The sequence below is a fragment of the Candidatus Thermokryptus mobilis genome, from assembly GCF_900070205.1.
Classification (GTDB): domain Bacteria; phylum Bacteroidota; class Ignavibacteria; order Kryptoniales; family Kryptoniaceae; genus Kryptonium; species Kryptonium mobile.
Genome location: NZ_FAOO01000003.1, coordinates 103170 through 160840, shown reverse-complemented (window position 1 = coordinate 160840; position 57671 = coordinate 103170). Strand labels below are relative to the sequence as shown.

The following is a 57671-nucleotide window of genomic DNA, read 5'->3' as shown; positions in this document are numbered from 1 at the left end:
GAATCATAAAATATGCACCACCATATTTGATCATAGAAAGGCAAAAATTTTCACAATACTTGGAAATGAAATCACCTTAACCAGTGAAATCTACAACGAGACGCCGAAGAAGATTAAAATTGCCGGTTATCACGGGTTTGATGAGTCAAGGGTGACGGAGTATAAAGAGAACAAGATAATAGAACACTACAAAAAAATTTCCGAGAAACTACTTGAAATTTATCAAAGTGAAAAATTTGATCTTCTCCTCATCGGTGGGAAACAGGAGGACATAAATTTATTTGTTGAACAACTTCATCCATATCTAAAAAAAATTTACCGAGGTTCTTTTAACCTCCCGATAGATGCAAAAGATAGCGACATTTTAAGAAAATCGCTTGAACTTGAAATTAAGTTACAGATCCAAGAGGAGGAAAAAGTGATTGACCAGATTAAAACACATGCAAGATCAAAAACATCGGAAATGGCTGTGATAGGCATTAAAGACACGATAAGGGCTTTAAATGAATCAAATGTGAGCAAGCTGGTTTTTAACCTTGACTTTTCATATTCTGGGAAATACTGCCCATCTTGTAACTACCTCGCCTTAAAAGACGATAAATGCCCGAGATGTGGTGTTAATCTCATAAGGACGCAGAACATAATGCTCAAGATAATTGATGTGGCAAGTGAGACAAACATTGAAATTTATCCGATATTTTACTCAAAAGAATTAAATCAAGAAGGTGTTGGAGCGATTTTAAGACATAAGGGCGTTACAAAAACAACGATTTGAAAACAAATTTTTCTTCAAGATTGAAAATCAAGTGTGTAATCTTTGACCTTGACGGGACAATCGCACAAACAAATGAATTAATTTTTGAGACGTTTAATTACATCTCAAGGAAATATACCGGTAAAGTTTTTACGCCTGAGGAAATAGCCAATGAGTTTTTTGGTCCCCCAGAAGAAGGAGGGATAAGAAAACTTATCATATTATACGGCGATGATAAAATTAAAAGCGAGGAATTCATCAGGGAAGCAACCAAGGAGTTTTATTCTTACTATGAGATGAACCACCACAAAGCAAGGGAATATGAGGGGATAAGGGATTTGCTTTCATCTTTGAAAATGGCTGGTTTGAAGCTCGCAATTTTTACTGGAAAAGGCAGGGTCACAACTTCAATAACTTTGAAAAAGCTTGACCTTGAAAAATTTTTTGATATCATAATCACCGGTGATGATGTTAAGTCACACAAACCCTCAGGCGAAGGGATAAAGAAGATACTTGAAATTTTAAATCTCTCCCCTGACGAAGCAATCCTCATCGGTGATGCCACAAGCGATGTAAAAGCTGCAAGGGAAGCCAAGGTTAAAGTTATATCCGCGCTTTGGGATTCGCTTGCGAAGGAAAAGGTAATGGATATGAAGCCAGACATTACCGTAAATTCTATTGAGGAGCTTAAAAAAGTTTTAAATTATTTGATCTTTAAAAATGAGGTGAGCGATTGACATGTTATGGCTCTTTTTGATTTTATATTTTTTCTTCGCTAATTTTTCACTTGCCCGAGATGAAATTGAAATAAAAGGATTGAGAGTTTACAGCTACGAAGGAGAAATATATCCGCCGATAATCATAAGATATGATACGCTTTGGAACGGCGAGCCAAATACCGTTAATGATTACATAATAATTGAATTTGATGTGAGATGCCAAAAAGTTCCAGACCTTGGAATACGTTTTTACCACTGCGATAGGAACTGGCGTAAGACCGAAAATATATTTGTTCAAAGTTTCTTTCATAGCAAAACGCTTTTTTTAAATTACACAACAGCAGAGAAAGGAATAAGAGGGTATAATTTTCATTTTAAAAACATTTTCCCTGACAACGATAACATCGTGCAATTCCCGTATTCTGGGAATTATATCTTTGAAATCTACGACAAAAGAACTGACACAACCGTTTACGCAACTGGAAGATTTATAGTGGTTGATCAAATTACAAACATCAAGGCAAATTTGAACAAAGTTTTACTCGGCGAGGAAGCAAATGTGAAAAACTATGTCAATGAAATTGACATTGAGGTTGAAATACCTGATTCATTAAACTGGTATTACATCACAGCTGTTGATATCTATGAGAACTGGAAAATTTACTACCCTTATCGCGTTGATTTCAACGAGAGAAAAAAATATACATTTGTAAGCGGTTTCCCTTCAAGTTCAAGGATTTTCAAAATTTGGAACATTTTACCTGGGAATGAATACAGACAAATTGATTTAAGAAGCGAAAAAATTTATCCGAACGGACAACTTGTGATTCCAATTGGTGGAGTTGATAAGGTCAGAAAATTTTGGCAAGGTGAACAAGATATGAACGGCGGGTGTATGATTGTTGATGAGGGCATGTATTCGGAATATCTTGAAGTGATGTTTCGGCTTGAGATTGATGCAGAGGTGGGAAAGAAATTGAAAGGAGACATTTACATCGTCGGCTGTTTCAATAATTGGAAACCGACAATTGACGATATGCTAAAATATGATGCTTTAAGGAATTATTACTTCATCAGAAAATGGTTAAAGCGTGGTGTTTATGATTATCAATATGTCATCGGTTATTTTAATAAAGCTAAAAATGATGTTGTGGTTCTTGATTGGATTGAGCTTGAAGGTAGCGACTGGAAGACAGTGAATTTATATCAAATCGTTGTTTATTACCGAGACCCAAACTTTGGCGGTTTTGATAGAATAGTTGGCTTTGCAAAAATTGAGGGTTAAAACTATGGATAAAGTTGATATTGGAGTAATAGGTGTTGGTTATCTTGGAAGCATACACGCAAGGATTTTATCAAAGATAGATAAAGCAAATTTAGTTGGTGTATACGATATAAATCAACAAAGGGCAGATGAAGTAGCAAGAGAAGTTGGCGTTAAAAGTTTTAAAAGGCTTGACGATTTGCTCAACAATGTAAAAGCGGTTGTGATTGCGACACCAACGACAACTCACCATCAAATTGCAATTCAATGCTTGTCCAAAGGAATTCACACATTTATAGAAAAGCCGATAACAGACAAAGTTGAAGGAGCGGAAGAGATAATAAAGGTTTCAAATGAGAAAAATTTAAAGGTTCAAGTTGGGCATGTTGAAAGATTTAACCCAGCTTTGCTCTCGCTTGAAAACTACGAACTTCAACCCGTGTTCATTGAAGTGCATCGTCTTGCTCAATTCAAAGGGAGAGGAGCTGATGTTGCTGTAATCCTTGACTTGATGATTCACGACATTGATATTGTTTTAAATCTTGTGAAAAGCAAGATAAAAGAGATCAAAGCAAGCGGTGTGGCTGTGATATCCGATTCAATAGATATAGCTAATGCGAGGATTGAATTTGAAAATGGTTGCATTGCAAACATAACAGCGAGTAGAATTTCAAGGAAAAATGAGAGAAAGATGAGGATCTTTCAGCGCAACGCTTATATTTCTATTGATTTTATGCAGGGAATATCGGAGATATTTCGCATAGTTGGAGATGAAGAAAAAGTCAACCCAACTTTTTTACTAGGGAAAATTGAGCTTGGAACGAAACCGAAAAAAATCATCTACGAGCAACCAAGCGTCAAAAATATCAACCCAATTGAAGCGGAGCTCGTTTCATTTATTGAATCAATTCTATATGACAAAGCCCCCGGTGTTTCAGCCGAGGATGGCAAACGTGCCCTTGAAGTAGCGTTCAAAATTATAGATGAGATAGAAAAACAACAGGAAATCGTGCGAAGCAAGATGTCACTTCATGACACAATTTAAAACAAAATTTAAGTTCCGAAGATGCTGGAAATTTTCGCTGAAAAAATTCAAATAAATGATGAAATTGTTAAGAAGGTTGGAAGTATTGCTGACGAAAATAATTTTGAAGTTTATGTCGTTGGGGGATATGTAAGGGACCTGCTCCTTGGGAAGGAGGTTAAAGATGTTGATTTTCTTGTGATCGGAGAGGGGATTAAATTTGCAAGGATAGTTGGGAAGAAATTTGGGAAAAGGGTAACTGTTTACGAGAATTTTAGAACTGCGATGATAATGCTTGAGGATAGAAAAATTGAATTCGTCGGCGCAAGAAAGGAAAGTTACCGAAGGGATTCAAGAAAACCGATAGTTGAAGATGGAACGCTTGATGATGACCTCGCAAGGCGCGATTTCACGATAAATGCTATAGCAATTTCAATAAATCAAGATGACTTCGGAAAAATAATTGACCCATTTAACGGGAGACGAGACCTTGTTGATAAAATCATCAAAACACCACTTGACCCGGAGAAAACATTTGACGACGACCCACTCAGAATGTTAAGAGCTATCAGATTTGCGACGCAACTTGAATTCAAGATAGAAGAAAGAACCCTTGAAGCGATAAAAAAGATGAAAGAACGGATTGAAATCGTTTCACAGGAGAGGATAACGGATGAATTTTTGAAAATTATGCAGGCGAAAAAACCCTCAATCGGATTAAAATTGCTTCAGGAGACAAGTTTAATGAAAATCATTCTACCTGAGGTTGCAGAACTTGAAGGAACGGAGCAAAGGACGGACTATCACCACAAAGATGTATTTCAACATACTTGTCAAGTTGTTGATAACCTTGCTAAGGTTACAGATGATGTTTGGCTTAGGCTTGCGGGCTTATTTCATGATATAGCTAAACCCAAGACGAAAGCATTTAAAGAAGGTGTCGGTTGGACATTCTACGGGCATGATATTCTTGGTGCAAAAATGGTTCGGCAAATTTTCCGCAGATTAAAATTGCCAATTGAAAAATCAAAATATGTTGAAAAACTCGTCCGACTACATCTTCGCCCAATGGCTTTGGTTGATGAAAGTGTAACTGATTCCGCAATAAGAAGATTGATCGTTCAAGCCGGGGAAGACCTTGACGATTTAATAAAACTTTGCAGAGCAGATATAACAACAAGAAATCCAAAATTAGTTGAGGAATACTCCAGAAACTATGACATCGTCGTGAGGAAAATTAAAGAAGTTGAGGAAAAAGACAGATTAAGGGCTTTTAAATCCCCTGTAGATGGAAATGAAATAATGCAAGCGCTCGGGTTAAAGCCAGGACCACTGGTCGGTCGATTAAAGAAAGCAATTGAGGAAGCAATCCTTGAAGGTATAATTCCAAACGAGCACGACGCAGCTTTTGAATATCTAATGAAGGTAAAAGATAAAATCATCGCCGAATACGAGGAGAAATCAAAAACACAGGAAAACATAAAAAATTAACACAAGGGAGGTAAATATGAGAAAAATTTCAAGTTTTCTACTTATTTTGACGCTTTCAATCGCTGCCCTTTTTGCCCAGGGACAGAAGAAGAAGTTCACAATTAGAGACATGCTTTCAATTAACACCGCTTCTCAAATTAACATTTCGCCCGATGGAAGATATATTGTCTTCACGCTATCAAAAGCCGATTTTGAAGAGAGCGCTTTTAGGACAGACATCTATATGGTTTCAACCGCGGATGGTAAAGTCAGGCAATTGACATTTTCAAAGGAAAACGAGACATCACCAAAATTTTCACCTGATGGGAAGTTCATCGCTTTCCTATCAAATAGGAAAGCCTCTGACGATCAAAAAGAGACAAAGACACAAATATGGCTTTTGCCAGTTGATGGTGGAGAAGCGTTCAAACTTACAAATGCCCCAGAAGGAGTTATAAATTACCAATGGATGCCCGATGGGAAGAACATTCTGTATTTGACTCAAGAAACTCTTCCAAAGCCAGAGAAAGAGAAAAAAGAAAGAGACAAAAAATTGAAATTTGATCCAATTGTTGTTGATAAAGAAAAATATCGCAAGGAATTTTACCTTGTAAATGTTGAAACGAAGAAAGAAAAAAGGGTTTTCATTGGGGATTACGGCGTTGATCAATTTGATGTATCTCCAGATGGAAGACTTGTCGTCTATAACACAAATTACACTGGCGACATAGACGATGGACCAAAGTTTGACCTTTGGATATTTGAAATTGAAACAGGGAAATCAAGACAGTTGACGAAAAGACCAGGTGGAGAAAGACAACCGAAATGGTCACCTGATGGCAAGTTGATTGCCTTTATCGCAGACCTTGACCCAAAGTTCACCTATTCTCAAGAGGAACTTTTCATTGTTGACCCAACAACAGAGCAAATAAAAAATTTAACTGAATCGTTTGACATAGGAATTGTAAGCTACGAGTTTTCAAAATCTGAAGCGGAAAAAATCTATGCAAGAACAGCAAGTGGCGTTTACACTCACATTTACACAATTTCAACCAAAGACGGTAGCATAAAGGAATTCCTTGTCGGTGAAAAGGTCTTCAACGATATATCAATTTCAAATGGAGATAAAACAATCGCATTGTTGATTGAAGATAAAACAAGTGCACCAGACATTTACATCTTTAAAGATGGGGAACTCAAAAAGTTAACTGACTTAAACCCGCAACTTTCAAATTTCACATTTGGTGAACAAACGGTTATAAAATGGAAAAGTTTTGATGGTTGGACAATTGAAGGGATTCTCGTCAAACCAGTCAATTTTGAGCAAGGAAAGAAATATCCGATGCTTGTTGCCGTTCACGGTGGTCCTTACGGAAGAATTCAAAACACACTCCGACAGTATTATAATTTCCAGGTCTGGGCTAATGAAGGTTATATCGTTTTTGCCCCGAATTTCAGAGGAAGCTCGGGATATTCAAATAAATTTGGCATTTCAAACTTTAAGGATCTCGGTGGAGGCGACTTTAAAGATATCATGAGTGGGATTGATTACATAATTAAAGAGCTTAAAATCGCCGACGAGAACAAACTTGGCATTTTTGGCGGAAGTTACGGCGGTTACATGACAAACTGGGCTATTACGCAGACCGACAGATTCAAAGCTGCTGTTTCAATGTTTGGAATTTTCAACTTGATAACCGATTACAGCAACTCATATCTCCCAAGTTGGGAGCCAAATTACCTCGGTGATTACTATTGGAACAACCTCAAAATTTATCTTGAACGCTCGCCTTTCTACTATGTTAAAAATATAAAGACGCCAGTTTTAATTTTGCACGGTGACGAAGACCCGAACACATTCATAAGCAATTCAAAAGAAATGCACCAAGCATTAAAACATCTTGGAAAGACGGTTGAATTTGTAAGGTATCCACGCGAGGCTCATGGCTTCAGAGAGCCAAATCATAGAATTGATGAATTTTACCGTTGCCTTGATTGGTTTAATAAATATCTGCTTGGAATTGAGCCAAATAAAAAACCAATAGTCAGAACAGATGAATGGGTACTTGCTGGTGGTTGGGAAATCAAAGTTGTGAAAGCAAATAAAAATGTGGTTTATTCTGGTTTTGACACGACGAAAAAATTCATTGAGGTTGAACTTCTGTTTAAGTCCGGGGAAAATGCAAACAACTTGGATTTATCAATTTTAAACGACTTTACAATCTTTGATCGGAACGGAAATAAAGTTAATGCTTTTGGTGTGCCTGTTGAAGTGACGGGTGCAAAATCCGTTTTAACGGGCGATATCAAATTGAACTTAAACCCGGACAAAATTAATCCCTACTTCCCTGTTAAGTTAAGCTTTGACTCAACGACATTAAAAGATGACCTTCGTCTGAAAATTACAAAATTTCCTCAGTTTGAATTTTCAATTGAATGAAAACTAAAAAGGCACGCCTTCGGCGTGCCTTTTATTAATACCGTGGCATAGTCGGATCAATCTTTTCTATCCATGCGTCAATACCTCCAGCAAGATTTTTAACTCTTGTGAAGCCAAGTTCCCTTAAAAGTTGAACTGCTCTGGCGCTCCTTCCACCCATTTTGCAATAAAGAATTATCTCACGCGTCTGATCAAGCTCATTAACCTTTTCAGGCAATTTTGAAAGCGGGATTAACCTACTACCCTCAATCCTGTTTATTTCATATTCAACTGGCTCACGAACATCAATTAAAATTATATCCTCACCATTTTCAAGTTTCGCTTTCAACTCCTCAGGTGTGACCTCAAGACCGGACTCACGCAAAATTTGCTCTGGCGTTATACCACAAAAAGCTTCATAATCAATCAGCTCCTTAATCGTTGGATTTTCACCACAAACCGGGCACTCTGGATCTTTCCTTAGATTAAGCTCTCTAAATTTCATCTTAAGCGCATCAAAGAGCAAAAGTTTTCCAATCAACGGCTCACCAATACCAAGGATCAATTTTATCGTTTCAAGCGCTTGAATTGTCCCAATTATTCCAGGTAAAACGCCGAGGACTCCACCTTCAGCACAACTTGGGACAAGACCAGGTGGGGGAGGTTCTTTATAAAGACAACGATAACAAGGACCTCTATCAGCATAAAAAACTGATACCTGACCTTCAAATCTGAAAATACTCCCATAAACATTTGGCTTTTTTAAGAAAACACAAGCATCATTTACAAGATAACGCGTTGGAAAATTGTCAGTCCCATCAACAACGATATCATAATTCTTTATCACATCAAGAGCATTTTCGCTTGTGAGTCGCATTTCATAGGTTTCAATTTTAACATTCGGATTTAGCGCCTTAAGTTTTTCACGAGCGGATTCAAGTTTAGACCTGCCTACATCTTTCGTCGTGTGAATTATTTGCCTTTGAAGGTTTGACAAATCAACAACATCAAAATCAACAATGCCAATCCTTCCAACACCAGCAGCTGTAAGATAAAAAGCCAAAGGTGAGCCAAGCCCACCAGCGCCAACTATTAAAACACTCGCTGATTTCAATTTCCTCTGACCTTCAAGCCCAACCTCAGGGATTATAAGATGACGACCATATCTGAGGAATTCCTCTCGGCTTAACTCAACTTCAAGTGTATTTATCATCTTTATCACACCTCCTCAAATTTATTTTAAATACCTCCAGCTATTGCAGGAACTATGCTTATGACATCGCCATCTTTGACGCTTGTCTTTTCGCCGTTGAGATACCTTATGTCTTCATCGTTTACATAAATGTTAACAAAACTTCTCAACTTCCCATCCTCAGAGAAAAGATGGCGCCCCAATTGCGGGTATCTCTTCACCAAATCCTTAAGTAATTCATCTATGGTTTCACCCTCAACCTCAATTAGATCTCTATTTTCAGCGTATGGTCTCAAAGGAGTTGGAATCATAACTTTGACTTTCATTTTCAAATCAAATTTTGTTTTTTATCTCAATTTCCTCAAATTCAAACCCACTTCTGTCTTCTTTCAAAACCCAACTGTTAATTTCCTTCGCAATCCCGTTTTCAACTGAAACAATAAAATATGAAAAAAACGGCAAAGCATGTTCCCTATCATAATCGGAAGGTTTGGCGGGATGATCCGGATGAGAATGGTAAAACCCGACTATATCAAGGTTTTTCTCCCTTGAATATCTTTCAGCCATAAGATAATTTTCCGGCGTTATCAAAAATCGGCGATTTTTTTCGCTTTCACTTGAATTCTCAATCCTCAAAAATTCAAAAATTTCTTTTTCATCTTGACTGAATTTACCGATCAAAACACCACAACATTCTTCTGGATATGTTTCCTCCCCATGCTTTTTTATCTGCTCAATTATTTCAGCTGAAACCTTAACCATTCTTCCCCATCAATTTTATTTTCCCAAAAGCTTTCACTTAAATATTTGACCCCAGAATCAGGGAAAACCGTTACTATCACACCCTTTTCAATCCTTTGAGCGAGTTTCAAACAAGCTGACATAACAGCCCCAGATGAAACGCCGACAAGCAACCCTTCCTCACAAGCTAGCTGTATAACCATTTCATATGCTTCTTCAGTTGAAATTTCAATCACTTCATCCACAATGTTTGGGTCAAAAATTCCTGGAACTATGGCTGTTGGAATGTGTTTCAAGCCCTCAATTCCGTGAAACGGTGAATCGGGTTGAACTGCGATCGCTTTAATTCGTGGGTTAAACTCTTTTAATTTCCTCGCTGTCCCAACAAAGGTTCCAGTCGTCCCAAGCCCAGCGACAAAGTGTGTAACTTTTCCCCTTGTTTGCCTTATTATCTCAACGGCAGTTGTTTCATAATGAGAGCGCCAATTCGCTTCATTGTTATATTGATCTGGATAAAAATATCTTTCGGGTTCATTTGAAACTATCTCCTTAACAATCTTTTGAGCCCCATCAGTCCCCTCAAGCGGATCAGTGAAAATAATATCAGCACCATATGCTTTTAAAATCTTTATTCGCTCAGTGCTTGCATTTCTAGGGATTGCAATTTTAACCCTAAAACCGAGGACGGCTCCAATCATCGCATAAGCAATTCCAGTATTGCCACTTGAAGCATCTATGATAATTTTATCCCTGGTCAAAAGTCCTTTCTTTATCCCGTCCATTATCATATAAAAAGCAGGGCGGTCTTTAACCGAACCCCCTGGATTGAACCACTCCGCCTTCGCATAAATTGAAACATGCTTTAAATGTGAAGAGAGTTTCTTTATCTTTATAAGCGGAGTGTTCCCAATTTTTGATAAAATTGACGCCATCTATGATAAATCCAAAAGGATTTGCTGTTTTGTTTTTACAATTACACTCGCTCATTTCTTCAAATATTTTTCTTTTCTAAAAGAAAAAACTCATTTGCCCTTTGCTTTGTTCCTGAAAAATTCAACTAGCAATCTAACTCCAACGCCTGAGCCACCTTTTGGCTGATAATCATATTCCTTGTCAAGCATCGCTGTCCCAGCTATGTCAAGATGAACCCAGGGGTAATTACCGACGAATTTTTCAAGAAACTTTGCTGCTGTTATAGCCCCAGCCCATCTCCCACCTGTATTTTTAACATCAGCTACATCACTTTTTATCAACTGGTCATACTCATCCCATGTTGGCAACTGCCAAACCCTTTCATATGTTTTTTCACCCGCCTTTTTAATCTCTTCCATAAGTTGTTCATTATTCCCAAACATTCCCGTTGCAAAATAACCAAGTGCAACAACGCAAGCTCCCGTCAAAGTCGCAAGATCAATTATAGCTGTTGGCTTATATCTTTGAGCATAGCCAAGTGCATCAGCAAGTATAATTCTTCCCTCCGCATCAGTGTTATCAACTTCAATTGTTTTTCCAATATATGTTCTCAAAATATCCCCTGGTTTATAAGCTGAACCACTTGGTAAATTTTCAGTTGCTGGGACAAGACCAACAACATTAACTGGCAATTTTAACCTCGCAACCGCTTGGATCGTCGCAATCACAGCTGCAGCACCTGACATGTCCATTTTCATTTCACCCATTCCTTGAGCCGGTTTTAAAGAGATCCCACCGCTATCAAAAGTTATTCCCTTACCAACAAGAACATATCTTTCATTACTTCTTGGATTTCCGTTATATTCCATAATTATAAATCTTGGCGGTCTTGCGCTCCCGGAGTTAACAGCAAGCAAACCACCCATTCCAAGTTTTTGAATCTGTTCCTTACCAAGAACCTTTACCTTATACCCATACTTTCTACCTGACTTAACCGCCTTTTCTGCAAGCGTCTCGGGATAAATCTCATTCGCAGGTGCGTTTGCAAGGTCTCTGGCAAAATAAACCGCATCGCAAACTATATCAGCAACTCTCACCCCTTCCCTTATCTCCCTTGAATCATCTGGAGAAAACAAAATCACTTCCCTAACCTTCTTATTCTTTTTCTCCTCATCGGTGAAATACTTATCAAATTTATAAAGGGCAAGAACCGAACTCTCAATTATTGACTGAGAAATATAACTCAACGGTTCGTCTATCTTATCTTTCAAAAGCGAATAATTTGGAAATTCTATTGCTATCGTCTCCGATTTCAAACTTTGTGCTCTCTTTGATGCAACAGCACAAGAGCGCCTTATTTTCTCAAGCGTTATCTTTTCCCTCTCTCCAAGTCCAACAATGAGGATGCGACGCGCTTTCAAACCCGAATCAAGTGGATACAAGACAAGAATTTCCTTCTCCTTTCCTTTGAAATCACCCAATGAAACTGCAGACCTAATCTGACCACCGAGAAATTTATCAAGTTTATCAGCCGTTGAATTTAAAAGTTCTTCATCTGAAAATGTAAAAACAATCACCGAATCAGCTTTTATAGTGTTAATTGTTGCTTTTGAAAAAGAGACCTTCATTTTTCAACCTCAATTTGTTTTTCTTCAAAATAAGCGAATTTCTTCGCGCTTTCCAAAATTTTTGGCAAAATTTCACCGACAGTTACATTATAAAGCCGAGCCCCAGCTGCATTTTTATGCCCATTCCCTCCAAACTCTTTCGCAAGCTCATTTATCGGAATATCACCTTTTGACCTGAAACTTAACTTAACTCCATCTTTCAATTCAAGCACAAAAATCGCAATCCTAATCCCCTTCACAGAGAGGATCGTCTGAACAAAACCATCTGTCTCCCACTCCTTAACGCCAAACTCACTCAACATTTTCTGCGTTACAACTATAAAACCAAGACGCCCATCATATCTTGTTTCAAGCTCATAAAGACAACGCCCAAGGAGTTTAATTCTGCCAATAGAGCTTTGCTCATAAACTTTTTCATAGACAAATATTGGATCAACGCCAGCGTCAAGAAGCTCAGCGATTATTCGGTGTGTCTCAGAATCAGTTCTCGGGAATCTAAATGAGCCGGTATCAGTCATTATAGCAGTGTAAATCCCAAGGGCTATCCTTTCATCAATTTTAACCTCGTCAAAAAGTTTTATCAACCTATAAACGACCTCACCACTTGCTGGGGCGTCAACATCAATAAGATAATAATCCGCAAAATTTTGCGTTTCAAGATGATGATCAATTATAATCTTCTTCGCTTCACTTTGAAGGACATACTTCTCCATCGCCTTCAATCTGTGCGATTGATTCATATCGCATATAAAAATCACATCCGCTTTTAAAATCTTATCAACACAATTTCCATCGCTCTCATCAAAAATGATGAACTCGCCCTCCAAATCAAGAAACTTATAATTGTCCGGGGTTTCACTGACATTTATCACAACAGCTGATTTCCCAAGTTTTCTAAGAAACCACAAGAGAGCGGTCTCACAACCAAGACCATCACCATCTGGATTGACATGCGTTGTGATTACGAAATTGTTTGATCTATCTATAACCTGCTTGACCTCGTCAAACTGTAGCATCATAGGTTTTTAACCGAATTTATTTTTAAGCGATCAAATTTAGGTTTTAAATATAACTTCAGAAAGGTAAATAAACAAATTTAGCGTTCTTTCCCCGAATAAACTGATAAATAAATATCCAACAAGTCACTTAAAATAGCATAACCAGTTTCAACTCCGCCAGCACCAGGTCCTGTCACAAAGACATCACCAATTACATCAGTTGAAAAACAAATAGCGTTCATTGTGCCATCTATATGATAAAAGAAATCATCTTTTGTAAGTTCTCGGGGCGAAACTATCGCTTTAAAATTGTCGCCATCACGCCATACCTCAGATATAAGTTTAATTTTTCGTTCATTCAATACCGCCTCCCTTATCCTTTCAGATGTTATATTGGTAATACCCTCAACCTCAACATCACTTGGTTTAAGGTTGCTCCCCATTATCACATTTGAAAGTATAATTATTTTTGCCATCGCATCAAAACCTTTAACATCAGCACTTGGATCTGCCTCCGCATACCCGAGCTTTCTGGCTGTTTCTAAAGCCTCATCATAGCTTTCCCCCTTATGCATTTGAGTTAAAATAAAATTTGTAGTCCCATTCAAAATCCCCCTTATTCTCTTTACAAAAGCTCCACGAAGCGAATTAAAATAAAAACTAAATACAGGTGTCCCACTTAAAACAGTTCCCTCAAACTTAAAAGCTAACCCTTTTTCATCAGCCATTTCTTTTAACTGTCTGTAAAACAAAGCCACAGGACCTTTGTTTGTCGTGATGACATGTCTACCCACTTCAAAAGCAAGTTTTATATGCGACAAAGCTGGCTCGGCAGTTGTTATATTTGTTGGGGTAACCTCAATGATAACATCGGCATTGCTCTCACTTATAGTTTTAAAGCTATCCCAGCCGATAATCCCGCCATCATACGACTTCAAATCCCCATTTTTCCTAACAAGTTCAATTGCTCTTTTCAAATCAATCCCCTCTTCCTGAAAAACCGAACCTTTAACAGTGTCAGAGATCGCTACTATTAAAAATTCCACTCCGTAATTCTCCGATAAGTAATCTCTCTTTGCTTCAAGCAACTGAGCAAATCCTTGCCCAACATTTCCAAATCCAATAAGGGCGATTTTAAATTTCATTATGTGTCCAAAATTTATCTTTTTGATGGTCTTAAAACACCTTGTTTATCCCTTCTCAAAGGAAATGGTTGTTTAGGTAAAGGAGCGCCTGGCTCTTCAATTACTGATTTGCCATATTTCCAATCAGGTGGACAAATAGCAATGTATCTTGCGTATCCTCCAGTGCCACCCTCGGGCTTGGCAAAACCGATAGCAATAAGAGCCCCGGCTTCGGGAACTTTGTCAAGATTTGCAACACCTTCAGCCTGGCAATAATGATTGTGCATAAGCCAATATTCACCCTCAAGATTTGCAGTTGTGTCAGTGTCAAGGGGTTCATGCCCGTGGAATAAAATTTTACGCTCCAAATGTAAAAATTTCAACGCCTCAAGTGTGATCCCCGGAAACGGCTTCTTATTAACCCGCTCTGGGTTTGTCTGGAAAAGTTTATACCAGTCCGACCTTATCATGACAACTGAACCTTCGGGAATTTTCCCATATTTGCTTTCCCATGCCTTTATATCCTCAATTGAACAATGATACCCTGAATCTTTGGCAACCTTATCATGTATGTCAATAACAACAAGCGGTCTTATAGCATAAGTTGCTGGTATATCACTTATAGTAGCTCCGAGGCTATCCCAGTGAGCTGGGGGATCAAGCTGTGTCCCATATTGATCCGTTGGAAGCCAATACGCTGTCGCAATAAAGCCATGCTTTTGATAAGTAAATTCCTCTCCTTTACGGGCATAATCACCAAGGTCTCTCCCAGCCTTAGCTGGCTCAAACCTCGCCTGTTCAAAACCAGGCCAAACTGGTATACTCGGATTAAAAGCATGCGTTAAGTCAATATATTTTGCACTCTTAAAAACATCATCATAAACTTTCCACAATTTAAACTCTTGCCTATTTGAACTACAACCGAGAAAAAATGATACGACAAAGATGTATATCAAATTGATGTTTCTTCTCATCTCTGCCTCCTCTTTTTTCTAAAAAATTAATAACTCAAAAACTAATTATCAAGAACAACACAAACTTGCTCCCTTAAACTCTTTTGATTATCTTTTATTCCAGAGAAAATACATTAAAACCATTTATGCTTGAAAAATTAAAAAAAGAAATAATTGACACCCTTGACTCACTTTTAAGATACGCTTTACTTGTGACAGGGAACGAAGAGGAGGCAAAAGACCTCGTCCAGGAGACATGTTATAGGGCGTTAAAAAATTTAAACTCACTTGATGAAACTTCAAATGTAAAAGCGTGGCTTTTTACAATCATGCGAAATATATGGCTAAATCAAAAGAAAAGACAACAAATCTCACCAGTCCAAATTGATGAAGCAATTGAAAATAAAAGCGACGATTGGAATATAAACCCAGAGGAATTGTTAATAAATAATGAAATGCGTCAAACATTGCTCAAAGCCCTTGAAAATTTGCCTGATGTTTACAGGGAAATTTTAATCCTCAGATATTTTGAGGATTTTTCTTATAGCGAAATTTCAAAAATACTTGGTTGTCCGCTTGGAACAGTGATGTCAAGGTTGAACAGAGCAAGAGAAAAACTAAAAGAAAACTTCTTAAAAATTTACGAGAAGAAAGAAAATGATAGATCATAAAACGATAAAAATATGGATAAATCTCTACCTTGATGGAGAGCTAGCGGGAGAAGAACTTGAACAATTTAAACAGCATATAAACAAATGCTCAGAATGTTCAAAACTTTTAAAGCAACAACGCGACTTTGTTGATTCAATCAAAATCTTGAAAGACGAAGTAAATTTTGATTTTTCAGATTTCAAAAAAGAATTGATTTCACAGATTGAAGATTTTAAACCGCAAAGAAAAAGTTTCTCAAAATTAGCAATCTTACTAGCAATTATAGCTGTCTCGCTTGGCATTGGTATTTATTTGACTTTTCTCTATTCTTCTCGCACTGATTTCGCAGAAATTGCCATAGAAAATCATATAAGGCAAACCCGGGGTCAATTGCCACTTGAAATTGAAACATCTTCAGAGGCGGAAATATCTAATTGGTTTTCGGGCAAATTAAACTTCAATTTTCGTCTTCCTCGTTATCCCGACCCGACAAAGCAACCATATAAAATCAAGGGCGCTCGCCTTGTTGCGCTCAACAACGATTATGCTGCTCTTGTTTCTTACGAGATGGATAACCGACCGATGACTTTGCTCGTTGCTCCTTCAAGGAGCGCAACTCCGCATGGAAAGAATAAGTTTACATTCAAAGAATTGGATTTCTACCTTGATACACGGGATGGTTTAAATATCCTTTCTTGGAGCGATAAAGGTTTAACTTATGCCCTCGTCTTTGATTTTGAAAACTTCAATTGGAAAAAACCTTGTATCGTTTGCCATAGTTCGGGGGACAAAGAAATGTAAGGCAAACCCATTTAACACTTTGGCTTAACCCATTTTTTTTGTAAATTATCTACGCTTCAAAAACAAAATGCCCTCTTGAAAAATGCCAGCACCAAAAGAGATAAAAAGAATTTCAGAGGTAATTTGGGAAATACCTCAGACATATAAAAAAGGAATGAAAGTTCCAGCTCGCATCTACGCCACAAAAGAACTCCTTGATTCAATGGATGAAGGCGTGTTTGAACAAGTTACAAATGTCGCATGTCTACCGGGCATTCAAAAATACGCTCTTTGCATGCCAGATGGGCATTGGGGCTACGGATTCCCAATAGGTGGAGTCGCTGCGTTTGACTTTGAAAATGGAGTTATATCCCCAGGTGGAATTGGATTTGACATTAACTGCGGTATGCGACTTGTCAGAACTAACTTAACGATTGAAGAAGTAAAGCCGAAACTGAAAGAACTTGTTGATTTGCTCTTTCAAACAGTTCCAACTGGCGTTGGAGCAACTGGATTTGTCAAACTTTCAAATTCTCAATTTGATGAGGTGATGGTCAAGGGGGCACGCTGGTGCGTTGAACATGGATATGGTTGGAAAGAAGACCTTGAAAGGATAGAAGAACACGGTGCAATAAAAGGTGCAGACCCATCAAAGGTAAGTAAAAAAGCAAGAGAACGGGGGATTGATCAACTTGGAACGCTTGGCTCTGGAAACCACTACCTTGAAATTCAAGTAGTTGATAGAATTTTTGACCAAAATGTAGCCGAGGCGTTCGGGATTGAACAGGAAGGGCAAATCGTCGTGATGATACATTGTGGTTCGCGTGGTTTCGGTCATCAAATTGCAACAGATTATTTAAAGGTCTTCCTTGATGCAATGAAAAAATATGGAATACCGCTTCTTGATAAGGAACTTGCTTGTGCTCCGATTGATTCACCAGAGGGAAAAGATTATTACTCAGCCATGCTCTGTGCAGCAAATATGGCGTTTGCAAACCGACAAGTAATTCTACACAGAGTTAGAGAAGCATTTGAAAAAGTTTTTAAAAAATCACCAGAGGAACTCGGAATGCACCTCGTATACGATGTAGCACACAACATAGCAAAAGCCGAGGAATATGAAATAGATGGAAAAATTAAAAAAGTTCTCGTTCATAGAAAGGGCTCAACCCGATCCTTTGGTCCAGGACATAGCGAACTTGCCGAGATTTACCGCGACATTGGTCAACCCGTAATTATCGGTGGTTCAATGGAAACAGGTTCATATCTTCTCGTCGGGACTAAAAGAGCAATGGAAGAGACATTTGGTTCAACTTGTCACGGAAGCGGTAGAACGATGAGCAGGCATAAGGCGAAGAAAGAGATAAATTACAACCAGTTGATAAAGCAAATGGAGGAACGCGGAATTTATGTAAGAGCAGCGTCAAAATCAGGACTAGTTGAGGAAGCAGGCGCTGCTTATAAAAACATTTCCGATGTAGTTGAAGCAGTTGATAGAGCCGGAATTTCACGTAAGGTCGCTGCTTTAAGACCAATCGGAAATATCAAGGGCTAAAATAAAAAAGGCGTGCATTCGCACGCCTTCACATCCATTACGGAATGTTCAAGCCAACATATCTATTTTGACCATTGCTTGACCTTATCCTCAAAAGGATAACATCACCCGATTTATGGCTCTGAACGATTTTCTTAAAGTCATCAACATTCCTCACCGGTTTTCTATCCGCCTCAATGATTATATCATTTTCCCTTATATTTTTATCATACGCTTCTGAATACAGCTCAACACGAGTAATTATCACACCATTTTTAACTTTATACTTAGCCCTAGCTTGATCATCAAGATTTGCCACAGTGAGTCCAAGTTTTTCAAGATTTAAAACCCCGGGTTCAACTTCTTTAACTGGTGGTTCCTTATCTTCAACCTTTGCAACTTCTTCATCCTCATTCCTTGGTTTCAATGTCACCATTATTTCAAGTGTTTTACCTTCCCTATAAATTTTCAACTTGACTTTATCCCCAGGGCTTTTCCTTGCGATTATCTCTTGGAGCTCACCAGGTCTGTTAACTTCCTTACCATCACATTCAAGTATTATATCACCAGCTTTTATGCCTGCCTCCTCGGCTGCACTTCCAGAGATTACATCCTGAACAAGAATTCCCCTTGGCTTATCAAGACCGAACCCCTTTGCTGTCGCTTCATCAAGTTGCATTATTTGAACACCTAACACACCACGCCTGACCTTTCCATATCTTATTATATCCTCAGCCACCTTTTTTGCTAAATTAATCGGTATAGCAAAACCATAACCTTGATAATACCCAGTCCTTGATGCGATCGCCGTATTTATCCCTATAACCTCACCCCTAAGGTTGACAAGTGGACCACCACTGTTTCCGGGATTTATCGCAGCATCTGTTTGGATGAAATTTTCAACTCCATATGTCTCCCTGATTATCCCAAGATTTCTACTCAATGCACTAACAATCCCAGCGGTGACTGTTAAGTTAAATCCAAGCGGATTCCCAACCGCCAAAACCCACTGTCCAACTTGAACATCATCCGAATTTCCAAGTCGTGCAACTGGCAAATCATCTGACTCAATCTTAACTACAGCAAGATCGGTCAATTTATCCCTTCCGATCAATCTACCTTTAAATTCCCTTCCATCATAAAGCGTTACAGTTATATTCCCCTTTTCAGCGCCTTCCACAACATGGTTATTCGTCAAAATATACCCATCCTTTGTAATTATCACACCAGAACCCATACCTTCTTGAGGTCTTGGTTCTGGGATTTTAAATTCAAAATCAGGACCAAAGAAATGGAAAAAATCAAACGGTGCTCTTCTTGACTCGCTTTTTGCTACAACTCTAATCGAAACGACCGTTGGAATAACTTCCTTTGCTACTTGAACGAAGGCATCCTGCGTTGAAAGTGGGTCAAATTTTGTACCTAAAGGTTTATCTTGTGACCCAATAATGGGTGAATCAAGGGCAACCGTTGTTTTAATAGCGTTGAATCCTGACATCAAGATAACTCCAAATAAAAAGCCAGCAAGGACAAGTGCTATGGCCCCAGCTACCTGCTTTTTCGTCATTTTTTACTTGCCTCCTGAAAGTTTTTGTTTTTGACCAATTCAATAAAATATAACAGGCTAAAACTCAACTTTGTTTCAGTTTATTGTAAATCTCAAGCGATTTCAAATTCAACGACTCCTCAACATGCTCACGCAAATGATCAAAGAGCAACCTTTGAATTTCGCTATTTATATTACGATCTATCTTTAAACTTGTTACCGAATCAATCTTTGCCCCGCTAAGCCAAACTAAACTTTTGAAAGTTCCAACCGAATAAAAATTCTCGCTCGCACCAGCCCCACACCTTGAACATAAAAACCCACCTTTAACAGGATAAAAAACAACTTTCTGCGATAAATTCTTCATCCCGAATTTTTCTCCACAATTTAAACAATTCCTGAAATTTAACCCAAATCCTAAAACATCAACCAAATGGATAAGAAAGTACCAAAGCAAATTTATTTCATTCTTATCGGCGTTGTTCAAATTCTCAAGCGTGTCGACGAGAAGCTTAAATATCCTTGGATTTTCCTCTTCAAATTTTATGACCCTATAAACCATCTCGCAAATAGCAAGACCTATTGTCATCTTGTTATAGTTTTTGTAAAGTTCAAGAAAGGACTTAATAACATCAGCTTGTGATAAAAATTGAAGTTCCCTTGTCTCTTTCTTATAAAGTATCGCAAGTATATAAGACATCGGCTCAAGCGATGCACCAAATTTACTTGTCGTCAGCATAGCTCCTTTCGCTATAACATTCAACTTCCCAAATTTTTTGGTGTATAAGGTCACGATTTTACTTGTCTCTCTGTATTTGATCGCTTTCAACACAATTGCCTCCGTCTTTGTAAGCATTCAATCCTCCTTTTTCAACATCTCCTTGATTTTAACTAAACTTTCCTTAAACGGTGGATGAAAAATATCAATTTCCGTTATTATCGCTGTTATAAGATTTCCTGGGGTCACATCAAAAGCTGGCGAAAATGTTTTCACACCCTCTGGCGCTATTCTCTTTCCCATAATTTCTGTTATTTCGTCACCACTTCTAAATTCAATTGGTATCTCATCGCCTGTGTTTATGTTAAAATCAATTGACGAAGTAGGAGCAGCAACATAAAAGGGAACACCATGATAATTAGCCACTATGGCAAGGTTATATGTCCCGATTTTATTTGCGGTATCACCATTTAAGGCAACCCTATCAGCACCAACAATTACACAATCAACCTCACCTCGCTTCATCAAAAAAGCAGCCATATTGTCCGTGATTAAAACCGTCTCAATTCCCCTTTGCATAAGCTCCCAAGTTGTAAGCCGAGCACCTTGAAGAAGTGGTCTTGTCTCATCAACATAAACCTTTATCTTCTTACCTTGTTCAAAAGCAGTGTAAATCACCCCAAGCGCAGTTCCATAATCTCCGGTTGCAAGCCACCCAGTGTTGCAATGTGTCAAGATGTTTGCCTTTTCAGGAATAAGCTTTGAACCATTAAGACCTATCGCCTTGCACATTTGAATATCATCATTTTGAATCCTCAACGCCTCATCCAAAAGAATTCCCTTTATCTGATCAACCTCAAGGTGAAAATTCTGATAAAAAACCTTCTTCATTCTTTCAATCGCCCAAAATAAGTTAACAGCCGTCGGTCTCGTTGAAGCGAACTCAAAACATACCTCTTCTAAAATTAATTTCAACCTTTCTTTATCCTTCCCATCATAAGACTTGACACCGAGGTAAATCCCAAACCCAGCAGCAATTCCAATAGCGGGTGCACCCCGAACTTTCAAACTTTTTATCGCCTCAGCAACGACTTTATAATCGTCCGTCTCTATAAATTCAACCTTAGTCGGCAATTTCGTCTGGTCAATGATCTTAACTTTATCACCCACCCATTCAATTGACCGTATTCTTTCCATTTCTCAAAAATCTTGACTTTTTTGTTATATTTTTTTAAATTAATAACGGAATTCGGGCCCTTAGCTCAGTTGGTCAGAGCAGCTGACTCATAATCAGCGGGTCGGAGGTTCGAGTCCTCCAGGGCCCACAAAACTTATTAAATAACCTCCATAATCTTCCTCAACGCATTGTAATAAACATCAGCAATCTCATCAATTTTTAAATCAATCCAGTCATTAATTTTGACCTTTTGCTCTTCAGTTACAAAGCCGAGAATTGAATAAGGAATACCAAATCTTTTGCAAAGCTTTTCAAATCTATCAAGATTTCCCTCTTCAACTGTTACAATTATTCTTGATTGCCCTTCGCCAAAGAGTAGAAAATCAGGGCGAATCCCATCTTCAATTTTAACATCACAACCCAACATATTTTCCTTATCAATGATACAGCACTCAGCAAGCGCAACAGCAATACCACCATCTGAAACATCGTGAGCCGACTTCACAAGACCAAGCCGAATCCCTTCAAGACAAACCTGTTGAACTCTTTTTTCAATCTCAAGGTCAATAAATGGAGCATCACCCAAAACTTTTCCATGTATCCAAGCCAGATATTCGCTTCCGCCAATTTCGCCAGTATTTTTCCCAAGAAGGATTATAACATCACCAGGGGTTTTGAAACTTGCTGTAGTGATAAATTTTAAATCGTCTATTAAGCCGAGCATACCTATAACTGGAGTTGGATAGACCGAACCTTGAGGAGCCTCGTTATAAAAGCTCACATTTCCACCTGTCACTGGCGTTCCCAAAAATCTACAAGCATCTCCCATACCGCGAACCGCTTCCTTAAATTGCCAAAATATCTCCGGTTTATATGGATTTCCAAAATTTAAACAGTTCGTAATAGCGATTGGTTCAGCTCCAACGCAAACAACATTTCTTGCTGACTCAGCCACGGCTATTATCGCACCACGATATGGGTTTAGATAGACATATCTTGAATTACAATCCGTCTTCAATGCAAGCGCTTTATTTGTGCCTTTAATTCTAACAACAACCGCATCCCCACCGGGCAAAACGACAGTATTTGTCTGCACCATAGTATCATATTGCTCGTAAACCCATTCCTTACTCGCAATATTTGGTGAGGAAATCAATTTCAAAAAAACCTCATTAAAATCCTTCGGTTGCTCAATCTCATGTGGGTCAAATTTCCTAACCTCTTGAAGATATTCCGGTTCCTTTGCTTCCCTCTGATATATCGGAGCACCACCACCAACGACAAGCGAATCAGCTGGTATATTTGCGACAACCTTTCCATCTTTCTTAACTCTTAACATCCCATCCGAAGTGACATAACCGATGACAACAGCGTTTAAGTCCCACTTTTTGAAAATGTTTATTATTTCATCTTCAAATCCCCTTTCAACAACCATTAGCATTCTTTCCTGTGATTCAGAAAGCAAAATTTCATATGCGCTCATTCCTTTCTCGCGCGTTGGAACAAGGTCAAGGTCAATTTCCATACCACTTTCCCCACGTGCACTCATCTCACTTGTTGAACAAGTTATTCCAGCTGCACCCATATCTTGAATCCCAACGATATGACCCGTTTTTATCGCTTCAAGTGTAGCTTCAAGTAAAAGTTTTTCAGTAAAGGGGTCTCCAACTTGAACTGAGGGTCTTTTTGCCTCTGATTCCTCAGTTATCTCTTCAGAAGCAAATGTAGCCCCGTGAATCCCATCTCTGCCTGTCCTTGAGCCAACGATCAAAACCGGATTCCCCTCACCTTTTGCTACGGCTCGGACAATTTCATCCTTCCTTACAATTCCAACAGCCATTGCATTTACAAGCGGATTTTGATTATAACATTTTTCAAAGTAAACCTCACCTCCAACAGTTGGGCAACCAAAGCTGTTGCCATAGTCAGCGATTCCACGAACAACGCCATTGAAAAGATATTTAACGCGAGGATTTGACAACTCCCCAAACCTAAGCGAATTAAGTATTGCGATTGGTCTTGCGCCCATTGTGAAAATGTCCCTTAGAATTCCCCCAACCCCAGTTGCAGCTCCTTGATATGGTTCAACAGCGGATGGATGATTATGCGATTCAATTTTAAATGCAACCGCAAGCCCATCTCCAATATCAACAAGACCAGCATTTTCCTCACCAGCAGAAACAAGCAACTTAGGACCACTCCTTGGCAAAGTTTTTAACACTAAAATTGAATTTTTATAACTGCAATGCTCACTCCACATGACGCTGAACATCCCAAGCTCTTCAAATGTCGGTTCCCTCCCAATAAGTTCAATTATCCTATCATATTCTTCCTCTGTCAAGCCAAGTTCAACTGCTAAATTCCGCATTGATTTTGTCCCAACCTCCATATTTGTCATTCCCCCCTTTGAAGTATCTCTTTTACGATTGGCGCAAGCGTCGTCCCAACCTCGTCAAAATAACGATATGTCAAAACTAAAAGTATTAACAATAAAATAACAAACGAATAAATTTTCCACTTGGCGATTTTCTTTCTCGTCTCCGTTTTACCGAAAAACTTCTCCGTAAAACCAATGTAAATATAACCACGCCAACCACATTCGCTACACCTGTAAATTTTATATGGTAGGAAAAACTTAACCAAACGCTCTTTAAAATTCCTTGACCTTGAACGATGCAATGTCCCAAATTTACCACAATGCGGACACGGCTGAAGAGTCATTGACTTCCCTTTAATTTATTTTTAAAAATTTAGCCGTTTCCTCAGGAAGCGCTGTTGTTATGTAAATCCCTGAACCAAGCTCAAATCCAGCAGGAATCGTAAGCCGAGGCAAAATTTGAATATACCAATGATAAAACTCCTCATTCGCATCTTTAAAAGGGGACGAGTGAATGACATAGTTATAGTCAGGATTGTTAAGCTTATCATAAAGCTGTTTCAAAACAAGCCGAACAACCTTAGCTGTACGGCAAGCTTCTTCCTCGCTTATATTACCAAAACAAGCGTTATGTTTTCTTGGCAAAATCCACGTCTCAAAAGGTGAAATTGAAGCAAATGGTTCAATCACAAGAAAATCATCATCTCTATAAACCACACGCTCCATGACATATTCCTCTATGGAAATCATATCGCAAAAAACGCAACTACCGTGATCATCGTAATATCGCGTTGCTTCTTCAAGCAAATGCCTTATATGCGTTGGGACAATTGGACTCGCTATAAGTTGTGAATGAGGATGCTCAAGTGATGTCCCAGCTTTTTTACCGTTGTTTCTAAAGATAATCGCAACATTTATATTCGGGTTTGACATTAAATCTTTGTAAAGTTTTAAATATGTCTTGAAGATATCGCACACCTGTTCCTCGCTCATCGTCGCTATGGTCAAGTTATGAATTGGCGTTTCAATTATAACATAATGAAAACCGTAACCAGCCACTTTTCTGAAAAATTGAAACTTCATCTCTCTTCTTAATTCAGCATCTGGAACAAGAGCTGAAAATTTATTCGGTACAACGCGCACACTCCATTTACTGTCACATACGATTCTATAAATCTCTGGCGGTGTCATGTCTTCATTGCCTGGGCAAAATGGACATTTCGGGTCAAACTCCGGAAGCGTTGCCATCTCTTCGTGAACCAAAAAATCATGCGGTCTTCTAGCTCTTTCAGTTGCGACTATAACCCAATTTTTAGTTGCCCTATTTTGTCTAAATTCAGGCATAAAATTGTTCTCTTTTTTAACCTTCAAAATTTAACAATAAATAATCTGTCTTGCAAAAAACAGGTGAGGACGGCTTTCAAAATTTGCTTTTGAAATCAAAAAGATATATCTTTATTTAGATTAAATTTAAAAAACAAATCCCAAAATATATGGCGAGCGCAAAACTGGTTGAAAAGGTAAAGCGCGACTTCGCAAGCTATCTTAAAAGGGTCAATCTGCGCTCAACTGAGCAAAGATATGAAGTTCTCAATGCAATCCTTGAAATAGATGGTCACTTCGGCGCCGAGGATTTATTTATCCAAATGAAAAATCAAGGCAAAAAAATTTCAAGAGCGACTGTATATAATACACTTGACATACTTCTTGAACTCGGCGTTGTGTCAAGACATAAAGTCGGGAATACTTATATTTATGAAAGAGCCATAGGAAGGACACACCATGACCATCTTATTTGCATAAATTGTGGAGCGATGATTGAGTTTGCAAGCGAAGAAATTGAGAAACTTCAAGACGAGATTTGTAAAAAGTATAAGTTTAAACCATTGAGGCATACCCACCAAATTTATGGACTCTGTGCAAAATGCTCAGAAAAGGGAAAGATGAGCTGATGAGATTAACGGATGCAAAACCCGGCTATGAATTAGAAATCGTTGAATTACCGCAGGGAAATATAAAAACGCAATTCGTACGCCTCGGCATAACTGAAGGAACAAGGATAAAATGCGCACACAAATTACCCGGTGGGACCGTTGTCATATCAAAAAGAACGCTTGAAATTGCAATTGGAAGCGATATAGCGAAAAAAATTTTCGTCAAAAAAATATAAATCGGAAATGCATACACATCAAACCAATGACAAAATAGAAACTAAAATTGAAAGCAAACCCAAAAAACTTGTCCTTGTCGGAAATCCCAATGTTGGCAAATCAATTTTCTTTAATTATCTCACGGGTTTGTATGTTGAGGTCTCAAATTACCCTGGAACAACGGTTGAAATCCTAAAGGGAAGATATAAAAATTTCATCGTCTATGATACACCTGGAATTTACGGTTTATCTTCATTTAATGACGAGGAAAGAATAGCCAAAAATATAATAATTGATGCCGATATAATACTTAACATAGTTGATGCCGTCAATCTTGAGAGGGATTTGTTTTTAACGCTACAACTCATTGACTCCGGCAAACCGGTTGTCGTCGCATTGAACATGATGGATGAAGCCGAAAAGAAAAGAATCAAAATAAATGTTGAACAACTTTCAAAAATTCTCGGCGTCCCCGTAATTCCAACGATAGCAATCAAGTATAAGGGTTTCAGGGAAATAACTGAGGCAATAGAAAAAGCAACGATCGGAAACAGGGATAAAAAACTTGCTGAAAAGATAAAAAAAATAGCCAATGAGCTTAAGGTCACAGAAATAGAAGCTCTTTTAATACTTGAAGGTGACTCGGAAACGATAAATAAGTATAGGACGAAATTTAACGGGGAGTTATACATCCACGATGAGCGGGAAAAAATTTACATTGAACGAAGGAATAAAGCAAATCAAATTGTAGCAGAAGTCACAAACATAGACACAATAAGCGGGAGGATTTCAAACTTTTTTGGAAGAATAGCGATTCACCCGATTTTTGGGTTGGCATTTTTCATCGTTATACTTTACCTCGCCTATATCCTTGTGGGCAAATTGATCGCTCAGGACATCGTAGACCTTACGGAAAATGAAATAGGCAAGAAAATCTATGAATACAACGTCAGAAAATTCGTAGCGAGATATTTCCCTGTTTCAATCAAAGTCAACATACTTGACGAGGACGATAACATAATTGACACAAGAACTTTCATATTTGAAAATGGAACAAGGGCTTCAGAAACAACCCTAAAGCAGATGGAAGATTTTGCAAATGGTAAAAATGTTGAATATGAGTTTGAATTTAAAAACCCCATTTTGTTCATTTTATTCGGTGAATTCGGCGTCTTGACGATGACGGTTAGATATCTTCTTTTTCTACTTCTTCCTCTTGTGATAGGATTTTATCTTATGCTTTCAATTCTTGAAGATAGTGGCTATTTACCACGACTTGCGACATTTGTTGATAAACTGATGAACTACATCGGGCTAAATGGGAAAGCAATTATACCGATGATACTTGGTTTTGGATGCGTTACTATGGCAACTATAACGACGCGACTTCTCACCACAACTCGCGAGAAAAGGATAATGACGGCGATTCTGCAAATTACCATCCCGTGTTCAGCTCAACTTGCCGTTATAACGACACTTTTAATGAGAGCTGGATTCAAAGCGACGGTTATCTATGCTATGACGATGTTTCTCGTTTTCGTGATCATTGGGCTTACTTTGAATAAAATTTTACCAGGTGGAGCAACCCCTTTACTAATTGATCTGCCTCCTATGAGAATACCCAGAGTTGAAAACCTCGCTAAAAAAACTTGGATGCGAACTTTCTATTTCATAAAAGAAGCTGGTATGTGGTTCTTTGTAGGAGCTTTTGTCGTCGGTCTGTTACAAGTAACGGGATTGCTTGATAAGTGGATTCAACTCCTTTCACCACTGACTGTTAATTGGCTTCAACTTCCCGCTGAAGCATCGCAGGCTTTCATAATGGGAATTGTCCGAAGGGATTTCGGGGCTGCTGGATTTTACTCGCTTGAACTTACACCAATGCAAACTGTCGTTGGACTTGTCACAATAACTCTTTTCGTCCCCTGCATCGCCTCGCTTATGGTGATGTTGAAAGAGAGAGGAGCATTTGAAGGATTGATAATTTGGCTCTCAAGCTGGATAATCGCATTTACAATCGGAGGTATAGTTTCACAAATTTTAATTTAAACGCCCCTTGCCTCTGGTGACCAAATGTATTTGTGCAGTTGAATCTGAAAGCGAACCGGGATTCTATCTTCAAGTATCCAACCCGCAAGGATAGATGGCTCAATCTCTCCGAAAACCGGCGAAAACAAAACCGCTCCAACTCTCTCAAAAAGATTATACTTATTCACAACTTCCTTCGCCCACTCATAATCAACCCTATCCTTTATCACGAATTTGACTTCATCTTTCTTCGTTAAATATGATATATTTTCCCAACGATTTTTGTGGCTCATCTTGCTCCCGGGGCATTTCACATCCATTATTATGTGAACCCTTGGGTCAACAACGCTTATATCTCTATGTCCGCCCGTTTCAAGGAGAACTGTAAATTTTTCATCGCATAACCTCTTCATTAATTCAAGCGAATTCTCCTGAAGAAGTGGCTCTCCACCGGTTATCTCCACAAGACCACAATTATACGACTTAACCTTCTCAATCACCTCGTCAATCGTCATATCAACACCCTCATAAAAAGCATATTCAGTGTCACACCAAACACATCTAAGATCGCAATATGTCAACCTTACGAACACGCACGGCATACCCATCCAGCTTGATTCACCTTGAATACTGAAAAATATCTCGTTCACCGTCAATATGTTTTTCCCCTTCCTCATAGCTCTTGATAAATGGCTGAATATTTTTCTGTCTCCCAAATTTCAACAAAATCAATCTCAACCCCTTCCCTTCCAGATAACCTCTGCTTCACCTCATCATAGAAAAACTTAGCGATGTTTTCCGCAGTTGGTTGCTCCTTATCAAAAGGTGGAATATCATTCAAATGGTAATGGTCAACCTTCTCAATTATATCATTTAAAATTTCCGAAATCTCTTTAAAGTCAATAGCCATCCCATAACGATCAAGTTTCTCCGTCTTTACAACTACCTTAACTTTCCAATTATGACCGTGCAATCGCCCACACTCACCAGGGTAACCCCTGATTATATGCGAAGCCGAAAAATTTTTCTGAACCGTAATCTTAAACATAACCTTAATCAACTTATCTTTTTAATATCTTTGTCCCTGCCGAATATGAGAAGTTCATCCCCGTCTTCAATTTTCACATCTGGGTCAGGAACACCTATCGGTTTCTTATTCCGAATTATTGTGACGAGAAGAAGATTGAAATTTTTTCTAAGCTCAATTTCTCTGAGCGACTTACCGATAAATTCAGATGGAGCTTTAAGGCGAGCGATTTCATAATCTTTCTCAATTTCAAAAAATTCAAGCAAACCCTCACGCAAAATAATTTTCGCAAGATGCCTTGCAACCTCCTCTTCAGGTGAGATTATATCCTCCTCCCTTATACCAACGCTTTTTAAAATTTTCTTATGGATTCTTTCGTTCGCACGAGCGATTATTCGTTTGACACCCATTTCTTTTAACAACATACAGGTCAAAAGTAACGCTTCAAAATTTTCACCAATCGTTATAACAACTGCATCCATATCTTTAATTCCGAACCTTTCAAGTTCTCTGACATCTGTGCTGTCAAACTTGACAGCAGTTATGTTAGGGTGATTTAACTCGTTGATTTTTTCCTCGCTTATATCAACTGCAAGGACTTCCGCGCCTCCTTCAGCGAGATTCTCAGCCAGGCTTTTCCCGAAATTACCAAGCCCAATAACCGCGACCTTTTTCATTTATGTCACAAGTATATTTTCTTTCTGAAACTCATAATTTCTCCTCTCAATCCTACCGAACAAAGCAAAGGAAACAGTCAAAACTCCAACTCTTCCAATAAACATCATCATAATGATAATCAACTTTCCAACATTTGTCAAATTTGATGTCACCCCACGACTCAATCCAACAGTCCCAAAAGCTGAAACAACTTCAAAAAACAAGTCAATCAAACCCTTCCCCCTCTCAATCAAAGTCAAAAAGAAAGTCGCTACTGATAAAATTAAAATTGAAAAAATAGCCAACACAAAAGCCCTCATCACCGTCTCCTCGTGAACCTGTTTTTTAAAAATTTCCACTTTTCCTCTACCGTTCATCATTGAAATTATCTTTAAGATTATCAAGGCAAATGATGTCGTCTTTATACCTCCACCAGTTGACCCTGGAGAAGCACCCACCCACATAAGAAATATTATCAAAAGAGAAGTAGCAACTGAAATTTGAGATATATCCAAAGTATTAAATCCGGCTGTCCTAGGCGTCACTGCTTGGAAAAAAGAATGAAGAACCTTGTAAAAAAATGACTCGCCTTTCAAAGTGTTGTTAAATTCAAGTACGAAAAAAGAAAATGTCCCAAAGATTATCAAAATAAAAGTCGTTGAAAGGGCAAGTTTTGAATGCAAACTTAAAGTCACACTTTGAGGTCGGATTCTCTCCCTGAATAATTTCACACTGCGCAATAACCTTAAAATTGGTTTTTCAGTATACTCGGTTAAAACTATAAAACCGAGCCCCCCAGCTATAAACAGAAATGCGATCGTCAAAATGGCGGGTGCGTTATATTTAATGGCGATTAAATTATTTGAAAAGGTTGAAAAACCAGCGTTACAAAACGCTGAGATTGAATGAAATACCGAATGGAAAATTTTATCTGACTTGTTTTTAAAAAGTGAATCAGGCAAAAAATTAAAAAGAGCAATCGCTCCTATAAACTCAATCGTAAATGTCAAAAGTAAAATCCTAGTAATCGTTGAAGATATCTTCGCTAAACTTCTCTCATTGAAAATCTCGCTTAGCAAAATCCTCTCCCTCAAACTTATACCACCGAGAAGGGTTATAAAAAATGTCGTAAATGTCATTACCCCAAGCCCGCCAACTTGAATCAAAAGCATTATGATGAATTGACCAAGCGCAGTGAAGTATGACCCAATGTCAACAACAGTCAAACCTGTAACGCAAACAGCACTCGTAGCTGTGAAAAGAGCATCTATTAAAGATATCCCCTTGTATGTCGCTTTTGGCAAAAGAAGTAGAAGTGTCCCCAAAAAAATTAAAATCAAAAAACTCAACATAAATAACCTTGCTGGATGCACCGACTTTTGAACCAACTTCTGACTATATCTTATCACTTTGAACCAAATATCAAGCGCCAGATAAACCTGCACAGAAGCAATGTAAATTCTCGTCAAGGTCAAAACATCAACTTTATATGGCTGACGGATGTAAATCAAAAAGCCGAAAATTTGAATCAAAATTAAAAAAGTCAAAACAAATTCAATCCATTTCCTGCGTATGTAACTCAACGGCTTTTCACTTATTACAAGCTTTGACAGATTGAAGAAAACAAAATAAAAAACTGCGAAAGAATTAAACTGATGGATAATTTTTCTCACGATGTCGTCAATGTAAAAGCCATGTTCAATTAAAAGCGTTGCTATGACAGAGCCAGCGATGATAAACATCAATTTATCAATTGTATCGGAAAACTTTTTAAACCTCGGCTCTTCCCCAGTGAGCAACTCTATGACTTAACTTTATTTGAAAGGGAACAAAAGGCAAGATAAGCGAGAATGGAAGCACCGAATTTCATTGCATTTTCATTTATCGTAAACTTTGAACTGTGGATATCATATTTTGAGTTTTTACTTCCAGCGCCAAGCCAGATAAAACAACCAGGGACTTTTTGAAGATAATAAGCAAAATCCTCAGCCCCCATGACAGGTCTTGCCTCAAAAACCTTCTTTTCCCCGAGCAATTCAATCGCCCTTTTTCTCGCAAATTCAGTCGCTTCTTTATGATTAACAAGAACGGGATAACCTTTGCTAATTCTGAGCTCATATTCAGCCCCATAAGCGGAAGTTATACCCTTTACAACTTGTTCAATCATTGACCAGGCTTTTCTTCTCCAATCCTCGTTCATTGTTCTCAAAGTACCCGAGATTAAAACTTCATCAGGAATTATATTTGTTGCTGAGCCAGCGTGAATAGAACCAATCGTTAAAACTCTTGGTTCAATCGGGTCAAAGAATCTGCTTGCGATTTTTTGAAGTGAAAGTATAACTTCCGAAGCGATCACAATTGGGTCAACCGTATAATGAGGACGAGCTCCATGCCCACCGCGACCTTTGATCTTGAGATATATCTCGTCAGAAGAAGCCATAAGCGGACCTTCTTTAATGAAAACGGTCCCAGGCTCAGCGTCTGGACGAACATGTAAACCGAAGATAATTTCAACATCCGGGGATTTCAACACACCTTCTTTTATCATCAAGCTTGCCCCGCCTGGATTTTTTTCCTCGCTTGGCTGAAAGATAAATTTTACAATGCCATTGAAATGTTCTTGCAACTGTTTTAAAATCATACCAGCACCTAGAAGCATTGCGGTATGTGAATCATGTCCGCAAGCATGCATCTTACCGGGAATTTTTGAAGAAAATGGCAAACCAGTTTGCTCTTGAATCGGAAGTGCATCCATATCCGCACGCAAAGCAACAACTTCATAATCCCCTTTCCCACTCCCTCTCCCTTCAAGGATACCAACAACCCCTGTTTTCGCTATACCTGTTATAACCTTAAAACCAAGCGAACTTAAAACCTTTGAAACAAGCTTGGAAGTCCTATATTCCTCAAAAGCAAGCTCGGGATATTGATGTATCCTTCTTCTTATGCTGACAATCCTCGGTAAAAATTTATCCGCAAGCTTCAAAATTCTTTCCTGAATTTCAAAATTCACTTCTGCTGTTTCTTCGTTTTCTTTTTCTTCTTGGTTTCGGGATTTTCCTCTTTTTCAATTTGCTCGCTGATCAATTTTTGCTGCTCAGCTATGGGGGAGAAAAACTCCGAGATCGGTTCATTTAAAATATACGGATTTATATTTTTTTTCTTTCTCAACTCCCTCGCTCTGACAACCTCATACATAATCAAAGCACCTGCAACGGAGGCATTCAGCGATTCAACTTTTCCATACATTGGAATCTTAACAAGAAAATCACATTTCTGTTTGGTTAGAAATCTTAAACCTTTGCCTTCATTTCCTATGACGATAGCGACGGGCATTGTGTAATCAACTTCATAGTAATATTTCGCAGCGTTTGCATCCGCTCCAACTATCCAAATCCCTTTTTCTTTAAGTTCGTCAAGCGTTTGTGCAAGATTTGTAACTTTAGCTATTCCAATGTGAGCCACAGCTCCAGCTGAAGCTCTGGCAACCGTTGAATTTATAATCGCTGTGTGATGCTTTGTAGTTATAACCCCATGAACTCCAGCACATTCAGCGGTTCTAACAAGTGCTCCAAAATTTTGCGGATCAACGATCTCGTCAAGAATTAAAATAAACGGTGCTTCTCCTCTTTCCTTTGAGATGTTCAAAATATCATCAACACTTATATATTTTGCCTCAGATATCATTGCGATAACGCCCTGCGTGGCTATGTCGCTTGCCAATTCACGAAATCTTTGTTTGTTTAAATCAACAACTGGCACGCCCTTTTTGCGCGCCAAATTTCTTATCTTATCAATTTGACTTCCTCTTATCCCGTGAAGGATGTAAATTTTTTCAATCATAACGCTTTGTGATTTAAGCGCTTCAATAACCGGCTGTCTCCCAGCTATTAACTTCGGTTTGCCCTCTCCCTCCTGGATCTCAATTGGTTGCGTATTTTCCCTTTCCATTTCCATCCCCATCATTTCTCCCAAAATTTTTGTTTTATTTAAATGATTAAAACGGTTCAGTTATCCCATACCGCTTTAACTTAAGGTAAAGCGTTTTTAAACTAATTCCAAGTACTTCAGCGGTCTTTGATTTATTCCAATTATTTGCCTTAAGGACATTTTCAATATGAATCTTCTCAAGTTCAGCAAGCGAAAGTGAATTAACGGGCTTTTTCGCAAGCTTTGCATAATAATCTTCCTTCAATTCCGGCTTTATAGCTAAGTCCCCAGGCTTTATCAAATCATCTTTTGCAAGGATAGCAGCTCTTTCAATGACATTTTCAAGCTCGCGTATATTCCCAGGCCAATCGTACTCAATCAATATCTTCATCGCTTCTGGACTCATTTTTTTCCGCCCAAGTGTTTTCTTCTTTAAAAAATAATCAACAAAAAGAGGTATATCTTCTTTTCTTTCCCTTAATGCGGGAAGCCGAATCGTAACAACATTTAACCTGTAAAGCAAGTCCTCTCTGAAATTCCCTTTGCGTACCTCTTCACTCAAGTCCTTGTTAGTGGCTGAAATTATTCTAACATCAACTTTAAGAATGTTATTTCCACCAACTCTTCTAAATTCGCCCGTTTCAATAAACCTTAAAAGTTTCGGCTGAACATATTGACTTAAATCCCCAACTTCATCAAGGAACAATGTCCCGCCATTTGCAATCTCAACAAGCCCAGGCTTTGAAGTATAAGCATCCGTAAAAGCCCCTTTTTCGTGTCCAAATAATTCCGATTCAATCAAAGTGTCAGGAATCGCAGCACAATTTATCGCAACGAATGGTTTATCACGCCTTGGGCTATTTTTATGGATAAGGCGTGCTATGACTTCTTTCCCGGTTCCGCTCTCACCATAAATCAAAACAGTTGCATCAGTCCCGGCAACTTTAGCGACAATGTCAAGCACATCTTTAAAAATTTTGCTTTGCCCCACAACTTCATCATCGTGGATGAGGCGCGAAATCTCTTTTTTCATCAACCTGTTTTGAAGTTTCAAATTCCTTCGCTCAAGCGCATTTTGAATTGAAACAAGAAGCTCATCAAAATTATATGGCTTCGTTATAAAATCAAAGGCACCAAGCTTTATCGTCTCAACCGCAAGCTTTATATCTCCATGGGCCGTTATCATAATAACTTCAGTATCCGGTGAAAATTCTTTTATGAACTTTAAAACTTCAATCCCCGAAATCCTCGGCATTTTTATATCAAGCAAGACAAGGTCATAGAGCCCACTTTGAATTTTATTTATCGCCTGAGCTCCATCATTTGCTATATCAACTTCAAACATTTTCGTAGAAAGAAGCTCTTCCTTTAAAAGCTCACATAGGTATTCCTCATCATCTACAACGAGTATTTTCGGTTTAATGCTCCCATCAGGCATTTATCCACCTTCCTTTTTTTCACCTCCAGAAGATAAATCAAACATTCGCAACCTTCCAACATATGGGACGATTTGCTCGCTTCTAAGTTCCCTTAACTTCAAAATCGTATGCTCAATCCTGTCAACATTTTCTTTTATTATCTTGATGTATGTCTTTATATCCACCGGAAGTTCTTTTTTGAGCAAGATGTTCGCAGCAAGTTTTATAGCTGCAAGCGGGTTGTTTATCTCATGGGAAACTGTGATAACCAGCTCTTGAATTGCTTCAATCCTTTGGGAACTTTCATCTCTGTCTTTCTCAATTTCCTTTTTTAAATTTTCCCTTTCAACGATATTAACGATCAAAACTGGCAGTATCGGTCCGATTATATCTTCCTTCACATAATAATCAACTGCACCAAGTTTTAAAACCTCTGAAGCGATTTCATTTTCCTTTGCCCCTGTCAAGAACACAACTGGTATATTTACCCCGCGCGCCTTCAGAATTTTAAGCGCCTCAACCCCATTTAGCCCTGGGAGATAATAATCAAGTATCACAATGTCATAATCACCAGCATTTGACAACTTTTCTATTCCCTTTTCAGCTGAATCAACCCAGTCAATGTTAAAAAAATAACCCCTGTAACTTTTCATGTAATACTTGATTAGACCAGCAATGCTTGAATCATCCTCAACTAAAAGAACTCTCAATTCTGTCTTATCCATAAAACTAAGCACTTTGATTTATCTCTTTAAAAGCCAATTTTGCAAGAGCACCAGCTACATGCGTTTTTATCGTCTTCTTCTTAAGTTCAGTTTCAATATTTTCCCTTATTCCCTCCGTCTTCGCCGTCAATATATTTCTAACAGTTTGCTTTGTCAAACCAAGGATACTAGCTATTTCTGATTCCGTCTTGAAAAATTTTTCCTTCAACACAACTGCATAGCAAGCCTCAATCAAACTCGGAACCCAAGTTAAATGCCTGTATAAAATTAATTTTCTCGGACCCCCAACTATGTCAAGTGCTTTCAAAAAAACTTTCAAAACAAGTTCGTCAACCTGCTCTTCTAACTGGATAACCTCTTCCTCTTTTATGATCGGCATTTTTAAATATCCTCACTTTTTGTTTGCTATTTCCTTTAAAGATGGCCCGATTTTTACAAGACCACTTTCACTTATCTCAAGAAGATATGTATCGGTGCTATGACCAGACATTCTGCAACCGTCAATCCTAAAAAGCCGAACTATCTCACCTATCGGTCGCTTGTAAATTTTCTCGGTATACTGACTATTTATCAAAACTTTTGACAAAACAATTGTCCCATCAACAATATGAGGAATTGCAAACCCACCAGCTGCTTCAGCTGAAAGTTCCTCCTGACCCGACCTCTTCTGAGAAACGAAAATAGCTGTTTGATACCACTTCTTCATAAAATTAAAAAGTTGCCTTACAATAACCCTTGCTATCATCTCCTTCGCCTCATAAAGCCCTGTAACTGAATCAATGACAGTAAATTTGATCTTGTATTTCTTTATCGCATATGCAAGAGTGTTAAGCAAAGTCGGTATATCTTCCCTCAACTTATTAAAAGAAGCAGCATCAATAAAAACGATATTCTCATCAACACTTTTTTCATCAACACCCATAGCTAAAGCCCTCATCTTCATTGAACTCGCAACGAAATGCGCTGGCGATTCCACTGTTATAAAAGCAACCGAATTACCAAGCGAAGCTTGTTTTATAGCGAATTGTTCAGCCATTAAACTCTTCCCCGTATCGGATATCCCAGTTATGTTAAAAACGGAATATTGCGGTATCCCACCAAGTGGGATTAATTTTGCTTTTCCATTTTCAAAAACGGTTGTAAAAAACAAATCATCCAGACCTTCAATCCCCGTCGGAATCCCTTTTATCTCTGGAGCTTTTTTCCCAGTTTCCCTTAAAGTTAAAACCGCTTCCTCTATAATTTCTAACTCCTGCTCTACTACTCCCTCCCTTTCAGCGCCTTGTTTACTCATTTGCTTTTTTAACAAAAGATTCCCTTTTTGAGGTTTAACTTACTAAAAAATACGAACTTTAAATCTTAAAATCAAGCCAAAAGGAACAAAAAAGGCGAGCCGAATGGCTCGCCTCACCAAATCAAAAGAAGAATTTCCTTTTTAAAATTTCAACCTCAACTCAGTTGCAAGGGAGAAAAATCTAAAATCTCCACCTTTCAATACCTCGTTTAAATGCCCGGTTGCTATATTTAGCTCCATAAAAGGCAAATTTATTCCAGTCCCAGCCGAAAGTGCAAATCCCTCAATCCCACCAATTGATACACCAGCCCTTAAAGGTAAAAATCCTATCAAACGCCATTCAATCCCAAGCCCTAACTTTGCTTTATTGACGGAAATTTGCTCGTTCCCTATTGGTTGGTAATAATCAGCTGAAACTAACATTCTCCCAGGGAAAGGCGGAAACAAAGTTTTCAAATCGGTTGCAACCCCAAACCTTATAGCCGTTGGAAGACCTGCTGTAAAACCTTCGTATCTCTTCCTATTAACGTAATCCTCAAAACTTTGTTTTAAGCTATCAAGCTTTTCCTGTGTCGTATATCCAGAGAACTTGAAAACTGTGTCACCAGAAGTAATTATTGCATTTCTCGTCCATTTCACAGAGCCAATGTCTGTTATACTTACACCCACAGCAAAAAGTCCCAAAACTTCGGCACTTGCTCCTATATCAAAACCAAGCCCAGTTCCAGCCGGCGTTGGGAAGGGAGTAAATTTCGCATCCTTATCCCCACCGAGAAAGTCAACGCCTGCCCTTTTTATTAATCCATCCATCTTAGCAGTAATTTCATAGGCACGAGATGAATCACCCGTCTCAATAGTCAAATTAAGTTTATCCGTCCCGATATAACCAAAACCCTGAATAAACTTAACACCAGCGCCAATATTTATATTTTCAACCGCAACCAAATTAATCGGAAGCTTAGTCCCAAATGAAACAGAATACTCCCTTATCCAAGCACCATTGATTCCAAAATTAAAAGAATAAACCGATCCCGGTTTATTTCCGTAAAGCGGGAACTCCAAAAATTCCTTCGGGACAAGAAACTTAGCGATCCCTCTCTCCCTTACACCAAGCCCAAAGCCGACACTTTTTATACGAAATGCTAAACTCAAAACCTTAACATCCATTTGTGTCATTAAGGTCCCGGGATTTTCTAAAAATGAATCAAGAATCTTTTGCTTATCCTCATCGCTCAAATATCTTCCGACTTTTTCGCCTGCACTATCAACACCGGTGAAATAATCAAGGTAAAGCTTATAGCTCAAGAAATTCATTCCAACGCCAACGCCAATCTGTGGCAATAAGCTTAAAGTAAAACTGCTGTTATCATTGTAGATAAGCGGTTTATATTCTTTAACTTCAAATCCAATGCTCCTGAAATTAACAGCTCGCTCCTCCCTTGTCTCTTTCCTTGTTAACTGAATAGTCCCCTTAATTGAAGAAGACCCCCTCACTTTAAAATCAGTTATGATCAATGTCTCGTATCCCTTCTGACTAACCACAACTGTATAAGTTCCTGATGGGATATTTTTGATTGAAAATTCACCACTAAAATTCGCACGCGTGCTCAAATTCAAGTTTCTAACGCTTATCAAAGCACCTGGGATGGGTTGTTTAGTATCGGAATCAATCACACGCCCGGTGAATTCCGCCGTGCCCGAAATTCCCATATAAGCAAGAAGCGCTGGATTTATACCTATTGCATCTATTGTCCTACTTGTTACAGTCGTAGCCCCAGCCATCCCGAGACCGCGAACATTTGATTTATCATCCCCGCCAAAAGCAAAAGAAAAGATCAAAAGCATCGCTAAAATGAGCGCTTTAAACCTCATTGCTTGTTTCCCTTTTTATTTGTTTGAAATTTCAACTCTGTAATTTACCCTACCGTAAATTTTAACCTTTATTGAATCTGTCGTTCTAAACTTAACAATCTCACCGCTATTTGCTGTGGCAATTGATATATAAATGAGCGGACAAATTTCATATCCTTAAACTTTTGAATCTCATCACGGTTAAGTTCAATCACATTTATATATTTCGTGGTTCCAGTTGAAAATCCATCACTCCCAACAGGTGCTGGGCTAATAGTGAAATCATCACTCTTCGGAATGGAAAGAAGTGAGTCCATGACAGCTCCAAGTATCTTTGCTCTAAACTTGACTTCAACACCAAGCCCGTTTTCAACTTCAACGAACAATTCCCCATAATTTGTCTTGTCAATCTCCTTTTTCGTATCCTCGGAAAGCTCCCTAACTTCAGCCGTATCTTCAAACACCGCGTTTGAAATCCCAATACTTGCTGGGAAACTCACCGAAACAGAACCATATACTGAATCTGAAGATGATACCTTACCAAGCTCGTAATTCGGGTTCAGAAAAACATTTCCGCTGACTATAAGATATTCAGGAAGCTCCTCGCTTGCGAACGAATTTATAAAATCAACTATATTGCTGTTATTCTTATTCAAAACTATCCTATGGCTTGAACCTTCAAATCTTCTTTGATCCGAAGGAATTTCAATTGAGTCAACCTTACCGGTCTTTGTGTTTACACCTTTTATTTTCAAATTCAAATCAAATGTGAATTGCGCCGTCTTAAATAAGTTTATCTCAACTTGAATATCATCAAACTTCAAACTTCCTCTAAATTTCTCTCTGTAATCCTTCAAGCCCGTTAAATCAATTTTTTGTTCCTCAAAGCTTATCTCCCTAGGTTTGGCTTTTCCTGAAATTGACTCTATCACAATATCTTTCAAATTTATCTCAGCACTAAGTCCGTCATTCTTATTTATTGTTCTAAATTCATCCCCAGTGTCCTCCGTTCTAACTTCAACCTTATAATCAACCTTGTTCGTCAAGTTCCCAACAAGTTTATAATCCTTAAGATCAAGATTAATAAAAGCCGAATTCTTTCGCCCGATGTCAAGCGATATTTGAAGAGGGTTATTATTTGACCTATTGACAAAATTATACAAAGTTATAGAACCGTTAAGCCCAAGGTCAATGTTGTTGGTTATTTTAATTTCCATTGAACCACTCTTGAAGAGAACTTCATTGATCAAATCGGGTTGCGGTTCATTTGGTTCAAGCACAAAGCTATCTGAGATTACAACTGGTTCTGTCTGCTGTGGGATTCTCGCCTCTGCCGATGCGATGCTCAAATTTTCAAGCGAGGCAGAAACATTGACAAACATTTGATTCACATCAAGATAAACCTGTTGTCCCTCGCTACCTGGGGAAAGCACAGTAACCTTAAGCGATAAATTTGCTAGCAAAGTTTTACCAGCAAGGTCAGCTGTTGCAGTAAGTTCGGAATTTGCATTTATGGTAGCATTTTCAAACAATGTCAAAATCGGCGTTGTCAAATCGTTACTATTATAAATTGCAAGCCCATTTGGAAATTGCAATGGCACAGGCAAACCGTTATTTACAGTCACCTTGATAACCCCGCCATCAAAAGTAACCCACTGAAAATTATCAAAGGCGGTGAAATTCGTTGTAACTGTCTGACCCGGAGCGTTTGATGGAATTATGTAATCTCCAGGTGGCAGATTTGAGGATAAACTTGGGAAAATATCATACGCCTTTATGCTGGCGCTTATTGTTCCCGGATTTTTTATCTCAAAATTTCCAAGTTCAGTTGAGGCGGAAGTTGAAATATCCGATATCTTTAAATTATCCCCAATTTTGGTAGCGTCAAGGTTTTCAGATGTTGAATAATAAATTTGATTTCCAGCGCCAACTTTAAAATATGTTGTATCTTTTTCAATGAGCTCTTTTAGCGTGAATGTCTTGTCAAGTATTGGAACGGTCAAATCAACATCCCAAGTTGGTAAAACTGGCTCGGATGGTTTTTCAAAACAACCGCTTAAAAAAATAAAAAATGGGATACCAAATAGGAGCAAAATTTTTCTTTTCATTTCTTTACCTAAATTTGTTTTGTTTTTCTACCTCAATTTAATGAAAAAGTGAAACAATAAAGTGTGCTTGAAATCACATTTCAAGAAGCCCTTTCAAGTGGGATTCAACGGACAAAGCAAGTGCTTTAAGGTTATAACCACCTTCAAGAACAGAGAGAATCTTTGAATCTGAAAACTTTCTCGCAATCTCACTTGTCAACTCTGTCATCTTATGAAACGCCTCCTCAGTTAAATTCATCCCAGCAAGTGGGTCATCGCGATGCGCATCAAATCCAGCTGAAATAATTATAAACTCCGGCTGAAATTTTTCAAGTGCTGGCACAATTTCCTCGCCGAAAACTTTTAGATAATCTTCATCATCTGAACCAGCTGGCATAGGGAAGTTCAAAGTGAAGCCATAACCTTTTCCCGTTCCTTTTTCATCGCTTGAACCCGTTCCTGGATAAAATGGATATTGATGCAAACTGATATAAAAAACAGTCGGATCATCGTAAAAAATTTCTTGAGTCCCGTTGCCATGATGCACATCCCAATCAATTATTGCTACTTTCCCAACCTTATAAACTTCCTGGGCATATCTTGCTGCAATTGCTACATTGTTAAATAGACAAAAACCCATAACCTTGTCACTTTCAGCGTGATGCCCAGGCGGTCTTATTGCACAGAAAACTTTATCAAACCCGGTTGAAAAAATTTTATCAACACCATCAATCACTCCAGAAACAGCAAGCAAAGCAACATCAAAAGAATCTTTACTTACATAAGTATCACCGAAATCAAGTAATCTAACCCCCGCAAGAATACTGCTTTTGACAAACTCAAAATGCCTTGGCGAATGAACCTTCAAAATCCATCTCTCAACATCACTTCTTATACTCGGTGAAAACCAATCTATCCTATCCTTGATGTCCGATTTCTTTAAATGTTCAACTATTGCAATTAACCTTTCTTTTCTTTCTGGATGACCCGAGCCAGTATCATGCTTTAAATAATCTTCGTGGTAAATTAAGCCAACTTTTTTCATTGTAAAAACTCCCTTATTGTGAATGAAATTGCAAGTAAAAAATTCAAACCATGACTTATGAAACAAAGGACACAATTAACTTTGAGAACCCTGATCAACACATAAATTAAATAAACTCCAAAGCAAACGACAAACCAAGCGATTAGGATAAACGCAATTTTAATATAACCATTTGGGTCTGAAATAACAAGAATGAACGAAGCCACATAGTAGAAAATGCCATAGATAAAATTTGGCAACCCGAGTAAGTGTGCATACCTTGTGTAAATAATTTTCTGACAGGTATTTTCAGATAACTTGCAAATATCAGGTATGGGAAATCTCTGAGGGTTTATAAAACCGAAATAAACAAGCGTAAAATAAAGCGAGATATAAAACCCGATTGTTACAAGCAAAAGTATGGTTATCTCAACCCACATAATAATAAAAAAGCCGACCGTAAGGTCGGCGTTAAATCAAGCTGGTTTTTGAACACGACCAAGTTTTAAGCAGGTCGTGCAAACTTTTATCCTTTTAACCTCGCCGTTAATCACGGCTCTGACTTTTTGCAGATTTGGCAACCATCTCCTTTTTGAAAGGTTGTGAGCGTGGCTTATCCTATGTCCTGTAATTGGTTTTTTGCCACAAATTGCGCAAATGTTCGCCATCGCATTCTTTTAATTTTTTTAAAAAATTTTGAGGCGACGCTGGGATTCGAACCCAGGAATAGCGGTTTTGCAGACCGCCCCCTTAGCCACTTGGGTACGTCGCCTTTTTCCGTTATAAATATAAAAACTGCATCGCAAAAATCAAAATTGTATTTGTAAATGCTTCAACTTAAATTTTCACAAAAAACCCGTTCAATGCCCTTTGAAATTTTCATAGCAAAAAGATATATAAAATCAACCCGATTCACCGGGTTTATCTCATTTATAACTTTGATCGCAATAATTGGAATAATGCTCGGGACATCATCTCTTATCATCGCCCTCTCAATCTCAAACGGCTTTGAAAAAGAACTGAAAGAAAAAGTCATCGGCTTCACATCGCACATCCAAATATCAAAATTTGATGTAAGATACCATCAAAAAGATGATTGGATAAGCCTTGAGAAGCTGAAAAAAATTCCAAATGTTAAATCAGTTTCCCCATTTGCAGGAAGAGAAGCGATGATAAGATCAAACTATGCGATAGAAGGCGTTTATTTGAAGGGAATACTTCCAGAATATGACTTTTCAATAATTAAAAGAAGCATAATTGACGGAAAATATGATTTTGACGAAAGCGATGGAAATGCAAAAATTATAATAGGCAAAAAACTCGCAAATAAAATTGGAGTTGAACTCGGGGATAAAGTCGTAATCGTAGCTATTGATCCAAACAATCCATATTCTTTAACACCAAAAATTGAACAATTTAAAGTCGCTGGAATTTACGAAACAGGAATGGCTGAGTATGACGATATATTCGTTTATGTTCGGCTTGAGCACGCACAATATCTGCTTGATCTTGGAAATAAAGTGAGTGGCTTTGATGTTATGCTTGAAAATATTGATTTGATTGATCAAACTGCCGTTTTAATTCAGGATGTTCTTGGCTATCCTTATTACGCAAGGACTATGTATCAAATGTATAGAAACCTTTTCGCATGGCTTGAGCTACAGAAAAAGCCAGTTCCAATAGTCCTCGGTTTGATAATAATTGTCGCTGTTTTCAACATAATTGGAACGCTCTTGATGATGGTTATTGAAAAGACAAAAGAAATTGGCATATTGAAATCAATGGGGGCTGATTCAAAAAGCATAATGAAAATTTTCATCTACCAGGGCATGTTCATCGGTATAATTGGCACAATTTTGGGAAATATTCTTGCCTACATCCTTTGTTTAATTCAATTAAATTACAAACCTCTTTCCCTCCCCGAAGACATCTATTTTATGAATTCGGTGCCGATTTTACTTGAGCTGTGGAATTTTGCCCTCGTCTCAATAGCTACCCTAACTCTATGTTTTTTTGCAAGTTTAATCCCGTCAATGATTGCCTCACGAATTCAACCTGCTGAGGCAATAAGATTCGCCTGATTAAAACTTGAAACTTTTAAACAAAGTCATTAATTTTGAATAAACAAAACGGCTGATTTTCTCCATTGGTGCAGATTTTAAAAATAATCTGGAATCATGGACTTTTAAGGGTTGCTTTTTTAATTTTACTCGTTTTATTTATCGCTTCACTTTCAATTTATCTCGTGGAAAATTCTCAAAATCATCAATTCTCAAGCGTCTTTGATGGATTATGGTGGGCAATCGTAACGATCACGACGGTTGGCTACGGCGATAAAATTCCAGAGACAACACTTGGTAAAATCATCGCCTTTTTAGTCATGTTCACAGGTGTAACCCTTGTTTCAATGTTCACTGCAACTGTCTCCTCAATCCTCGTTGCAAAAAAGATAAAAGAAAGGGAAGGTCTTGAAAAAGTGGAAATGACAAATCACATAATAATTTGCGGTTGGAATAAAGATACAGAAAGGTTGATAAAAGCCTTGAACCAACTCGGTGAGAAAAGAAACATAAAAATAGTTCTTCTCAACAATCTTCCAGCCGAGAGAATTGAAACGCTTGTGAACACATATAAAAACATAGAGATAAAATTCGTCCGAGGTGACTTCACTCAGGAATCAATACTTGAAAGAGCCAATATCAAACAAGCGAGGATAGTTGTAATTCTACCTGATGAGACGCTCTCACCTGTTCCATCTGATGAAAAAACATTGATAGCGACGCTAAATGTCAAATCAATTAACCCAAATGTAAAAGTTTACGCCCACATAATTGATCGTGAAAACACAAACAATTTGAAAAAGGCAAATGCCGACGAAATAATTGTGACAAACGAATATCTCCCGTCCATCATAGCGAATCAGTTGATTTACCCAGGTGTAATTCAGGTTTTATCCTCGCTTTTGAGTGAGAGTTCAACAATGAAGATACTTCGCCTTAAAATACCGGAGAAATTCATCGGCAGGACATTTTTAGAGCTTTTCAACTACTTCAAAATTGAAAAAAATTATCTCCTCCTTGGTTTCATAGTTGAGAAGGAGACCATAACTCTTGAAAATATACTTTCGCACGACTACACTGAAATTGATGCTTTTATTGAAAGAAAGTTAAAGGAAGCTGGTTTAAATGTTAAGTCACCGCAAGTGAGATTGAACTTAAATCCATCGCTCAACTATGTTATAAACGAAAAGGACGAGGCAATTGTAATTGGAAATATAGCGTAATGATTATGGAGATATCGGATGAAGTCCTGAAGAAAATACCGATTTTCAGCGGAATTAAAGAAGAACATCTTAAAAATCTCAAAAGGATAATTCAGATTCAGGAATTTCCGGAGAATGCGGTTGTTATACGCGAGGGAGAAAAAGGAAAGGAAATTTACATATTGTTAAATGGCGAGGTGGAAGTTTCAAAGTCGCTGGTTTTGAATTTACCCGGATTGGAGCAAAAAGAGAAATCTTTGACGAAGCTTTCCGCAGATGGTTTCCCATTTTTTGGAGAAATGGTTTTATTTGACGATAAAGCTGAAAGGACAGCAACTGTTATAACTACGACTAAATGTTTATTTGCCGTTTTGAAAAAATCGGATATATTAAATCTTGCTGAAAGCGATGCTGAGATAGGATACCTTTTATTTAAAAATATCGCAAGTGCCCTCGCATCTCGGCTTAAAAAAGCAAATAACGACATTTTAAAATTGACGACAGCGCTGAGTTTGATTCTGTCAAGATAGAAATAAAATTTAAAAACAAAATCAATCACATAGATGGAGGAGTTAGCAAAGGCATATAACCCACACGAGGTTGAAGACAAATGGTATGAGTATTGGTTAAAGAACGGTTACTTTTACGCGAAGGTCAACCCAGAGAAAAAGCCATACACAATAGTCATGCCCCCGCCAAATATAACCGGGATGTTAACCCTTGGACATGTTTTGAATAACACGATTCAAGACATTTACATCCGCTGGAAGAGGATGCAAGGTTATGAAGCATGTTGGATCCCAGGGACTGACCACGCTGGAATAGCGACACAAAATGTGGTTGAAAAAGCGCTCGCAAAAGAGGGTCTACGCAGAGAGGACCTTGGAAGAGAAAAGTTCTTGGAAAGGGTATGGAAATGGAAAGAAGAATACGGAAACACGATAATAAAACAACTTAAAAAGCTGGGTGTCTCTTGCGACTGGAAAAGGGAAAGATTCACAATGGATGAAGGTCTTTCAAACGCCGTTAAAGAGGTGTTCATCCGATTATATGAAAAAGGGCTGATTTATCGTGGTAAATACATCGTCAACTGGTGTCCCAGATGTCACACAGCGCTTGCCGATGATGAAGTTGAACACAAAGAACAAAATGGAAAACTTTGGTATATAAAGTACCCGATTGAAAATTCAAACGAATTTATCACAGTTGCAACGACCCGACCTGAAACGATGCTTGGTGATACCGCTGTCGCTGTAAATCCAAAAGATGAAAGATATAAACATTTGATCGGTAAATTCGCAATCCTCCCACTTGTTGGTAGAAGGTTACCCATCATTTCGGATGAAATTGTTGATATGGAATTTGGCACTGGCGCCGTTAAAGTCACCCCAGCCCATGACCCCAACGATTATCTCCTCGCAACCAAGCACAATCTTGAATTTGTAATCATAATGGATACATACGCAAAAATCAATGAAAATGCCCCGGAAAAATACAGAGGACTTGACAGGTTTGAAGCAAGAAAAGAAGTTGTTAAAGACCTTGAAACAAATGGTTATCTTTTTAAGGTTGAGGATTACAATCATGCGGTTGGGAGATGCTATAGATGTGATACAGTGATAGAGCCATATCTATCTGATCAATGGTTTGTAAAGATGAAACCACTTGCTGAAAAGGCACTCCAGGTCGTTCTTGATGGGAAGATAAAATTTTATCCAGAAAGATGGGTCAAGGTTTATGAGCATTGGATGAGAAATGTCAGAGATTGGTGTATATCAAGACAAATTTGGTGGGGACATAGGATACCCGTTTATTACTGTGATGATTGTGATGAAATAATGGTTGAAAGGGAAGAACCAAAAGCTTGCAAGAAATGTAAAAGCACAAGAATTCGTCAGGATGAAGATGTTCTTGATACTTGGTTCAGCTCTTGGCTATGGCCATTTTCAACGCTTGACTGGCCAAAAGATAACCCCGATTTAAGGTATTTTTACCCGACCGATTTACTTGTTACAGGTCCTGATATAATTTTCTTCTGGGTTGCTCGTATGATAATGGCTGGGCTTGAATTTATGGGTGAAATCCCATTTAAAGAAGTTTATTTCACAAGCATAATCAGGGATGAATTTGGCAGAAAGATGTCAAAATCGCTTGGAAATTCACCCGACCCCCTTGATGTGATAAAAGAATATGGGGCGGATGCCCTCAGGTTCACAATTGTATACCTTGCACCGCTTGGTCAAGATATACTTTTCTCAACAAAAAAATGCGAAATTGGAAGAAACTTCGCCAACAAAATTTGGAACGCCGGAAGATTTATCTTGATGAATTTGAAAAATGTTGAAATAAAAGATGAATTAAAATTTGAAAAACTTGACCTCACTGATAAATGGATTTTAAGCAGATTAAACAAAACGATAATTGAATTAAACCGTGCCCTTGAAACATACAGGATAAATGACGCAACCAGAACAATTTACGATTTCCTATGGCATGACTTTTGTGATTGGTATCTTGAAATTGTAAAAGATAGAATCTACTCGCCGAAATCAGAAGATGAAAAAATTGCTGTTTTATCTCGCACCGTCTACATCTTTGAGGAAGCGTTAAAATTGCTTCATCCTTTCATGCCGTTTATAACAGAAGAAATATGGCAAAAACTCCGCAAAAGAGACGAAGGCGACAGCATAATGATTCAACCCTTCCCTGAGCCAGACGAAAAATGGATTGATGAACGAATGACACAAAATATGGAATTCGTTCAAGACTTGATAACTTCAATAAGGGCGATTCGTGCCGAGATGAATGTCCCGCATTCAAGGTATTGCGATGTCATCATCTCCATTGAGGATGAGAACAAACAAGAACTTCTGAATGACTTTTTACCTTACTTAAAGCGATTGGCAAAAGTTGAAAATGTAAAAATTGGCTCAAAATTAAAAAGACCGAAATTTTCAGCAAGTGCTGTAGTTCATGGAACCGAAATTTACATACCGCTTGAAGGATTGATTGATTTTGAAGCTGAAAGGAAGCGCCTTGAAAAAGAAATACAAAGATACGAATCAATGCTTGCCGATGTTGAGAGAAAATTAAACGATGAAAACTTCATCTCAAGGGCACCAAAGGAAATTGTTGAAAAGGAAAGACAGAAATACGAGAACTTCAAATTGACAATTGAAAAGTTGCGTCAAAATTACGCTTATCTTGTTGAATAATTAAGTTCGTTTTCATAACTTTGAAAAAACAAATCAAATTCGTATGGACAGGGATTATCTTGAGAGAATAATTGAAGAGCTTTTACTTGAGGTTAAGAAAGCACATCCGGGGACTGAGATTCCTGGGGGTGTATGTGATCCGAGGGAACCATGTGCAGGGTGTGGTTACTGCGTTGTGCATAAAAAAGAAGCGGTAGAAAATATAATTTCAAATGGTGCCGAAAGGATAAGCGCAACACTTGGAGTCACAGAACAAGGACAAATTGATGGAAATATAGCAAGAATGATTGATCACACTCTCTTAAAACCTGAAGCAACTCCAAAAGACATTGAAAAATTATGTCTTGAGGCGATACAATATCAATTTGCAAGTGTATGTGTAAATCCATGCTATGTACGTCTTGCTTCAGAAATTTTAAAAGGTAGAAAAGTGAAGGTATGCACCGTTATTGGGTTTCCTCTTGGTGCAAATAGAACCGAGACAAAGGTTTTTGAAACGGAGAAAGCAATTGAAGATGGCGCAGAAGAGGTTGATATGGTGATGAACATAGGAATGCTCAAAGGTGGTTATTATGAATATGTTGAGCAAGATATCAGAGCTGTTGTAAATGTCGCTCACAGAAATAATGTCCTGGTCAAGGTGATTTTGGAAACCGCGCTTTTGACCGATGAAGAAAAAGTCAAGGCGTGTCTCCTTGCAAAAAGGGCGAACGCCGACTTCGTCAAAACATCAACTGGGTTTAGCAAAGGTGGTGCAACAGCTGGGGATGTCGCCTTGATGAGAAGGGTTGTCGGAACCGCAATGGGAGTTAAAGCAAGCGGTGGGATTAGAAGTTATGAAGAAGCACTTCAAATGATAAGAAGCGGTGCGGATAGAATCGGGGCAAGCGCAAGTGTTAAAATTATAACTGGAGCGAAGGATGAAGAACGTTCAACGTATTGATCAACATATCAAAAATTGGTTTGTTAAATGAAAAATTTTTTGCCTCTGCTTCTATCTCTTTACTTTATATCTTGTGCTGGGAGCAAAGTTGAAATCAGACCAGAAAATGAACGACCAGGAGAAAAACAAGACACGATTTTAATTTTAAACAAGCCACAAAAACTATTTGACGATTTAATTTATGAAACTGAGACCGACACCGTCATCATACCGAAACGCTCAAAGCAAGCTCAGCCCCAACAAGTCATACTTGCCCCGATTGTGCTTCCGATAATGGCAATTCCATTTCAAAGCGTAGCTGAAAAACCGAAAGAGACAACCCCCGAAGTAAAACCAGAAACTCCAAAGCCGAAAGAAGAGAAACCAGAGCAAGTTAAAACTGAACCCATAAAGTTAGAACCAGAAATAAAGAAACCAAAACCGCCTGAAATTTCAGAGAGCGAAACCCATTTCATCCAAGTCGGCGCTTTCATAACAGAAAGTTCAGCTTTTGAGCAACTAAAGAAATTTAAATCGCTTTATCCAACATATAATGCATACATCTTTTTTGACTCAACATCTGGATTTTATAAAGTTCTAACAGATGGCTTCGCTGATTCAACTGAAGCGAATAAAACTCTCCAAATAGTTCTTCAAAATTTCACAGATGCATTTGTAACCTCGCAGAAAACTTTAAATGTAAAACAGCAAACCGAAGCTGATACCAGTGAGTCACTGGTAAAACTTCAAATCGGCGTCTATTCAAACTATGAAAATGCGTTTAGAATAAAAGAGTATGTTGAGAAAAAATTCAAAATCAGGGTTGAAGTGAAAAAAACAGATGATATATTTAAGGTCTTTGCCCTTTTGAGAAAAGGTGATACTGAGATGCTTAACGAGATAAAATCTGAATTCACCGATGCCTTTGAAATCAAAGAAAATATCAAGTAAATGAAAAAAGTTCTTGCTCTATTAATCTTGGTAGCCCCTCTATATTCGCAGAACAAAGATTCACTTTACTACTATGAGAAACAGTTTAATCCGCAGATATATGACATCAAAGAGCTTGTCTTACCGAAAAAATTTCTTACAGATGAAACGGGGGAGTTAACATCAGGATATAGGGTTCAAATTTTTGTCACAGATCAACTTGACAGTGCAAATTCGGTTAAAAATTATATCCAATCGATTTTATCTTCCGCTGGGATTCAGGCACAAGTTTATATCGTTTATGAACCGCCAAATTATAAAGTTAGAGTTGGGGATTTTGAACATCTACAAGAGGCAAGCTCATTGCGTAATTTTTTTATTGAGAGGGGATTCAAATACGCATGGATTGTCCCCGACAAAATAAAAAAGAGATAGATCAAAATCCGAATTTTCTCAAATAATAATTTTCCCGCCTTCTCATGTTTATCTTTGCACTCCTTGTATCATCTTTATATCCAGCAAGATGTAAAAGCCCATGTGTTGTAAGCCGAGCAACTTCGTTTTCAAAACTAACTTTGTAGCTCTTTGCCTGCTCAAAAGCTCTATCTAAGCTTATGTAAATTTCAGCGATTTTATCCAAAGTTTCAATTTCATCGGATAGATCAAACGCAAGGACATCCGTCGGATGATCGTGATTTAGAAACTGCTTGTTTATACGCTGTATAAAATCATCGCTGACATAAATAAAATTAATCTGAGTAAATCCAAGGGATTCTTCGCTAACGACTTGTTTTATCAACTTTCTAAGTTTTTGAATCGGCAATTTAATTTTCTTTTGCTCGTTAATTATGTTGATTTCCATCAAAATTATTTCCTTATCTTCTTTTCAATTAAAAGTTCGCCCAGCGAAAGTGCTATTCCGGGAATCATAACTTGAGGTTCAAGTTTAGTGAAGTCGCCAGATAAAATTTCCTTTTCAAGATTCGCATAAAAAGAACAAGCACCATTTACTTCAATTATAAGCCCAGATACTCTGCCGTCATGTTCGCTTATGAAAGTGACCTCACCAAGTAAATCACTTGCGACATATCCGGTGCAAAAATGCAGTTGAAGGTGTGAATAAGGCGTATAAACAGAAACCAATGTCCCACTTTTTTTCCCTATTTTTATCTTCGGAAAAATTTCAAGTGAAGTTTTGCCGACATTGAAAAGGAAGGAATTTTTTTGTAATTTCGGTTTCACCTTTAAAACTTCCCCAACCCTTTCAGCATCCCTCTTTGTGAATTTCATCTTTTAAACTCCCACTTTTTATTTAAGTTAAAACTAAAAAACCCCAATTGACTGTTCAAAAGAACAGAACAATTGGGGTTAATATTCTCACCTCATCCAGTTATGTCTGGCTCACACGACAACGACATTAACTGCTTTGGGTCCTTTAGGTCCATCAACAATCTCAAATTCCACAACTGAACCCTCTTCCAGGGTTTTGAAGCGCTTATCGGATTTGATCTCGGAGTAATGGACGAAAACCTCACGTCCATCCTCTGCCTCGATAAATCCGTAGCCCTTCTTGTTGTTGAACCATTTCACCTTACCGCGTGACATCTTACTACTACCTCCTTAAGTTTAACTGCTCAAGCAACCGACCCCTTAAAACGCCCAGGAACCAATTCAACTTGGGTGGTTGCTATCGCTATTTTCACTTGTTCCTGAGCGCAAAAAGTTAGGTTCAATATAATAAATTAATTTGTCAATGTCAAATTAAACCCTAATAAAGCCCTCGGTAAAAATCCTCTCCCAATCCTGAACAATCCTTTCCGCTTCAGCCCAATTCTCAAGCTCTTGACTTCCAATCCCGCCCTTCCTCTGCCATATAAAATAAGCAACCTTTGCAATCGTCTCGCGACGCATCTCTTCATTTTGACGACCAAAAACTTTAACTATAAACCTACTCCCCCTTGCTGTTATAGTAACGCTATCAATCTCACCATCTTTATCAAATAAAATGCCCTTCGGATTTTCTATCTCAAAAACAATCTCACCAATATATTGATAATCTTTGGTCGCCCTAAATAAATAAATTTTATCCCCACTCCCTATCTCCATTCTACAGTGAAACCCGAGAAAATAAACATCCTCAAAAATCCTTTCTTTTTTCCTTCCAACCCCTTTTTCAACCACCATAGGTTTAAATTGATTTCTACGAGAAAATTCAATCAAAAAGTTTTTAATCTCTGACTTTTTTATCCTATCCGCCATATCCCACAGGTTCACGGTTTGTTCTAAATGCTGATATTGAAAACTTATAAATTGCGAAGCCCTCGGATATGACAAACAATTTTAAAATGTGCTCCCCGTAGTCAAAATTATTGACTATTTCATAATACCTCGGCTCACAAATGCGAATATAACTTTGACCACACTCAACAAAAACATCCTCCCCACGATTTTCATCACTCAACGGTTCGCCATCTTGCGTTACGATTAAATTTATTTCTTCGCCATTTGTTGATTCAGCGACCATCCCAACATTTGTCCCAATGTAAGGCAATATGATAACTCCAAGCGATGCCTCAGCCGGTTGATGCTTGAAAAAGTGTTTCCCGTTATACCACTCGCCCGATAGATAAAATTTACCGTTGATGTAAATCTCGGGGTCTTCATATTTTATGACTGATTCAGAAGCAAAACCTTCAGGATTCCCGAGCGAGCCACCAGAGTAACCAGCGTAAATTTCAGGTATAACTTTGTAAAAAAACGATTCATCAAATTCATGTCTTGAGCCAATCGGCAATGGGAAATCACCACGATATCCTGCTTTTATAAGGAGCGATTGAATATTGAACTCAACCTCCCAAAGTCGCCTCGTTCCGATGTGCGAATACGAGATCAACCCATCGCGATTTATGAGAATAATTGTAGGCAGTTCAAGAACTTTATATCTACTTAAATTAATCCAATCATTGTCAACGGCGATCGGGAAATTTATCCCAAGTCGTTTTATTTCACGACTTATATTTTCAACATTAGTTTCAAACGGAAACTTTGGCACATGAACTCCAAACATAAAAAGTCCCTTTTCAAAATATCTTCTTTCCCATTCCTTTAGATATCTACTGAGCTCAACCCATTCGCGGCTTGCATAGTTGAAAAACAGAAGCAAAACAACCTTACCTCGCAAAATTTCAAAAAATATCGGCTCGGAATTTAACCAGAAATTCGCCACTATGTTTACCGCTCTGTCGCTTTCCTCTGTTTGTCTTCTGTAGTTATACATTTCACTTGACAAAATTTTTTCTAAAAACAATCTAAACAACTAAATTTTAACTTGCAAATTTTAAAACTGGCGAAAGTTTTCCGTTTTTGCTTTGAAATTATTTAGTGCTTAATTTATATAAAAACAAGGAAAAAAGCGATGAAACCAGATTTAAAATCAATTTTTAAGCAAATTGAAAAGGTTCAAGAGGAGCTTGAGAGGGTTCAAGCGGAGTTAGAAAATAAAACTGTCACAGAAGAAGTGGGCGGTGGGATGGTGAAGGTAACAGTTAATGGCAAGAGAGAGGTTGTAAAAATTGAAATTGAAAGAGAAGTTGTTAATCCAGATGATATAGAAATGCTTGAGGACCTTCTCATTGCTGCGGTAAATAAAGCACTTCAAAGTGCGGATAAAATGATAAGTGAAGAAATTGCAAAGGTCACAAGTGGGCTTTTGCCCGGGATTCCCGGACTTCCATTTAACTTCCCCGGGTTTAAAGCTTGAAATAAACTCCCCTTCAAGATATGCTTTACACATCCGAAAGCTTAGAAAATTTGATTGAAGAACTCACAAAGTTCCCTGGGATTGGGCGTAAAACAGCACAAAGAATCGCAATGTTCATTTTGAAACAACCAAAAGAAGAAGTTGAAAAACTTGTAAAAGCGATAATTGATGTAAAAGAGAAAATAAAGTATTGTTCAATTTGTTTCAACATAACCGAAACCGATCCTTGTCCTATATGTTCAAATCCTAAAAGGGATAAATCAACCATCTGTGTAGTTGAGGAGCCAATGGATGTCCTTGCCATTGAAAAAACAAATGAATACAGTGGTGTTTATCATGTTCTTGGTGGGGTCATAAACCCGCTTGAAGGGATTGGTCCCGAAGATCTGAAGATAAAAGAACTCATCTCACGGATATCAGCTGGTGGAGTTAACGAGGTTATAATCGCTTTAAATCCAAGCGTTGAAGGGGAAACGACATCTATGTATGTTGCAAACTTGATAAAACCATTTGGGGTCAAGGTGTCAAGAATAGCTCGTGGTTTGCCCATAGGAACAGCGCTTGAATATGCAGATACCGCAACGATAGTAAGAGCAATTGAAAACAGAACCACTTTATGAAGAAAAAAATCCTTATAACTTCACCACCCGGGACGGGGAAGACGACAGCGATAAAAAAATTCATAGACCTCGCAAAAGAAAACTTCAAAATGTCTGGTTTTTTAACCGAGGAGATAAGGGATAAGTTGGGTAAAAGAACAGGCTTTAAAATTTTAACTCTTGATGGTAAAATTGGAATTCTTGCCGACATAAATCTAAAATCGCCCTATAAAGTTGGGAAATATGGCGTTAATATAAAAGACATTGAAAACATAGCGATTCCTTCAATTGATGCCGACACCGAGGTGATAGTAATTGATGAGATCGGGAAGATGGAATGTTATTCAAAAACATTTGTCCGAAAGGTTTTTTCCTTGCTTGATTCGGATAAAATTCTTGTTGGAACGATAAAAGAGAAAGGCGATGAAATCATTGACAAAATAAAATCACATCAAGATGTGGAGTTGATAAAACTGACAATTGAAAATCGTGATGAAATTCCGATGATGATTTTTGAGCGGGTTAAGAAAATTTTACAAGGCGCGCAAAAGCGCGCCATTTAAAAAATTAAATTTTCATCTCAAGAAGTTCCCTTGCAATTATTATCCTCTGAATCTCCGATGTTCCCTCGTAAATTTCTGTTATTTTTGAATCCCTCAGGTATCTTTCAACTGGGAAATCCTTTATATACCCATATCCTCCATAAATTTGCACTGCTTCAAGCGATGCCTCAACTGCAACTTGTGATGCGAAAAGTTTCGCCATTGATGCCTCCTTCACATATCTTTCACCTCTGTCTTTTTTCCAAGCTGCAAAAAGCGTCAGCAAACGAGCAGCTTCAATCTTCGTAGCCATATCAGCAATTTTAAACTGTATCGCCTGATGCTCAGCCAAAAGCTTACCGAAAGTTTTCCTCTCTTTAGCATATTTAATTGACGCTTCAAGCGATGCTTGAGCTATCCCAAGGGCTTGGGCAGCTATGCCTATCCTTCCGCCGTTTAATGTCGTCATAGCTATTTTAAATCCCATCCCTTCTTCGCCAAGCCGATTAACAGCAGGAACTTTACAGTCCTCAAAAACTATTTGCGCGGTGTCCGAACTTCTTATTCCAAGCTTTCGCTCTTTTTTAGCAACTATAACTCCTGGAAAATCCTTCTCAACTATGAACGCCGAAATTCCCTTTGAGCCCTTCTCCTTATCCGTTTGTGCAAATACGATGAGTATATTAGCATAAACGCCGTTAGTTATAAAATTTTTCGTCCCGTTCAAAATGTAGAAATCGCCATCTCTTACAGCTGTTGTTCTTTGATTTGAGGCATCGCTTCCGGCTTCTGGTTCAGAAAGACAAAAAGCTCCGAGCAATTCACCCCGAGCAAGTCGCGGAAGGTATTTTAATTTTTGCTCTTCCGTCCCATAAGTTTCAATTGGCCAACATACGAGCGAATTATTAACCGACATTATAACCCCAACAGATGCGTCAACCTTTGATATCTCTTCCATCGCAAGTACATAACTTATAGTGTCAAGTCCAGCTCCTCCGTATGTTTCTGAAACCATCATTCCCATAAAACCAAGTTCAGCGAGCTTTTTAACCTCTTCATGCGGGAATTCCTCTTTTTCATCCCGCTCCGACGCTTTTGGCGCAAGTTCCTCAACCGCGAATTTTCTCGCGGTCTCTTTGATCATCAATTGTTCCTCCGTGAATTGGAAGTTCATTGCTGTGTTTTATTATTTTGTTGTTGAGTATAATCGTAAAATCCCTTTCCTGATTTTCTACCCAGATAACCCGCTGCAACCATTTTCTTCAACAATGGGCACGGTCTATACTTCGGGTCTCCAAATCCCTCATATAAGACATTCATAATTGAAAGACAGACATCAAGTCCGATTAAATCAGCAAGCGCAAGTGGTCCCATCGGATGGTTCATCCCAAGTTTCATCACTGTGTCAATATCTTCCGCTGACGCAACGCCCTCCATCAAGCAGTAAATCGCTTCATTTATCATCGGCATCAAAATACGATTTGAAACGAACCCAGGATAATCCTTTACCTCAACTGTAACTTTGCCGAGCTTTTCGGCAAGTTCCTTTGTAATTCTAAATGTCTCATCGGATGTGTCATGACCGCGGATTATCTCAACAAGTTTCATCACTGGCACAGGATTAAAAAAGTGCATTCCTATGACTTTATCTGGGCGATTTGTCACCGAGGCAATTTCAGTGATTGAAATAGAAGATGTGTTCGTCGCAAGCACTGCTTCTGGTTTACAGGTCAAATCAAGCGTTTTGAAAATGTCTTTCTTTATCTTGACATTTTCGGTAGCAGCTTCAATCACAAAGTCAGCATCTTTTGCTCCACTCTCAAGAGAAGTAAAAGTACTAATCCTGGCTATTGCCTGTTCCCTTTCCTCCTCTGTCATCAAGCCCTTTTTGATTTGCCTATCCATGTTTTGCCGTATAACATTGATAGCCCTTTCAAGAACATTCTTGTTGATGTCAATCAAATTTACAAGATATCCATTTTGTGAAAGAACATGAGCAATTCCGCTTCCCATTGTTCCCGCCCCAACGACCGTAACTTTTTTGATCTCCATAGTTAAGTGCTCCAAATTTTTGTTTTTAATTTATTTACTCAAAGCATTTTTATTATTTCCTCCACGCTTTTAATTCCAGCTTTAACCATATCAACGCTTTCCCCACCACGATAATAATATGCAGTGCTCAAATATGCCTTCAGTTTACCATTTTTCGGAATCCTTGAGATCACCGAAAAATACTCTTCAATTGAAGTCGGCAATTTCTCAAGCGATA

Annotated in this window: 58 protein-coding genes and 2 tRNA genes (1 of these 60 only partly in view); 23 read left to right on the top strand and 37 right to left on the bottom strand. The window is 38.2% G+C overall.

Annotated elements, in window-relative coordinates:
* The 6 genes in view from FKZ43_RS02970 to FKZ43_RS02945 are tightly spaced (at most 21 nt apart) and all read left to right on the top strand, a layout consistent with a single transcriptional unit that may run on beyond the window.
* Window positions 1–775: the 3' portion of a baeRF10 domain-containing protein gene (locus FKZ43_RS02970; protein ID WP_140944392.1), read on the top strand. The gene continues 380 nt to the left of window position 1, outside the view; the window shows 775 of its 1155 coding nt (coding positions 381–1155); its start codon lies beyond the left edge, outside the window; it ends in the stop codon at window positions 773–775.
* A 20-nt stretch (window positions 776–795) separates the two neighbouring features.
* Window positions 796–1491 (top strand): HAD family hydrolase, encoded by a 696-nt coding sequence (locus tag FKZ43_RS02965; protein ID WP_181180226.1) that lies wholly within the window; start codon window positions 796–798, stop codon window positions 1489–1491.
* Window position 1492: 1 nt separating this feature from the next.
* A complete protein-coding gene (locus tag FKZ43_RS02960) occupies window positions 1493–2758 on the top strand; it encodes a type IX secretion system plug protein (RefSeq protein WP_140944390.1) in 1266 nt (421 codons plus the stop codon).
* A gap of 4 nt (window positions 2759–2762) precedes the next feature.
* Window positions 2763–3782: a Gfo/Idh/MocA family protein gene (locus FKZ43_RS02955; protein ID WP_140944389.1), complete on the top strand. Its 1020-nt coding sequence runs from the start codon at window positions 2763–2765 to the stop codon at window positions 3780–3782.
* A 21-nt stretch (window positions 3783–3803) separates the two neighbouring features.
* The gene (locus FKZ43_RS02950; protein WP_140944388.1) at window positions 3804–5252 is read left to right on the top strand and encodes a CCA tRNA nucleotidyltransferase; all 1449 of its coding nucleotides are present in this window, start codon (window positions 3804–3806) and stop codon (window positions 5250–5252) included.
* Window positions 5253–5268: 16 nt separating this feature from the next.
* On the top strand, window positions 5269–7671 hold the full coding sequence (locus tag FKZ43_RS02945) for a S9 family peptidase (RefSeq protein ID WP_140944387.1): 2403 nt from the start codon (window positions 5269–5271) through the stop codon (window positions 7669–7671).
* Between the two features lie 34 nt (window positions 7672–7705).
* Here the strand turns inward: FKZ43_RS02945 and moeB are convergent, their stop codons facing one another.
* The 8 genes from moeB to FKZ43_RS02905 form a co-directional block, all read right to left on the bottom strand.
* Window positions 7706–8863 carry a molybdopterin-synthase adenylyltransferase MoeB gene (moeB, locus tag FKZ43_RS02940; protein ID WP_140944386.1) on the bottom strand — a complete coding sequence of 386 codons (1158 nt, stop codon included), beginning with the start codon at window positions 8861–8863 and terminating at the stop codon, window positions 7706–7708.
* 26 nt (window positions 8864–8889) lie between these two features.
* Entirely contained in the window at window positions 8890–9168 is a 279-nt protein-coding gene (locus FKZ43_RS02935; protein ID WP_140944385.1) for a ubiquitin-like small modifier protein 1, read from the bottom strand.
* A gap of 7 nt (window positions 9169–9175) precedes the next feature.
* Window positions 9176–9604 carry a M67 family metallopeptidase gene (locus tag FKZ43_RS02930; protein ID WP_140944384.1) on the bottom strand — a complete coding sequence of 143 codons (429 nt, stop codon included), beginning with the start codon at window positions 9602–9604 and terminating at the stop codon, window positions 9176–9178.
* On the bottom strand, window positions 9580–10515 hold the full coding sequence (locus FKZ43_RS02925) for a PLP-dependent cysteine synthase family protein (RefSeq protein WP_140944383.1): 936 nt from the start codon (window positions 10513–10515) through the stop codon (window positions 9580–9582). Before FKZ43_RS02925 ends, FKZ43_RS02930 begins: the two co-directional genes overlap by 25 nt.
* A 90-nt stretch (window positions 10516–10605) precedes the next feature.
* Window positions 10606–12123: a leucyl aminopeptidase gene (locus FKZ43_RS02920; protein ID WP_140944382.1), complete on the bottom strand. Its 1518-nt coding sequence runs from the start codon at window positions 12121–12123 to the stop codon at window positions 10606–10608.
* Window positions 12120–13142, bottom strand: coding sequence for a DHH family phosphoesterase (locus FKZ43_RS02915; RefSeq protein WP_140944381.1), 1023 nt, complete (start codon window positions 13140–13142; stop codon window positions 12120–12122). The genes FKZ43_RS02920 and FKZ43_RS02915 overlap by 4 nt, the downstream gene beginning before the upstream one ends.
* 77 nt (window positions 13143–13219) lie before the next feature.
* The gene (locus tag FKZ43_RS02910; protein ID WP_140944380.1) at window positions 13220–14266 is read right to left on the bottom strand and encodes a homoserine dehydrogenase; all 1047 of its coding nucleotides are present in this window, start codon (window positions 14264–14266) and stop codon (window positions 13220–13222) included.
* A 14-nt stretch (window positions 14267–14280) separates the two neighbouring features.
* Entirely contained in the window at window positions 14281–15219 is a 939-nt protein-coding gene (locus FKZ43_RS02905; RefSeq protein WP_140944379.1) for a cyclase family protein, read from the bottom strand.
* 125 nt (window positions 15220–15344) lie between these two features.
* Here FKZ43_RS02905 and FKZ43_RS02900 point away from each other — a divergent pair, with 125 nt between their 5' ends.
* The 3 genes from FKZ43_RS02900 (at window position 15345) to FKZ43_RS02890 (ending at window position 18184) form a co-directional block, all read left to right on the top strand.
* Window positions 15345–15869, top strand: coding sequence for an RNA polymerase sigma factor (locus FKZ43_RS02900; protein WP_140944378.1), 525 nt, complete (start codon window positions 15345–15347; stop codon window positions 15867–15869).
* Window positions 15856–16650 carry a zf-HC2 domain-containing protein gene (locus FKZ43_RS02895; protein WP_140944377.1) on the top strand — a complete coding sequence of 265 codons (795 nt, stop codon included), beginning with the start codon at window positions 15856–15858 and terminating at the stop codon, window positions 16648–16650. The genes FKZ43_RS02900 and FKZ43_RS02895 overlap by 14 nt, the downstream gene beginning before the upstream one ends.
* A gap of 82 nt (window positions 16651–16732) precedes the next feature.
* Window positions 16733–18184 carry an RtcB family protein gene (locus tag FKZ43_RS02890; RefSeq protein WP_140944376.1) on the top strand — a complete coding sequence of 484 codons (1452 nt, stop codon included), beginning with the start codon at window positions 16733–16735 and terminating at the stop codon, window positions 18182–18184.
* A 37-nt stretch (window positions 18185–18221) separates the two neighbouring features.
* Here the strand turns inward: FKZ43_RS02890 and FKZ43_RS02885 are convergent, their stop codons facing one another.
* From FKZ43_RS02885 to mtnA, 3 genes are all read right to left on the bottom strand, one after another.
* On the bottom strand, window positions 18222–19730 hold the full coding sequence (locus tag FKZ43_RS02885) for a DegQ family serine endoprotease (RefSeq protein WP_140944375.1): 1509 nt from the start codon (window positions 19728–19730) through the stop codon (window positions 18222–18224).
* A 64-nt stretch (window positions 19731–19794) separates the two neighbouring features.
* The gene (gene recO, locus FKZ43_RS02880) at window positions 19795–20565 is read right to left on the bottom strand and encodes a DNA repair protein RecO (RefSeq protein ID WP_140944374.1); all 771 of its coding nucleotides are present in this window, start codon (window positions 20563–20565) and stop codon (window positions 19795–19797) included.
* Complete coding sequence (mtnA, locus tag FKZ43_RS02875) at window positions 20566–21624, bottom strand: S-methyl-5-thioribose-1-phosphate isomerase (protein WP_140944373.1); 1059 nt, start codon at window positions 21622–21624, stop codon at window positions 20566–20568.
* A 54-nt stretch (window positions 21625–21678) separates the two neighbouring features.
* Here mtnA and FKZ43_RS02870 point away from each other — a divergent pair.
* Window positions 21679–21752, top strand: a tRNA-Ile gene (locus tag FKZ43_RS02870).
* Between the two features lie 9 nt (window positions 21753–21761).
* Here the strand turns inward: FKZ43_RS02870 and purL are convergent.
* The 3 genes from purL to galT are packed head-to-tail and all read right to left on the bottom strand — an operon-like array spanning window position 21762 to window position 25325.
* Window positions 21762–23972, bottom strand: coding sequence for a phosphoribosylformylglycinamidine synthase subunit PurL (gene purL, locus FKZ43_RS02865; RefSeq protein WP_235894666.1), 2211 nt, complete (start codon window positions 23970–23972; stop codon window positions 21762–21764).
* 26 nt (window positions 23973–23998) lie between these two features.
* Window positions 23999–24325, bottom strand: a complete 327-nt coding sequence (locus FKZ43_RS02860) for a hypothetical protein (RefSeq protein ID WP_140944372.1) — start codon at window positions 24323–24325, stop codon at window positions 23999–24001.
* Window positions 24326–24335: 10 nt separating this feature from the next.
* Window positions 24336–25325, bottom strand: a complete 990-nt coding sequence (gene galT, locus FKZ43_RS02855; protein WP_140944371.1) for a galactose-1-phosphate uridylyltransferase — start codon at window positions 25323–25325, stop codon at window positions 24336–24338.
* A gap of 149 nt (window positions 25326–25474) precedes the next feature.
* On the opposite strand from galT, the gene FKZ43_RS02850 reads away from it, so the two are divergent.
* The 3 genes from FKZ43_RS02850 to FKZ43_RS02840 are packed head-to-tail and all read left to right on the top strand — an operon-like array spanning window position 25475 to window position 28180.
* Window positions 25475–25933, top strand: coding sequence for a Fur family transcriptional regulator (locus tag FKZ43_RS02850; RefSeq protein ID WP_140944370.1), 459 nt, complete (start codon window positions 25475–25477; stop codon window positions 25931–25933).
* Window positions 25933–26151: a ferrous iron transport protein A gene (locus tag FKZ43_RS02845; RefSeq protein WP_181180225.1), complete on the top strand. Its 219-nt coding sequence runs from the start codon at window positions 25933–25935 to the stop codon at window positions 26149–26151. Before FKZ43_RS02850 ends, FKZ43_RS02845 begins: the two co-directional genes overlap by 1 nt.
* Before the next feature lie 7 nt (window positions 26152–26158).
* Window positions 26159–28180 carry a FeoB small GTPase domain-containing protein gene (locus FKZ43_RS02840; protein WP_140944368.1) on the top strand — a complete coding sequence of 674 codons (2022 nt, stop codon included), beginning with the start codon at window positions 26159–26161 and terminating at the stop codon, window positions 28178–28180.
* Here the strand turns inward: FKZ43_RS02840 and FKZ43_RS02835 are convergent.
* The 16 genes from FKZ43_RS02835 to FKZ43_RS02760 all read right to left on the bottom strand — a co-directional run bounded on the left by FKZ43_RS02835 (window position 28177) and on the right by FKZ43_RS02760 (window position 42944).
* The gene (locus FKZ43_RS02835) at window positions 28177–28836 is read right to left on the bottom strand and encodes a radical SAM protein (protein ID WP_140944367.1); all 660 of its coding nucleotides are present in this window, start codon (window positions 28834–28836) and stop codon (window positions 28177–28179) included. The two genes, FKZ43_RS02840 and FKZ43_RS02835, sit on opposite strands and share 4 nt — an antisense overlap.
* Window positions 28833–29207, bottom strand: coding sequence for a 6-carboxytetrahydropterin synthase QueD (gene queD / locus FKZ43_RS02830; RefSeq protein WP_140944366.1), 375 nt, complete (start codon window positions 29205–29207; stop codon window positions 28833–28835). Before queD ends, FKZ43_RS02835 begins: the two co-directional genes overlap by 4 nt.
* A gap of 8 nt (window positions 29208–29215) precedes the next feature.
* Window positions 29216–29863 (bottom strand): potassium channel family protein, encoded by a 648-nt coding sequence (locus FKZ43_RS02825; RefSeq protein WP_140944365.1) that lies wholly within the window; start codon window positions 29861–29863, stop codon window positions 29216–29218.
* Complete coding sequence (locus FKZ43_RS02820) at window positions 29864–31642, bottom strand: TrkH family potassium uptake protein (RefSeq protein WP_140944364.1); 1779 nt, start codon at window positions 31640–31642, stop codon at window positions 29864–29866.
* A 2-nt stretch (window positions 31643–31644) separates the two neighbouring features.
* Window positions 31645–32856 carry a M20 metallopeptidase family protein gene (locus tag FKZ43_RS02815; RefSeq protein WP_140944363.1) on the bottom strand — a complete coding sequence of 404 codons (1212 nt, stop codon included), beginning with the start codon at window positions 32854–32856 and terminating at the stop codon, window positions 31645–31647.
* Window positions 32853–33794, bottom strand: a complete 942-nt coding sequence (gene rlmB, locus FKZ43_RS02810) for a 23S rRNA (guanosine(2251)-2'-O)-methyltransferase RlmB (protein ID WP_140944362.1) — start codon at window positions 33792–33794, stop codon at window positions 32853–32855. The genes FKZ43_RS02815 and rlmB overlap by 4 nt, the downstream gene beginning before the upstream one ends.
* Window positions 33795–33840: 46 nt before the next feature.
* Window positions 33841–35211 (bottom strand): sigma-54-dependent transcriptional regulator, encoded by a 1371-nt coding sequence (locus FKZ43_RS02805; RefSeq protein ID WP_140944361.1) that lies wholly within the window; start codon window positions 35209–35211, stop codon window positions 33841–33843.
* Window positions 35212–35916: a response regulator gene (locus FKZ43_RS02800; RefSeq protein WP_140944360.1), complete on the bottom strand. Its 705-nt coding sequence runs from the start codon at window positions 35914–35916 to the stop codon at window positions 35212–35214.
* A 4-nt stretch (window positions 35917–35920) separates the two neighbouring features.
* Window positions 35921–36295 carry a regulatory domain protein gene (locus FKZ43_RS02795; RefSeq protein WP_140944359.1) on the bottom strand — a complete coding sequence of 125 codons (375 nt, stop codon included), beginning with the start codon at window positions 36293–36295 and terminating at the stop codon, window positions 35921–35923.
* Window positions 36296–36307: 12 nt separating this feature from the next.
* Window positions 36308–37210, bottom strand: coding sequence for a KaiC domain-containing protein (locus FKZ43_RS02790; protein ID WP_140944358.1), 903 nt, complete (start codon window positions 37208–37210; stop codon window positions 36308–36310).
* A gap of 141 nt (window positions 37211–37351) precedes the next feature.
* Entirely contained in the window at window positions 37352–39082 is a 1731-nt protein-coding gene (locus FKZ43_RS02785) for a DUF5723 family protein (RefSeq protein WP_140944357.1), read from the bottom strand.
* Window positions 39083–39150: 68 nt separating this feature from the next.
* Window positions 39151–41169 (bottom strand): hypothetical protein, encoded by a 2019-nt coding sequence (locus FKZ43_RS02780; RefSeq protein WP_140944356.1) that lies wholly within the window; start codon window positions 41167–41169, stop codon window positions 39151–39153.
* A 73-nt stretch (window positions 41170–41242) separates the two neighbouring features.
* Complete coding sequence (locus tag FKZ43_RS02775; protein WP_140944355.1) at window positions 41243–42193, bottom strand: histone deacetylase family protein; 951 nt, start codon at window positions 42191–42193, stop codon at window positions 41243–41245.
* Window positions 42190–42612 carry a vitamin K epoxide reductase family protein gene (locus FKZ43_RS02770; protein WP_140944354.1) on the bottom strand — a complete coding sequence of 141 codons (423 nt, stop codon included), beginning with the start codon at window positions 42610–42612 and terminating at the stop codon, window positions 42190–42192. The genes FKZ43_RS02775 and FKZ43_RS02770 overlap by 4 nt, the downstream gene beginning before the upstream one ends.
* A 36-nt stretch (window positions 42613–42648) precedes the next feature.
* Window positions 42649–42840, bottom strand: coding sequence for a 50S ribosomal protein L28 (gene rpmB, locus FKZ43_RS02765; RefSeq protein WP_140944353.1), 192 nt, complete (start codon window positions 42838–42840; stop codon window positions 42649–42651).
* A 31-nt stretch (window positions 42841–42871) separates the two neighbouring features.
* A tRNA-Cys gene (locus FKZ43_RS02760) sits at window positions 42872–42944 on the bottom strand.
* A 91-nt stretch (window positions 42945–43035) separates the two neighbouring features.
* Here FKZ43_RS02760 and FKZ43_RS02755 point away from each other — a divergent pair.
* From FKZ43_RS02755 to FKZ43_RS02725, 7 genes are all read left to right on the top strand, one after another.
* Window positions 43036–44253 (top strand): FtsX-like permease family protein, encoded by a 1218-nt coding sequence (locus FKZ43_RS02755; RefSeq protein WP_181180224.1) that lies wholly within the window; start codon window positions 43036–43038, stop codon window positions 44251–44253.
* 68 nt (window positions 44254–44321) lie between these two features.
* A complete protein-coding gene (locus tag FKZ43_RS02750) occupies window positions 44322–45455 on the top strand; it encodes a potassium channel family protein (protein ID WP_181180223.1) in 1134 nt (377 codons plus the stop codon).
* Window positions 45455–45964 (top strand): cyclic nucleotide-binding domain-containing protein, encoded by a 510-nt coding sequence (locus tag FKZ43_RS02745; protein ID WP_140944350.1) that lies wholly within the window; start codon window positions 45455–45457, stop codon window positions 45962–45964. Before FKZ43_RS02750 ends, FKZ43_RS02745 begins: the two co-directional genes overlap by 1 nt.
* 33 nt (window positions 45965–45997) lie before the next feature.
* Complete coding sequence (locus FKZ43_RS02740) at window positions 45998–48649, top strand: valine--tRNA ligase (RefSeq protein ID WP_140944349.1); 2652 nt, start codon at window positions 45998–46000, stop codon at window positions 48647–48649.
* Window positions 48650–48932: 283 nt separating this feature from the next.
* On the top strand, window positions 48933–49592 hold the full coding sequence (deoC, locus tag FKZ43_RS02735; RefSeq protein WP_235894669.1) for a deoxyribose-phosphate aldolase: 660 nt from the start codon (window positions 48933–48935) through the stop codon (window positions 49590–49592).
* A gap of 27 nt (window positions 49593–49619) precedes the next feature.
* Entirely contained in the window at window positions 49620–50522 is a 903-nt protein-coding gene (locus tag FKZ43_RS02730) for an SPOR domain-containing protein (RefSeq protein WP_140944347.1), read from the top strand.
* A complete protein-coding gene (locus FKZ43_RS02725; protein ID WP_140944346.1) occupies window positions 50523–50936 on the top strand; it encodes an SPOR domain-containing protein in 414 nt (137 codons plus the stop codon).
* A 1-nt stretch (window position 50937) separates the two neighbouring features.
* On the opposite strand, the gene ybeY is transcribed toward FKZ43_RS02725, so the two are convergent.
* The 5 genes from ybeY to FKZ43_RS02700 form a co-directional block, all read right to left on the bottom strand.
* Window positions 50938–51363 carry an rRNA maturation RNase YbeY gene (gene ybeY, locus FKZ43_RS02720; protein WP_140944345.1) on the bottom strand — a complete coding sequence of 142 codons (426 nt, stop codon included), beginning with the start codon at window positions 51361–51363 and terminating at the stop codon, window positions 50938–50940.
* A 5-nt stretch (window positions 51364–51368) separates the two neighbouring features.
* On the bottom strand, window positions 51369–51791 hold the full coding sequence (locus tag FKZ43_RS02715) for a hypothetical protein (protein ID WP_140944344.1): 423 nt from the start codon (window positions 51789–51791) through the stop codon (window positions 51369–51371).
* A gap of 111 nt (window positions 51792–51902) precedes the next feature.
* Entirely contained in the window at window positions 51903–52106 is a 204-nt protein-coding gene (locus FKZ43_RS02710) for a cold-shock protein (RefSeq protein ID WP_140944343.1), read from the bottom strand.
* Between the two features lie 156 nt (window positions 52107–52262).
* Window positions 52263–52760: a DUF2934 domain-containing protein gene (locus FKZ43_RS02705; protein WP_140944342.1), complete on the bottom strand. Its 498-nt coding sequence runs from the start codon at window positions 52758–52760 to the stop codon at window positions 52263–52265.
* Entirely contained in the window at window positions 52750–53778 is a 1029-nt protein-coding gene (locus FKZ43_RS02700) for a thioredoxin domain-containing protein (protein ID WP_140944341.1), read from the bottom strand. The genes FKZ43_RS02705 and FKZ43_RS02700 overlap by 11 nt, the downstream gene beginning before the upstream one ends.
* Before the next feature lie 138 nt (window positions 53779–53916).
* Here FKZ43_RS02700 and FKZ43_RS02695 point away from each other — a divergent pair, with 138 nt between their 5' ends.
* From FKZ43_RS02695 to FKZ43_RS02685, 3 genes are read left to right on the top strand one after another with little or no spacing between them, the layout of a single operon-like run.
* Window positions 53917–54261: a YbaB/EbfC family nucleoid-associated protein gene (locus tag FKZ43_RS02695; protein WP_140944340.1), complete on the top strand. Its 345-nt coding sequence runs from the start codon at window positions 53917–53919 to the stop codon at window positions 54259–54261.
* Between the two features lie 20 nt (window positions 54262–54281).
* Window positions 54282–54881, top strand: a complete 600-nt coding sequence (gene recR / locus FKZ43_RS02690; RefSeq protein ID WP_140944339.1) for a recombination mediator RecR — start codon at window positions 54282–54284, stop codon at window positions 54879–54881.
* Window positions 54878–55423, top strand: coding sequence for an NTPase (locus FKZ43_RS02685; protein WP_140944338.1), 546 nt, complete (start codon window positions 54878–54880; stop codon window positions 55421–55423). Before recR ends, FKZ43_RS02685 begins: the two co-directional genes overlap by 4 nt.
* A 4-nt stretch (window positions 55424–55427) precedes the next feature.
* Here FKZ43_RS02685 and FKZ43_RS02680 read toward each other — a convergent pair whose 3' ends face one another.
* Together FKZ43_RS02680 and FKZ43_RS02675 are read right to left on the bottom strand one after the other, a co-directional pair.
* Window positions 55428–56576 (bottom strand): acyl-CoA dehydrogenase, encoded by a 1149-nt coding sequence (locus FKZ43_RS02680; protein ID WP_140944337.1) that lies wholly within the window; start codon window positions 56574–56576, stop codon window positions 55428–55430.
* Window positions 56573–57454 carry a 3-hydroxybutyryl-CoA dehydrogenase gene (locus tag FKZ43_RS02675; RefSeq protein WP_419951026.1) on the bottom strand — a complete coding sequence of 294 codons (882 nt, stop codon included), beginning with the start codon at window positions 57452–57454 and terminating at the stop codon, window positions 56573–56575. The genes FKZ43_RS02680 and FKZ43_RS02675 overlap by 4 nt, the downstream gene beginning before the upstream one ends.
* Window positions 57455–57671 lie beyond the last annotated feature (217 nt).

Excerpts from the sequence above, each read along its gene's own strand:
- FKZ43_RS02960 (WP_140944390.1), top strand. The coding sequence starts at position 1,493 with ATGTTATGGCTCTTTTTGATTTTATATTTTTTCTTCGCTAATTTTTCA.
- FKZ43_RS02955 (WP_140944389.1), top strand. The coding sequence starts at position 2,763 with ATGGATAAAGTTGATATTGGAGTAATAGGTGTTGGTTATCTTGGAAGC.
- FKZ43_RS02950 (WP_140944388.1), top strand. The coding sequence starts at position 3,804 with ATGCTGGAAATTTTCGCTGAAAAAATTCAAATAAATGATGAAATTGTT.
- FKZ43_RS02945 (WP_140944387.1), top strand. The coding sequence starts at position 5,269 with ATGAGAAAAATTTCAAGTTTTCTACTTATTTTGACGCTTTCAATCGCT.
- moeB (WP_140944386.1), bottom strand. The coding sequence starts at position 8,863 with ATGATAAATACACTTGAAGTTGAGTTAAGCCGAGAGGAATTCCTCAGA.
- FKZ43_RS02935 (WP_140944385.1), bottom strand. The coding sequence starts at position 9,168 with ATGAAAGTCAAAGTTATGATTCCAACTCCTTTGAGACCATACGCTGAA.
- FKZ43_RS02930 (WP_140944384.1), bottom strand. The coding sequence starts at position 9,604 with ATGGTTAAGGTTTCAGCTGAAATAATTGAGCAGATAAAAAAGCATGGG.
- FKZ43_RS02925 (WP_140944383.1), bottom strand. The coding sequence starts at position 10,515 with ATGGCGTCAATTTTATCAAAAATTGGGAACACTCCGCTTATAAAGATA.
- FKZ43_RS02920 (WP_140944382.1), bottom strand. The coding sequence starts at position 12,123 with ATGAAGGTCTCTTTTTCAAAAGCAACAATTAACACTATAAAAGCTGAT.
- FKZ43_RS02915 (WP_140944381.1), bottom strand. The coding sequence starts at position 13,142 with ATGATGCTACAGTTTGACGAGGTCAAGCAGGTTATAGATAGATCAAAC.
- FKZ43_RS02910 (WP_140944380.1), bottom strand. The coding sequence starts at position 14,266 with ATGAAATTTAAAATCGCCCTTATTGGATTTGGAAATGTTGGGCAAGGA.
- FKZ43_RS02905 (WP_140944379.1), bottom strand. The coding sequence starts at position 15,219 with ATGAGAAGAAACATCAATTTGATATACATCTTTGTCGTATCATTTTTT.
- FKZ43_RS02900 (WP_140944378.1), top strand. The coding sequence starts at position 15,345 with ATGCTTGAAAAATTAAAAAAAGAAATAATTGACACCCTTGACTCACTT.
- FKZ43_RS02895 (WP_140944377.1), top strand. The coding sequence starts at position 15,856 with ATGATAGATCATAAAACGATAAAAATATGGATAAATCTCTACCTTGAT.
- FKZ43_RS02890 (WP_140944376.1), top strand. The coding sequence starts at position 16,733 with ATGCCAGCACCAAAAGAGATAAAAAGAATTTCAGAGGTAATTTGGGAA.
- FKZ43_RS02885 (WP_140944375.1), bottom strand. The coding sequence starts at position 19,730 with ATGACGAAAAAGCAGGTAGCTGGGGCCATAGCACTTGTCCTTGCTGGC.
- recO (WP_140944374.1), bottom strand. The coding sequence starts at position 20,565 with ATGCTTACAAAGACGGAGGCAATTGTGTTGAAAGCGATCAAATACAGA.
- mtnA (WP_140944373.1), bottom strand. The coding sequence starts at position 21,624 with ATGGAAAGAATACGGTCAATTGAATGGGTGGGTGATAAAGTTAAGATC.
- purL (WP_235894666.1), bottom strand. The coding sequence starts at position 23,972 with ATGCGGAATTTAGCAGTTGAACTTGGCTTGACAGAGGAAGAATATGAT.
- FKZ43_RS02860 (WP_140944372.1), bottom strand. The coding sequence starts at position 24,325 with ATGACTCTTCAGCCGTGTCCGCATTGTGGTAAATTTGGGACATTGCAT.
- galT (WP_140944371.1), bottom strand. The coding sequence starts at position 25,325 with ATGCCTGAATTTAGACAAAATAGGGCAACTAAAAATTGGGTTATAGTC.
- FKZ43_RS02850 (WP_140944370.1), top strand. The coding sequence starts at position 25,475 with ATGGCGAGCGCAAAACTGGTTGAAAAGGTAAAGCGCGACTTCGCAAGC.
- FKZ43_RS02845 (WP_181180225.1), top strand. The coding sequence starts at position 25,933 with ATGAGATTAACGGATGCAAAACCCGGCTATGAATTAGAAATCGTTGAA.
- FKZ43_RS02840 (WP_140944368.1), top strand. The coding sequence starts at position 26,159 with ATGCATACACATCAAACCAATGACAAAATAGAAACTAAAATTGAAAGC.
- FKZ43_RS02835 (WP_140944367.1), bottom strand. The coding sequence starts at position 28,836 with ATGAGGAAGGGGAAAAACATATTGACGGTGAACGAGATATTTTTCAGT.
- queD (WP_140944366.1), bottom strand. The coding sequence starts at position 29,207 with ATGTTTAAGATTACGGTTCAGAAAAATTTTTCGGCTTCGCATATAATC.
- FKZ43_RS02825 (WP_140944365.1), bottom strand. The coding sequence starts at position 29,863 with ATGAAAAAGGTCGCGGTTATTGGGCTTGGTAATTTCGGGAAAAGCCTG.
- rlmB (WP_140944362.1), bottom strand. The coding sequence starts at position 33,794 with ATGGAAAGGGAAAATACGCAACCAATTGAGATCCAGGAGGGAGAGGGC.
- FKZ43_RS02805 (WP_140944361.1), bottom strand. The coding sequence starts at position 35,211 with ATGCCTGATGGGAGCATTAAACCGAAAATACTCGTTGTAGATGATGAG.
- FKZ43_RS02800 (WP_140944360.1), bottom strand. The coding sequence starts at position 35,916 with ATGGATAAGACAGAATTGAGAGTTCTTTTAGTTGAGGATGATTCAAGC.
- FKZ43_RS02795 (WP_140944359.1), bottom strand. The coding sequence starts at position 36,295 with ATGCCGATCATAAAAGAGGAAGAGGTTATCCAGTTAGAAGAGCAGGTT.
- FKZ43_RS02790 (WP_140944358.1), bottom strand. The coding sequence starts at position 37,210 with ATGAGTAAACAAGGCGCTGAAAGGGAGGGAGTAGTAGAGCAGGAGTTA.
- FKZ43_RS02785 (WP_140944357.1), bottom strand. The coding sequence starts at position 39,082 with ATGAGGTTTAAAGCGCTCATTTTAGCGATGCTTTTGATCTTTTCTTTT.
- FKZ43_RS02780 (WP_140944356.1), bottom strand. The coding sequence starts at position 41,169 with ATGAAAAGAAAAATTTTGCTCCTATTTGGTATCCCATTTTTTATTTTT.
- FKZ43_RS02775 (WP_140944355.1), bottom strand. The coding sequence starts at position 42,193 with ATGAAAAAAGTTGGCTTAATTTACCACGAAGATTATTTAAAGCATGAT.
- FKZ43_RS02770 (WP_140944354.1), bottom strand. The coding sequence starts at position 42,612 with ATGTGGGTTGAGATAACCATACTTTTGCTTGTAACAATCGGGTTTTAT.
- rpmB (WP_140944353.1), bottom strand. The coding sequence starts at position 42,840 with ATGGCGAACATTTGCGCAATTTGTGGCAAAAAACCAATTACAGGACAT.
- FKZ43_RS02755 (WP_181180224.1), top strand. The coding sequence starts at position 43,036 with ATGCCCTTTGAAATTTTCATAGCAAAAAGATATATAAAATCAACCCGA.
- FKZ43_RS02745 (WP_140944350.1), top strand. The coding sequence starts at position 45,455 with ATGATTATGGAGATATCGGATGAAGTCCTGAAGAAAATACCGATTTTC.
- FKZ43_RS02740 (WP_140944349.1), top strand. The coding sequence starts at position 45,998 with ATGGAGGAGTTAGCAAAGGCATATAACCCACACGAGGTTGAAGACAAA.
- deoC (WP_235894669.1), top strand. The coding sequence starts at position 48,933 with ATGATTGATCACACTCTCTTAAAACCTGAAGCAACTCCAAAAGACATT.
- FKZ43_RS02730 (WP_140944347.1), top strand. The coding sequence starts at position 49,620 with ATGAAAAATTTTTTGCCTCTGCTTCTATCTCTTTACTTTATATCTTGT.
- FKZ43_RS02725 (WP_140944346.1), top strand. The coding sequence starts at position 50,523 with ATGAAAAAAGTTCTTGCTCTATTAATCTTGGTAGCCCCTCTATATTCG.
- ybeY (WP_140944345.1), bottom strand. The coding sequence starts at position 51,363 with ATGGAAATCAACATAATTAACGAGCAAAAGAAAATTAAATTGCCGATT.
- FKZ43_RS02715 (WP_140944344.1), bottom strand. The coding sequence starts at position 51,791 with ATGAAATTCACAAAGAGGGATGCTGAAAGGGTTGGGGAAGTTTTAAAG.
- FKZ43_RS02710 (WP_140944343.1), bottom strand. The coding sequence starts at position 52,106 with ATGTCACGCGGTAAGGTGAAATGGTTCAACAACAAGAAGGGCTACGGA.
- FKZ43_RS02705 (WP_140944342.1), bottom strand. The coding sequence starts at position 52,760 with ATGGCGGATAGGATAAAAAAGTCAGAGATTAAAAACTTTTTGATTGAA.
- FKZ43_RS02700 (WP_140944341.1), bottom strand. The coding sequence starts at position 53,778 with ATGTATAACTACAGAAGACAAACAGAGGAAAGCGACAGAGCGGTAAAC.
- FKZ43_RS02695 (WP_140944340.1), top strand. The coding sequence starts at position 53,917 with ATGAAACCAGATTTAAAATCAATTTTTAAGCAAATTGAAAAGGTTCAA.
- recR (WP_140944339.1), top strand. The coding sequence starts at position 54,282 with ATGCTTTACACATCCGAAAGCTTAGAAAATTTGATTGAAGAACTCACA.
- FKZ43_RS02685 (WP_140944338.1), top strand. The coding sequence starts at position 54,878 with ATGAAGAAAAAAATCCTTATAACTTCACCACCCGGGACGGGGAAGACG.
- FKZ43_RS02680 (WP_140944337.1), bottom strand. The coding sequence starts at position 56,576 with ATGAACTTCCAATTCACGGAGGAACAATTGATGATCAAAGAGACCGCG.
- FKZ43_RS02675 (WP_419951026.1), bottom strand. The coding sequence starts at position 57,454 with ATGGAGATCAAAAAAGTTACGGTCGTTGGGGCGGGAACAATGGGAAGC.